The sequence below is a fragment of the Leptolyngbya sp. FACHB-671 genome (assembly GCF_014695745.1).
GTDB lineage: Bacteria > Cyanobacteriota > Cyanobacteriia > Elainellales > Elainellaceae > JAAUTN01.
The window spans coordinates 1-57671 of record NZ_JACJOV010000095.1; the positions used below are offsets into that span (position 1 = coordinate 1).

Here is a 57671-nt window from a genome sequence, read left to right on the forward strand (position 1 = left end):
GAGCATGTCTTGAACATGGTCAAGCTTACTGTTGCCATCCCCATCCGGGTTGTACAAGCGGTAGTCAACCACCCAAAATTCTCCTGTGCTGGCATTGACGTACAGACAACTAATCAACCCAATGCCGCGAATCACCCGATGTTCGTTGCCACTATACTGTCGCCTGACCAGTTCAATCGATTGGCTGAATCGTTTATCCAAAACAGTGTCATCGAAAATCAAGTATCCTGCTGCATCTGGAACAATCAGCGGTTTGACCTGCTCCCACAACAGACGAGGAGTCAGCTTTTCACTGCTCAGGTAACGGTTAATCGCATCGTGGCTGAATTGCTGCAAATGCTCCGCTAGATGAGTCAGCGTAAAGTTGGTTTGGCTACTCAACAAATATTGGCAGTAGTCCAGCTTAGTAAATGTCATCGCAATCGCTGTTTGATGCACTCATACTGGAACTGTAGCGAGCATAGCTCAACTTAACCACCCCCTATCCCTAGTGCCGCTGCGTAAGTCCTGTTGAAGTCTACTCCCTTCCCGATTAAAGATTAGGTGCTAAAAGATCAGGGATGCACCCCCGTGACGCGGGGGTGCATCCCTGATCTTTTAGTGGGAAAAGAGTAATTAAAGCCAGTTTCCTACCAATACATACGGTGCCCAAATATAGGGAGATCGATAGCCATATTCATTAAAGAGTGCAAGTTGAGCCTGGTGCAACGCTTCTGCTTTTGTCAAGGTAGATGGCGTGAGGCGGTTATAAAACTCTCCCATCAAAATAGCAGTAGAGGAATCGCTCACCTGCCACAGCGTAGACACGGTGCTGCGTGCCCCGGCGCGAACGGCGATTCCTGCTAACCCTAACGTTGCTCGTTCATCTCCCTGGGCGGTTTCACAGGCACTCAACACTAGCAATTCAATGAAGCTGGAGCGATCTTGCAGGTCAGTGCGTAATAGGTCATTTAAGTCTTGGCTCTTTAGTAACTCGCTATAAGCCACAATAAAAGTTGCGTCTGGATCAGAGCTAAACTGCCCATGCGTTGCAACGTGGACGGCGGAGAAGTCGCCAGAGTCAATTTGCTGTTGCAAGTTTGTTCTCGTAAATTCCTGATTTAATAGCAACTCGGTTGAAGCCACTGCCTCAATCTGTTGTAGCTCGTTTGTAACGTTCGCGAGTGGGCTAAAGGATTGTCCTTCGATTTGTCGCGCTTCACTCACTCCGGCGGTCAGCACCTCAAGGGAATCGCCTGAGGGAGGTTGGAGATCAACCAGTTGCAAGCTAGGAGCGATCGCCACAGCATAGGGTTTCTCAATCAAATAACGCTCCCCATCGTGAAGGACCGACATCGGAATGTTTCGTAGCGCTCCATCCAACACAAATACTAAAGTCTTCACCGTATTGGTGGCAGCGAGGTCTGCCTCTAGCGGACGAATGATCCAGTTGTAAACTTGAGTTGCCTTCTCAAGTAACATTTCAGGACGATTTCGAGCAACGATACTGGTTCGCAGATCGGCTAGGGTTTGTTCAACCTGATGTTGTGCGATCGCAGTGGTGTAATGCTGTAATGGTTGTCCTGGCAATCGATAGACGAGTTCTAACCGATCCTCCAGAATGATGGGATAGATGATCGCCGCTGTTGGAGCAACGCGACCGATGCTATCGATTAAGGGTTCAGTTCCAAAGGGAGTTGTCGCTTGCACAACGGTGCAGCGCAAGAAGTTTTCGATCTCTGCCAGCTGTAATGCATCTATCACCTCAATTGCTTGCCTTAGCTCGTCTTGGCTCGGTTCACGACCCACTTCTGGCTGCAATAGCAAACTCACCAAACGCCGATAGACTGGCTCGACGTTGCTGCGAAATGAAAATTGAACGTCGGAATTAATGGTCAACAAATCGCTGCGAACAGACTTTAGAGTTTCAAAGGCAGCCGTGTAGGCAGCGATCGCTCCAGGGCGATCGCCCTGTTTTTCCAGCAGTCGTCCCATCTGCCACTCCCATCGATAGCGGATATCGGGAGCTTGAATCGTTTCTGTTTTCAAGAGCGCTTGTTGAGTTACAGCTTGAGCTTCTGACCACTGGCGGGTTAACTCGTACAGTTCTCCCAATTGTCCTAATGCAAAAGCTTCTGACCTAGAATCTTGCAGAGTGCGAGCCTGCTGAATGGCAGTTGCTAGCAATTGGGCAAGCTCACTCCAATCAGGCAAGGAAGGAGGGGGCTGTTCTAGCTCTGGTTGAGTAGTTTGCTGCAAGCAATCTGCCTGAGCAGAGTTAAGCTGCTGACGCAGGCAGATCAAGCTGCGGACTGCATTCAGAGTTGCAAACACAGTAGATCGCCCAGTCGGTAGACGGGTGAGATCAGGTTGAATCTGCAACCACAGTTCGGCAGCATCCGAAGTTTGCCCAGTTTCTGCCAGCAAGCTGAGTTGATTGAGCCTGGCTTGAATCTGATGAATCGGTAAGGTCGCTCTGCTAGCAGCTTGTTGATAGTGAGCGATCGCGTCCGTTTGATGCCGTTGTGCTTCATCTGCTTTGCCGATGGCGATCGCGCGATCGCTCAAAGCCCGGTTTGTGTTGCCCAGATCCAGCAAAATAGAGCTCGTGAGTGAAGGAAGATCGAGAGAAGTGGCGATCGCCAGGCTCTCTTGCAGCAGTTCGTGGGATTGGTTTAAGTAGCCTAAGCGTCGTTGAGCATTGCCGAGATACCACAGCCCCGTTGCTACCAAGGATGGCTCTAGAGGCTGTTGCTGCAACACCTCATAAACATTGCCTAGAGTTGCTTCGGCTTGCACACTCAACCCCAATGCCTGGAGCGCTTCGGCTTGATTAATCGAACTGAGAACCACCCCGCGAATATCGTTGGCTTGCTGATAAGCAAGCGTTGCTTGTCGCCAAGTGTCTAGAGCGTCATCAAAGCGCCCCCCAGACCAATGCAATCGACCCTGGGTATTCAAGGCTTTTGCAAATACTGCCAAGAATGGTTGAGTAGATGTATTGGATTGCTCAGACTGCAATAGGTTAAGACTGGTGGCGATCGCCTCTTCCGCCTCTTCCCAGCGTCCTAAATGCTGATACGCCACCGAGAGATTGCTTTGCACTAATGCCTGCCCTAGCTCATCATCCTGAGCCGTAAAGCCAGCTAATGCTTGATTCCAGACTTCAACCGCTGTCGCAAATTGCTCTTGCTCATAATAGTTAACCCCCGCCTGCAAAAGCTGTCGTGCATCAGCAGACAACGCGGGTCGATTGACAACCACCATAAAACTCAGGAGCGTGAGTAAGAAGAATGCAACCAGTCGGTGATATCGTCGCGTGATCACAGTTCACCTCTCCCGTATTACTTAGGGAATCTGGCAACTCGTTGAAGCTACTAAGTTATTGCCGTTCACAGACCGTCTTTGGATGATAGGTCAAAGTCTTTTAGAAGCGTTTTGAAACCATTGTGCCTATTTATCTCGCGCCGACCACACCCCTGATATCAGCATGAATAGCCCCCCTGCAAAGATGGCGATCGCAAACCCTGCTGAAATCGCGTCCATCCAATGAATTGCTTCCATTAGATGTCCTCCTGATGATTCATTAACAAACAATTAATGCATCCTAGCTCAGTTCAAGGTAACTATACTGCGTTGATTTAGTTCCTACACATCTAGTGCTGGAAAGACCCTAAACAGTTCGCCCTAGTCAGGGCGATCGCCTGATTCGGCTGGGTAAAAAGCAAGTCATTTGTCTGCTGCTTTGACTTGGGTGTAGCCACAAAACTCTGCTAAGAGAGTGTTCTCGGCATTACTAGCGTCTGAAAGCATTTAAAAACAGTCGCTCTATTATGCGATTCTTCTATTTTTGAAAGAGATAGAGATTTGTAGAGAAAAAAGATTTGTATTTTTCATAAAAATGTATTTGAAAGTCGCAATCAAACATTAACTGAGGACGTAAAAGATTATGTTTTGTTCCCGAACTATCAAAACCTTGCTTGGATTAAAAAGTGGACTTATCCTACTTTCAAATCACTGAATTGATTAAATAACTTCTTGGATAATCCCTATATATCTAACAAGATATTACTGGCTTCGTTGCATTTTTTGAAACAAATTATGTGTGACAGTTAGGAAACAGACCATCACAACATCCTGTTCATTTTCATAGGATTTAAAACAAGAATATATCCAGAGCAAAGTTGCTGTAAGCCCCACAAGTCTAATCTCAAAGCTACCGCTGCATATTGAATCCATTGCAAGACGAGGCTTCTAGATTTATACAGCACTTTGTAATATCTCAAATTCGGGTGGCGAAAAAGTTGAGTTTTCTGGAACTATTACGTCGACTCTAACGACGCAAAATCTCAAAAAGAACAGCAAAGAAACTGCTGAAGGGAACGAACATGAAACTCTCATTGAAATCTATCGCAACTTTTTCTGCATTATCTGCACTAGCAATTTCTCCAATTTTCCTCTCTGCTAATCCTGCTTCTGCTCAACCTGCTGGAATGGATGGAACCTACGTCGGTGGTGGTATCTCCGCAGGTGTCCTAGATGGTGGAAGCGATGAAGAGGGTTCCACATTTGGAGGCAACATTCAGGGACGTTTTGCTGTACCAAATGCGCCTGTTTCTTTACGCGGTGCGGTTCTATTTAGTGATGACACCAGTGCGATCATGCCAATCGTTTCTTACGATGTGCCTATCACAAATAACGCTAACGTTTACGCCGGAGCAGGCTATTCCTTTGTTGAGCAAGACGGTCAAGAAACCCCTCTTGGCAACCAGGATTCTGTGGTCTTGACTACAGGTGTTGAGGCTGAGGTCGTCCGAAATGTAGTGCTGTACGGCGACGCAAAGCTAGGTCTAGATGCTTATCAAGATAGCTCTAACCCAGCGCTCAGCTTCCAGTTTGGTGCTGGCTACCGATTCTAAGAATGCAACCCTTGAGGGTGTAACTTCCAGGGTGCAACTACAACTAAGGGTGTAGCTCCGAATCTAGTGAATCCTTTGAGTTAGGGAAAGGACGGGGAGAGAATTTAGTTCTCTCCCCATTTTTTTAAGGATTGCGGATTGAGTCACCTGAGTTATACCAATTCCAAAAATTAGGGCTACAGATAGAAGGGCACCCCATGGGGTGCCCTTCTATCTGTAGCCTCTTTAGCCTCTTTTTAGAGAGACGCTATAAGTTGTCTTAACTGGTGTGACAACAGCAGCGTCTTCATAATTTGAAATTCTTTCTAACAATGGGAAAGGCTGATGTGAGAAGATGCGATGCTAAGATCGGAGGGGTGGATTCACCTTTATTCCGACCGGGAAACCGGAAATCAGTATCCTTTAGATCTTTGCAATGGTTAAAACTCCTGTTTCTCTACCTGCCACTGACCGTAAGTCTTCCAAAGTAGAAGGCCTTAAAGAACGCAGCCATGCACTGCGTGAGCCTGTCGCCACTGAGATCTCTCAGGATACAACCCATTTTAGTGAGGATGGGATACAGATCCTTAAGTTTCACGGTTCTTATCAGCAGGATAACCGCGATAATCGGGTCAAGGGACAGGAGAAAGATTATCAGTTCATGCTGCGGACTCGGAATCCTGGTGGTTTTATTCCACCGCAGCTTTATCTGGCGTTGGATGATCTGTCGAGCCAATATGGCAATCAAACGCTGAGGATCACAACGCGGCAGGGAATTCAGCTTCATGGCATTCTCAAGAAGAATCTGAAGACGGCGATCGCCACCATTGTTCGCAACATGGGTTCAACCTTGGGGGCGTGTGGCGACGTTAGCCGCAACGTGATGTCTCCCCCTGCGCCTTACAAAGATCGCCCTGAATATGTTTACGCGCGTGAATATGCGGATCAGATTGCAGATTTGCTGACGCCCAGAACGGGCGCGTATTACGAAATCTGGCTAGACGGTGAGAAAGCGATTACGGCAGAACCCAATCCGGCGATCGCTGAGGCACTGGAACGTAACGGCAACGGCACCGTTTTTCATGACAACGAAGAGCCGCTCTATGGCACTTACTACATGCCGCGCAAGTTTAAGTGCAGCGTGACGGTGCCAGGAGACAATTCAATTGACCTCTATTCACAAGATGTCAGCCTGGTAGTGATGACCAATCCCCAGGGCGAACTGGAAGGCTTTAACGTGTTTGCGGGTGGCGGCATGGGACGCACTCACAACAAGGAAGAAACCTTTCCTCGCTTGGCTGACCCGATTGGCTACGTAGACAAAGCTGATGTCTATGACCTGATGAAGGCGATCGTGGCGACTCAGCGCGACTATGGCGATCGCTTTAACCGCCGTCACGCCCGAATGAAATATCTGATAGAAGATTGGGGCGTAGACAAGTTTCGCCAGGAAGTTGAGGGCTATTTTGGCAAGTCAATCCAACCGTTTAGACCGTTGCCAGAGTTCAAATATCTGGACTTTTTGGGTTGGCATGAGCAGGGCGACGGCAACCTGTTCTTGGGCATCTCAATTGACAATGGGCGAATTAAAGACGAAGGCACGTTTCAGCTTAAGTCGGCTCTGCGGGAGATTGAAGAACGATTTGCATTGCCGATTCGCCTGACCGCAAATCATAACCTGGTGTTATATGAGATTAAGCCGTCTCAGCAGGTTGAAATTCAGGAAATTCTTCAACGCTGTGGCATTCAGCCGGAAACTGAGATCGATCCACTGGTACGTTACTCGATGGCTTGTCCGGCGTTGCCTACCTGCGGTCTGGCTACCGCTGAGTCAGAGCGGGTACTGCCTAGCGTTATGGAGCGAATTCGGACGTTGCTAGATAAGGTGGGCTTGGATCAGGAGCATTTTGTCGTGCGGATGACAGGTTGCCCCAATGGATGCGCTCGCCCTTATTTGGCAGAGTTAGGCTTTGTAGGACAGTCACCCGATACCTATCAACTGTGGCTGGGGGCTGACCCAAATCAAACTCGTCTGGCTGAGCTTTATCTGGACAAGCTGAATATCCAAAACCTGGAAGCTGCGCTAGAGCCGCTGTTGATCTACTTCAAGCAAGAGCGTCAGCAACGAGCAGAGCCGGAAAGTTTTGGCGATTTTTGCCATCGAGTTGGGTTTGACGCACTGCGGCAGTTTGCGGCTAGCTATGAGCCCAGAACGAGCAACAAATTGCGTCACCGAATTGGCATTAAGGATGAGGTGTACGTCAAGCTAAAGGCGATCGCCGCCCAGCAAGGTAAACCGATGACAGAGCTAGCGAATACGGCTATCGAGACTTATTTACAGACCTTAAGCTGAACTGCGGAAGGCGATCGGTATTAAGTCGATAAAAAGTAGCGCAGTTAATCCCTGCGCTACTTATTTTTTGGGGGAAATAGCCGTTTCCCCCTACAGAAATCTCTTTTACAAATTGCTGAATTCTTTCCAGAAAATGCACTGTTTTTGGCGATCGGACAGAGATTTTGAGATAGTCAGTAACTCATCCTGACTTAGGATTGACTTGCAGGTTTCTGGATTTTTAGGCTTGCGGGAAGTGTAGGTAAAGAACATGGCAAGCCGTTCGGATTCGGTAGGCATTCTGCCTCGGTGAAATACACCGCAAGTATCGGTAAAGACAACCGTTCCAGCGCCACCTGTGCAACTTCTCCAATTAGACGATGGCACCGCTTTTTCTACAACATCATCTGGGACAAAACCATAGTTTCGCTTAAACACATTAGGAGGCGGTGTTAGCGACTTGGGAATATATTCATACGGGCCATTGTTCTCACCTACCTGGTTGAAGTAGACGATAATTTTTGCCATTCGCCGATCTTCAATATCGATGTGCCATTGGCGGGTACCTGCTTGCGAACCATCCGCTACATCTCGACGGAAAGAGACTCCATGATAGGCAACGGGTAGCCCTAAATAATTTTCGATGATGCTGAGCAGCCGCTCTTCTAAACCCCACAAAAACAGCCCAGGATACTGCATCAGCAGGGTTGAATCTGCGCGAGAGTAGGCTCTATTTTTCTTAGGAGGAATCTTTAGCAATTCAGGCGCGATGTGACCTGCCGCATCTAATAAAGTGGATGTTGACGGAGTGTCTAAATCAGTTAATGAAGTAATTACAGTTCCTTCTTGCTGAAGACCTTCAACAATTTGGCGATCGCCAGGTAAGATTGCTGGAAGCCTATCTACATATTTGGCTAAATCTGATTTGTAAGTTAGCTCAGATAAAGCTTGTGGAACCTTTTTGATCAGAGTGTTAAGCACGTAACCTTTCCTTTAAGTAAGGGATGAAAATAGTTGGGGCGATCGCCTCAAATTCGTTAGAGTTGTTTGACTTGTTTTAGCCAGCAAGACGTTAATTTAGAATCATGCCTTTTGAGTCTTCTTTGAGCTAGACATGAAGCAGTAGAAGGGACTGGCTAAACAGCTTAAGAAAAATGTCATTTCGCAAGCAGCAATCAAATCAGTTCTTACTTTCCCTCGATACTTCAACAGGTGAAGGATCACTCTACGAGAATTACCTAAGAGAATCTTGCTCACAATCACGGGTTTTTGCCAGCTTTTTGCTCCCACTAAACGAAGCTGACAAACACATAGTCCAGCGGTACGAATCAGCTTAAGCAGATTTTCTTTCTCCAAACGCTGTTTTGGAATTTGGTGATAGATATTCATCAGAGGGTTGTACCAAATTTCCCAATTTGCCCGATGCAAGTGTAGAGAAATCTCGAAGTCGTTGCCGCCTCTACCGGTGCGAACCAACTGTTTGGGCACGCTGTCCAACCAAGCCTGCCTGCGTACAACTAGCCCTGCTCCGGGAGGCAGACTGAGTTTTTCTGGCTCATACCGATGAGGTTTTGAGCCGCGTTTTTTAATTGCCAGAAATGATTGAATCCGCTCAAAGTTTTCGGGCGGTTCTACTTCAAAGTCACCGTGAATTTGCCCACCGAAAGCGCCTGCTGTGGGATGGGTTTGACCAAATTCATAAGCAGCAGCAACCCAGTCTTGAGTTGGTAAGGTGTCATCATCCAGGAAGCCAACAAACTCACCTTGAGCATTTTCTACGGCACACTGACGGGCAAATGCCAGCCCTTGTTTTGCTTCAAAGCAGTACTTGAGAGTGGGACCTTGCCAATCAGCCTGATAGGACTGAACCACTTCTTTGGTATTGTCGCTGCTGTTATTATCGACAACTAGGATTTCCCAGGAAAAATCAGTGTTGATCTGCGATCGCAACCTTTCCAATACTTTAGACAAGCGATCGCCGCCATTATAAGTTGGGATTGCAACGGTAAAGCCAATCCCTGCGCCTTCCGGCTTACTATTTTCAGAAGTCATATCTTTCCCTGAAAGTTCTCAAAGCAGTGATTGTTGAAGTCGGTTTATCTTGCCAGCCAAAATTACTTCTAAGTAGAAGGCTCGAATTCCTGAAATAGATCAATTAGATCCGCTAGATCCGCAAAAGCCGCTTTCTCCATAGAAAGAATGGGCTAATGATGTTGCTGACCAAAAGCTCCATTTCACAGGCCGCGATCAGGTCATTCTTAATCACCTTTCGGTACTTAAGGAAATGCAGAACCAGCTTTCGTAGATCACTTGCTAGATACATCAAGAAGGCAAAAGGTCTCTGCCAAGCGGCAAAACTCAGCATCCGGATGTGATGGCTGCTCAACCCGATGCAGCGAAACACTGAAACCAGATAGTCTCTCTCTAGCCGCCAGTGGGGGATTTTGTGTTGAACCTGCATTTCAGGGTTGTACCACAGTTCCCAGCCTGCCTTCTGAATGTGCAGCACGACTTCTAAATCTTCACTGGCAAGCCCGGCTTCTTTGCCCGTATTGTTCAAGAATAGGCGCTTGGGAACGGCTTCCAACCAGGCTTGCCGCAGCACAACCAACCCAGCCCCAGGTGGAAACATACGCTTCTCAGGTTGGTACAGTCGGGGTTTAGAACCTCGCTCGATAATGGCCAGGTAGCAGGCAATTCTCTTAAATTCTTCAGGAGGCGCGACTTCGTAGTCTCCTTGAATGCGACTGCCAAAGGCTCCTGCTTCGGGATGGGTTTCGCCAAAGGCGTAAGCTGCTGCAACCCAATTGGGAGCAGGCACGTTGTCGTCATCCAAAAAACCGATGTAGGTTCCTTTTGCTTCCGTAACGGCTCGTTGCCGGGCAAAAGAGGCCCCTTGACGAGGTTCTAGACAGTACCTTAGCGGGCAGTGAGCGGGCCATTCCGCCTGATAGTCCTGAACGACTTTGGCAGTATTATCTTTGCTGTTGTTGTCTACAACGATGACTTCCCAGGAGAGATTGTCCAGGTCAATCTGCGATCGCAATCGCTCTAGCACGTCTGGCAAACGCTCTTCGCCATTGTACGTAGGAATCGCTACCGTGAAATCAACCATAATTTTAAGCAGATAATGAATATTAGCGGTTACGTTAATTCAGTTAAGAGCTGCAAAATTTTCAGCCTATTTGCAGAGACTAAGTCAGAGTTCCTTGACCAGTTTTCATAAATCAGATAGTAGCGAATGCGAGGATATCAGGACTAGCGATCTAGCTTGATCTTCATTCACTCTTTAAGGTTGGCTATGTGTTTCTACATATAGGTTTCGGCAGAACTAGTGAGTTGTGCTGACCCTGCTTAAACCCTATAGGGGATTCACAGACGAGAAATTTACGTAGAAGATTCAATCTATGAGCGATCGCTCAAATAATCAGCGATCGCTGCTTTAATCAAGCTTGTTATCCAAAAAGTGAACCATGACTAGCATTGGCAAAATCATCAAAACATTGGGGCTAGCCCTCTGTCTGAGTCTTTTGGCTGTAATTTATTCTGTCCCTGCCGCTACTGCCGCTGAAATCGGCAAAGCCATCATTGAAGGCACCTCAGAATCTGCTTCTGTAACAGGAGAAGCCCGTTTTATCGAAACAGATGCGGGGCTGCAAATTAACGCAACTCTGGATACTGCTCCCTCTGGAAATCACGGGTTTCATATCCACGAGTTTGGCAGTTGCGCTGAGGGTGGCAATGCAGCAGGAGGGCACTTCAACCCAGATGGAGTAAAGCATGGCAAACTTGCCACAGATGGATTTGCCAATGCTCACGCAGGCGATCTGGGCAACATTTCAGTTGCAGGGGGTGAAGTCACCGCGTTTAGCGAAACGCTTCCTGGCTTAACGCTGAATGACGGAAAGTATGCGATCGCCGGACGAGCAATTATTGTGCACGAAAACGAAGACGACTTCGGGCAACCCACCGGCAATGCCGGTGGTCGGATCGGCTGCGGTACGATTTTCCTAAGCTCTGATACTTCAAGCTAAACTTACTCACTTGAAGTCACTCGCTTGAAGCCATTCCGCAAATATTATGAACAAGGGGCTTAAGCCCCTTGTCTGCACCTTCAAGACTACGGCTGTAAACCTCACACCGCTGAGCCATTAGTAATCGGCGTACCAGATTTTGTTTGATCGCGAGTCGCTCGTTCTTTAGCTAACAGGTTCACCGTGTCTCCGAGAGCCGTTGTTAAGCTGCGCCGCGTCTGAGCATGGTCTGCCTGCTCTGCTTTGAGCGATTGAGACAGGCGATCGCACTCCATCAGCGCTCTAACCAAAGTCTCTTTAACCTCTGATGGGTTTTGTAACTGCTCTAGCTGCTCTTGAATCGCAGACTCAGTTATCCCATCACTCACAATAGGCTGAGGCGACTGCTGTAACCGTTGCAGTTCAGCTTTCAGCATTTCAATTTGCTGTTGTGCTAAACGTGCTTCAGTACGCCGCTGCTGTGCCTCTGTTTCATAAAACCTGCGCCAATTTGCAGCACTGGTGTAAGCCTGATCCCGTTCTTGATTGACCTCAGCCAGTTTCTGTTGAAGTGCCTTAATCTCTAACAACCACTGCCTAACATCCTGAGACATCCCACCAACTCCTCATGCAGCCCATGCTAGAGAGTCTAAAACAAAATTTGAGTTACAGATTGGGGAACTGGCAAAATAATACTGACCAGTAACCCTAATGCAACTAACCCCCACCAATCACGCTGGTTATCCAATTCACTGACATCATTCAGGGCAGGTTCGTCTACCACGGGAATGAAAAACAGCAAAATTGCCCAGAGAAAAAATTCTTGCTGAACAAACGACAGAGCCAGAACCAACAACCGTGCGACCTGACCGATCACTGCACCCACTCGCTGCCCAAACATCGCGTGAACGATATGCCCCCCATCAAGCTGACCCACAGGCACCAGGTTGAGCGCTGTCACCAGCAAGCCCAAACAGCCTGCCACCGCTACTGGGTGCAGCTTTAGAGCAGTGGTCGCAGTCAACCCACTACCCAAAGCTAGCTTACTCAACAAAGCCAGCAACAGCAAGCTAGGTTGAAAGGAAGTGACGTTTAGAATACCAGATTCTTCTGTGAGGCTAACAGGAGTAGAGTGTGCTAACCCCCAAAGCAGCAGCGGTATCGTAACCACAAAGCCTGCCATTGGTCCAGCAATCCCTACATCAAATAGCGCCTTTCTATTAGGTACAGGAGAACGCATCTGAATAAATGCACCAAAAGTCCCAAAGGGAAAGAAACTGGCTGGTGGAACCGGAATAAAGTAAGGCAGTGTTGCCCGAATTTTGTAAAACCTAGCCGCCAGATAGTGCGCTAACTCATGAACTCCCAAGATAGCCATGAGTGCTAGTGCATAAGGCAGTCCATTCAGCAGCAAAGCAGCTGTAATTTCTGTATCTTCAGTAATTGCGCCGGAGATTGCAACGCCTGCCAGCGTTGTAGTGAAGATAGTTGCTAGCAGCAGAGTTAGGGCTAGACCGGGGCGGTTTAGGGACTCACTGGCTGATTTTGCGGCTGCTTGGGCTTGAGGGTTAGGCACCAGAGCAAAGAAAGGTTTACCGTTCATTCCCTCCTGAAACACAATCAGAAAGCGATCGCCAAACTGCCTTTCCACATTCTCCCGGATCGTTTTGTAGGCTACTTCGGGTGAGGTTCGCAGTTGTCCCCGACAAATTAAAGCCTGGGGACGGTATTCAACGTTTTGCAAGTAATAGACTGACCAGGGAAAGCAGTTTTGCAGAGCCGCTTCTTCTTCTTTATCAATGGGTCGGAGGGTGGGGCGCTTTTCAGCAGTGGGTTCGGCGATCGCCTGCGGTCCCTGTTGTAGACCTTGTGCCTGTGCCTTAACCGCAGCGCCAGATTTGGACGAACGTCCCCACTGAATCAAAAACCAGTACAGCAATGGACAAAGGATGAAGGGCCCCAACAACAGGATAGCTGGCATTGGTTCGTTTTCTCCATAAACCAAAATCCAGCCTGTCCAGACAAAAGCAGGAGTCATCATCACTAGCCACAGTACCCAGATCGGAGTTCGGGTAATGCTCGCCACCGTCCGTTGGACGATGAAGTACGTAAATATTCCCAAGAGGAGCAACCAGAAAATCATGCTGCGGGTCTCAATTTCGTCAATTCAATCGATCACTGATTGATCACTGGTAGATCTCCAGCATACCGCTTTCAACCAATCCTCAAGGCGAATGAATCTAAAGCTTTAATTCAAACCCGCACAGAACAAACACCTGCGTCATCAACATCCCAAAACTCGCCAAGAAGCTTTTGCTGCGGGATTCGAGCAAGACTTTTTCAGATGAACCCCGTTAAAGTGATCATTCTACAATCGATCAGCTAGCAAATTACTGAAATTCGCTCAGAAATTCGTCTCTAGAGTTAAGTCTACTCACGAGAGTTAAGCTCGTTCACCAGCTTCATGTCAAAACGTCAGTAGAATAAGGATTGCATTAGCGTGAAATCCGCTTAGTACGATCTGCTTAGAGAGACTGAATACTGAATAGTTGTGTTAGATCCTGCCTTTAGCCCTGACTCATCCCAAGCCAACCGAACTTTGAGCAATTCTCAAGCCAACTCTAAGCAACCCCGTAAAGTCTTTGAGGATATTTTTGCCTTTCCCCCTAATCGCGACACGATGGGGGGAACTGCTTATTTAATACAAGCCACGGAAGGAAACGAAAACATTTTGGTTGACTGTCCTGCTTGGGATCAGACAAACCAGGACTTTTTGCAGGAGCAGGGCGGCGTTCGTTGGCTGTTTCTGACACACCGGGGCGGTAAGGGTAGAGTCCGTGAGATTCAGCAGAAATTTGGCTGTGAGGTGTTGATTCAAGAGCAAGAAGCTTACTTATTACCGGGAATCGAGCTAACTCAGTTTCAGCAAGAGTTTCAAATCAATCCGCAGTGCCACACGATTTGGACATCGGGTCATTCCCCTGGCTCCGCTTGCTTGTATTGCGATCGCCACGGTGGGATGCTCTTTACCGGACGACATTTGCTGCCCAATCAGCAGGGCGAACCTGTACCTCTGAGAATTGCAAAGACCTTTCACTGGCCGAGACAAATTCAGAGTATTCAGCGAATCATGGATCGGTTTACGCCAGAAACGTTGAGCTATATCTGTCCGGGTGCCAACACTGGATTTCTTCGGGGCAAACGCGCGATTGACCAGGCTTATCAGCGGTTAGCTCAACTGGATCTAGCTACGCATCTACAAGCGAAACCTCTGCTGTAAAGCTTTTCAGCCCTTGGGTAGACCGATTGCTACATGAGAAATATGGCTTAAGTCAAGATTTATTCATTTACGGTTCACCACCCTTGCAATAGCCCCCACAAAGATCGTTAAAATAGGCGTAGTTCTGCTGCGGCGTTGGTGACTGCCAATAATGTTTTATGATCTATGCCTTGTTTACAAGGGAAACTAGATGTTTCAGTGGCAGTATACCGGGCTTGTACCCGGAAACTTAAAACTGAGGCCGTGCTTCCCACCTGGATTATTCCAGGTCAAAAACTGAGGTAAGACGGCGTTGCGGGGGACTCTCAAGCTTTTTTGATTTCTCATAGAAGCTTCTAGTTCTAAAAGAACAACGGATTTGAGTGGCGCAGGCAATGCCTGCGCCACTTCAATTTTTGGAAAGAGAAAATTATTAAGAAAAGTAAACAGTTAGGTGAGAGTGATCCCGCAATTATTTGTTACAATTGGTGAAATTTGTAACGAGAGGTTCTTTCATGCCCTATACCACCGAAGAAGGCGGTCGCCTGAATAATTTTGCGGTTGAACCCAAAATTTACCAGGCTGAGCCACCAACTCAGGGACAACAGCGGAATTATATTATTTTGGGCGTTGCGGCGATCGCACTGATCGGCGGACTCCTCTTTATAGCGGTTTCTGTATCGTAAAAGTTTCTTCTACAAAATCGATAGCAAACCAGGCGTTGAGTGCCTTCTGAAATTTGGCACACATCTGAATTTGACATCATTAACCAGGCTGCCCTTGTGGAAAAGCCTGGTTTTTTGATTTCGATAAACACCCCTGTGCAGCGTTTGATAGGGCTATTTCAGTTGCAGGAAGGGGAAGCGAAATGGCGTAAAACTGACTTACCTCAGATACAGCACTCTTGTCCTGACCTGAAGGCAATCGGCTTGAAGAGGTTTATAACGGCTTAATCTGTTAACTGCCCCAACTCCTTTATCAAGTTAGCCGGAAGCCAGCTAGTTCAGTCACATTTCTGAAGAAACTGTTGTAGAAACGGCACATCCATAGCGTTCTACGAAAATAGGTTTCATTACGTAGTATTCAAAACTGACTGAAACCTCATCTGATTTCCAAACTTCTGGCTTCAGATCTGGTTATCAAATCTGGTTATCAAACCCATTCTCGACCTGCGGCATCTTCTCGTGACAGACATCCCCTTTCGCAAAATTTTAGGCTTAAACCAGCAGACCTATCAATGCCTGAAACTGGCTTTGAGTTTGAATCTGCGTCGTCAGATTTTTATTGCAGTCTGTGATGACCTGACTTTGCGCGATCGCCTCGCGGCACAGCTTTTGGCAGAACTGGCAAATCCTTCTCCAACGGCACTCAATCGGGCTTCAGAAACAGGCGGACAGCGCTATCCTCGTCTAGTCACGCTGGATTTGAGCTTGAGCGATCCTAACCCAATTGTGCAAGTGGCTCAATGGCTGTCTCAGTCACCGCCACCCAAAACGGGCAACCGCCGCGCCCCAATGCCAGCCTTCCAGTTTGTGGGGATCGAACACCTGACTCGCCAGTCGGCTGCGGTGCAGCGTCTCTTTTTGACGCATCTTCAGGGCATCGAGCGCAGTTTACCTGTGCTGGAGTCGAGCTTGCTGCTGTGGATGCCGCGTCCCTGGTTTCGCTCTATGCCGCAGTCTGCCCCAGAGTTTTGGCGCTGTCGCACGGGAGTGTTTGAGTTTGTTGGCGATCCCACGCCGCTGCCTGCCGCATCCATTCCTCAACCTCGGACGCGTCCTCAAGAGGCGATCGCTGCGACTGCGGCTCAAGCGGACCAAGCAGCACCTCAAAAAACTGTTCCGGCGATCGCCAAAACTAATGGTTTGCCGCAGTCTCAAGCAACTGAATCAGAATCGCTTTGGGATGCACTGGATCGGGATCTGGCAAAACTAGACCAGGCTAACGCAGCCGCACCCCCAGTTTCTCGTGCAAAAGCACCTCAACCTGGCCCTGGTGATCGCCCTGCAAACTCAAACGGCACGGGGACAGCTCCACATCAACCTGTCTCCTCACCTGTCGCTCCAACAGGTAGAAATCAATCTCCAGGTGCGACTCCCAGTGCGCGTCCCGCCCAGACTGCGCCGACCGTCCCACCCCGCGTCGCCCCTCCAGCCCAACCACCTGCTGCCAAAACTCAACCTCCTGCTGCTACCCCTGCGCCGCGTCAACCAGTAAAATCTGATGCTGCGGTGGATCAACCTGCTCAGGCTAGACCACCCCAAGTTCAGACGGGAAGCAAACCGAGCCAGCAGCCAGTTGTGACGACTTCGACCCCCAAGCAGGGTAAATTAGCCGAATCTCAAGCCCGCATTCAAGTGCCCCCAGGAGCAAGTGAAGCGGTGCAGCCATTGCCTTTGTTGCAGCAGATTGAATTGCTGCATCAGCAACAGGCTCCTCCAGCAGTGTTGGCAAATGCCTATCGAACGTTGGGCAACCTCTATCGCGATCGCATCGAGCAGGGTGACGCTTCTCCTCAAAACCTGATGATCGCGATCCAGGCGTATGAGCAGGTGTTGCTCTGCCTCGACGAAACTTCCAACCAGTGGGCAGACATCCTGAACGACCTGGGCAACCTCTACTGGATGCTGTCGCGATCGCCCCTTTCCCCCGATCAAGCACTACCTTACTTGCAGCAGGGCATTCAAGCCTATCAGCTTGCCCTGACGAAGGTTGATCCCCAGGCTCAGCCTCAAACTTTCCCAATGATTCAAAACAATCTGGGAGCGGCCTACGCTGATCTGGCGCGGTATCAGGAACCTGCCGAGAATCTTCAGCGATCGGTTCAGGCATACCAGCAGGCATTGCGCTATCGCAAAGCAGACGTAGAGCCACTGCGCTATGCCTCGACGCAAAACAATTTGGGCACCACCTACTGGAACCTGGCGCAACACCAACAGCCCAAGGTGAATTTGAAGCAGGCGATCGCTGCCTATTCAGAGGCTCTGCGCTACTACAATCCCAAGCAAGAGCCGCTCAACTACGCGATGATCCAAAACAACCTCGGCACCGCCTACTGGAATCTGGCTCAGCAAGAACAGCCGAAAGACTGGCTGGGGCTAGCTCTAGGAGCCTATCGCATGGCATTGAAATATCGCACCCTGGAAGTCGCCCCAGCCGCTTTTGCCGCGACTCAAAACAATCTCGGCACAGCCTACTGGCACATGGCAAACCATGTGAAAGATGACGCTGAAGCCCGCTTGGACTATCTAGAGCAGGCGATCGCTGCTTACAAAGCAACTCTTATCGCTGCCGAAAAACTGGCTAAATCTTCTCAGCCCATCCCGCTCAACTTTGACCTCAACGCCACTCACAACAATCTGGGCTTAGCCCACTATCAAATCGCCAGCGATCCCCACGTTTCAGCCGAGGCTCCAGCTCGATCAAATCATCTGGAAGCTTCACTACATCACCACCTGCAAGCATTACAAGGCTGGCAGCAAAAACCCGAATTTAGCCAAACTGCCCTAAGCTGCCTCCTGCAAACTATCCGCGCCTTCTACAATCAATTTGGCATTCAAGGACAAAACCTGGCACTCTCTAAAGTTCCTGGACATCTGCTGCCGCAAATTTTGCCTCAGCTTTAGGAAAGGGGCTAGAGGCTAGGGGCTAGGGTTTCGGAAAGAACTATAGATGGAGGGTTTGGGGTTCGGTACTAGCCCCTAGCCTCTACAAAAAAGCTGACTTGATTCCAAGCCAGCCCAAGAGATAGTCAATCACGTTGTCTTTTCATTGGAAGAAACCCAAACTGCGCGTTCCCAAATCGGCAGGGGTTAACGGAATATTGACGTTTCCGCCATTTCCTTCTCCACAAAATAGTGTAACAAGAGACACAGACCTTTCGTCATAAAACTTTACGAGATCTTTTGGGCCATTCCATAACTGCACCTAATGAATGCTAAAGATACTCTTAAGACAGATTGCTCAAAAGCGGCACCTAGAAACAGCTCTGTTTTATCAAGCTGTGATTTAGCGCTTCTGCACAGGCCTAAGTAAAAGCGAAAATTGTAGATCTGAGGCACTTTGCTGAGACTGTTCTCGTCCTCAGAAGATGGAGAAGCTTGTGCTAGCTTTCTGGATCGCGCCACTTAACCAAACCAACTAGCTAGACTGAGTGGAAACCAATTCTGGGATTCGCTTCCTCTTCCCGCCCCAGTTTGCCTAACTTTTGCCCCAAAATCTGCCCAAAAACGAGTTTAAGAAGATAGCGTTCATTAACCTAAAAGGACTTCATAATATGCCATTATCCCTGTTTGGGTCACGTCAAACACTCACGACACAATTACGACAAGGAATCAGCTTGTCTGTAGGGCTGGCAATGGGGCTAGCAGGAGGGGCGATCGCCCAAACCACTCCCCAACCGGACATCACCAGCAGCACCCGCTTTGCCTGCCAGTCCATCAACGGACAATATACTGTGATGTACTATCCCCAAAGCCAACCTGGGCAAGCCTATGCCTGGGCTACTCCAACTGAGCTAGGTGGCGGTTGGACGGAAGAACGACGCTGCAGTGAGATTAGCCGTCGCCTAGAATCCTACCGTCCTGACGGCTTGCTAGAAATGCAAACAGGCGTAGAAAACGGCTACAACACCATTTGCGTCACTACTCAGCAAGATGCATCCTGCCGAATTGTATTGACCGTGCCCCCTGGACAAGATCCACTGGTGACGCGCAACCGCGTCTTTGAGAACCTGGCCGTTGCCGATAGAGGTCAGCAAACCGACTCCGTTACAACTTTCACTGGCGGTGATGATGGCATCCTTAACCGTATCGGAGAGGCGTTGGATATTAACCTACCGGGTTCGAGACGCAGCAACTCAAGCACTGACAGCATTAACCTGCGTCCCTTCCTCGACCAGGCTGATGGCGGCACCGGAACCAGACTACAAGGTGGCACCCCTGCTCAGTCTACTCCACAGCTCAACCCTGACAATTTTCGCTAGATAACTTGCCAAAAATTGGCATCTACCTCCCCATTCTCAGTCTGAGGGTGGGGAATTTCATGCTGAAGGCGATCGCCAAACATGATACTATCCCTCTTGCCTCTCCACCCTGCCTCTCCATCCTGAATGTCTTTCCTTCAGAGACGAGCTAGCCTCTACCAAGCAATCGTCGCTCCAGACCAAACCCGTGAAACCTGGCAATTCTGCCTCTAGAATTTCTACTTACTTCTGGCAACTCTATGCAACTGCAACACTCTATCCGTCGAACCAAAATAGTAGCTACTATCGGGCCAGCCACTAGCAGTCCAGAAGTTTTGCGCGACCTGATTGAAGCTGGGGCAACCACACTACGACTCAATTTCTCTCACGGCACTCATGAAGACCACCAGCGAAGCATTCGCCTGATTCGCCAAATTTCGTTTGAGCTTAACCAACCCGTTGGGATTCTGCAAGATTTACAGGGTCCCAAAATCCGTCTGGGCAAGTTTGAGAATGGTTCCATTACCTTACAGAAGGGCGACCCATTTATTCTTACCAGTCGGCTTTTGCCTGGAAGCCAGGAAATTAGCTCTGTAACCTACAAACCCTTGGCAGACGAAGTTCCAGAAGGCGCAACGATTTTGCTGGATGATGGTCGCGTCGAGATGATTGTAAACAAGGTAGACAAGACAAACAAAGAACTTCACTGCCGTGTGGTTGTGGGTGGAGTGCTGTCCAACAACAAAGGCGTAAATTTCCCAGGGGTTTACCTTTCGATCAAGGCGCTTACCGACAAGGATAGAACTGACCTGACGTTTGGGCTAGACCAGGGCGTGGACTGGGTCGCACTGAGCTTTGTTCGCAATCCTCAAGACATTCTAGAAATCAAAGAATTAATCTCTAGCGCAGGCAAAAACGTTCCTGTAATCGCCAAAATCGAAAAACATGAGGCGATCGAGCAAATGGAAGCTGTGTTGTCGATTTGCGATGGAGTGATGGTTGCCAGAGGCGATCTGGGGGTAGAACTGCCTGCCGAAGAAGTTCCGCTGTTGCAAAAGCGGCTGATTGCCACCGCTAACCGTTTGGGTATTCCGGTGATTACGGCCACTCAAATGCTGGATAGCATGGTTCAAAGCCCTCGCCCGACAAGGGCAGAAATTTCAGATGTGGCAAATGCCATTTTGGATGGAACCGATGCGGTCATGCTTTCTAACGAGACAGCGGTCGGCAAATATCCGATTCAGGCAGTAGAAACGATGGCTCGCATCGCCACTCGTATTGAGCAAGACCAACCCCTGAACAGGAATGCAGAAAGCGCACCGGGGCGATCGATTCCCAATGCGATCAGCCAAGCGGTGGGACGCATTGCTGAGCAGCTTAAATCCGCTGCAATCATGACGCTGACTAAAACTGGGGCAACGGCTCGAAATGTATCTAAGTTTCGGCCCCACACTCCCATTCTGGCTATTACTCCCCATGTGGATGTAGCTCGCCAACTTCAGCTTGTTTGGGGAGTAAAACCTTTGCTTGTGTTGGATCTACCCTCTACCGGGCAAACCTTTCAGGCAGCGCTGAACGTGGCTCAAGAAAAGCAACTACTCTCAGAGGGCGATTTGGTGGTGATGACTGCGGGCACACTTCAAGGCGTAGCAGGTTCAACGGATCTGATCAAAGTTGAAGTGGTCACTGCCGTGTTAGGTCGGGGAATTGGCATTGGACAAGGTTCAATCAGTGGACGTGCCAGAGTTGCTCACAGCAGTAAGGAAATCGGTAATTTTAACCCTGGAGAGATTCTGGTTGCCTCTGGTACCAGTGCTGACTTTGTAGAGGCAATTCGCAAAGCTTCGGGGATTGTGACTGAAGACGACAGCCTCACCAGCCACGCCGCCGTGATCGGTTTGCGCCTGGGGGTTCCGGTGATCGTGGGTGTTAAAAATGCAACTGAGGTAATTCGAGACGGGACAATTCTCACGCTCGACATGCAAAGGGGATTGGTTTACTCCGGTGCAGTAGGGCTAAACCAGGCAGATACAACGCTTAGCGTATAGCGCGATCGCCCCTTGTTATCTCTCTTCCATTACTCTCGAACAAGAGGAACGAGGGAAATTTCTTTCCCAAAAGTGACAAAGCTTGTAGTGCCACGCATATACTTCTTTCCCACTAAAACAGGAATGCACCCCCGCGGCGCGGGGGTGCATTCCTGTTTTAGTACCTAATCCTCAACCGGGAGGGGAGTAAAGGAGATTGGTACAGACGTAATGTTGTCTTGAGGGGCTAAGGAAGCGGACGTTCATCAATCAATGGACGACCGGCTGTGTTGATGTCTAGCTCCTCACGGCGCAGCGTTTCTTCGGCGGTCACCGTGTCTTGCCGGACTTCCTTCCGAATCACTACTTCGTCGCGCACGACGGGCTGCTTGGTGATGTCAACGGTTTCCTCGTAGAGGTCTACCCGCATCACCTCACCCGACTGAAAGTCGGTAGCACCTGGAGTGACGGCTACACCCCGGTTTGCAGTAGGGTTATGTTGAATTACAACGCGTTCCTGCTGCACGGGGACAGCAACTTGAGTAGTCTCAGTCTCGATGCGCTTACCAACACTTACCTCACCAACTTTACGGCGGTCTTTGTTCGCAACTAGTTGCTCTTCATAGAGCCTGAAGGTTTGATGATCTTGCTCGTTCATAGAATACAGAGAGGGTTCCTGCTCATAGCGGTATGTATTGCGATTATAAGGAGTGCGATCGCGATCCGCATCCCTATCCAACCGATCAAACCCTGGAGTTGAGGTAGTTGTGTTGCTCACAGGCGGGTTGACTACCGGCTGGGCAGGAGGAATATTGTTTCTGACGCGCTCACTTGGTTGGGGAGCAGAAACTGCAGCCGTCCGAGTTTCCGTTGGCATTCTCTCTAGCGGAACCCCATTCTCTAAGGGAGCGGTCCGGTAAACGCCTCTCACCCGCTCTTCATAGTCATAATCGACAGTCATGTGTTCATCATATTCAGGCAGCTGCTCTGCTTGCTGGCGAGAGAGCCCCTTCAGATAGATGCGCTGCGATCGCGGATCGCTACGAAACCGCCCAACTGGCAACAGCACCTTCTTGCCAAAGATCCAGAAGCCTGTATCCATCACTAGATAGCGAAATCGCCCGTCATCATCTACCAGAGCAGTACTAACCGTTCCTACTTTTTCATCTTGTTCGGTGTAGATATTGAGACCTTTGATGTCTTCGCCACCAAACAACTCGTTTCGATAGTTGGGATGAAAATCTTCGATTTTATAAAGAGCCATGCTATTCTCCGTTCTATATTCGTCAGCCTTACAACCAAATAGGTTCGCTTGACCTAAAAATGAGTTCGAGTGGTGCAGGACTGACCTACACCACTCAGAGTTTTTCTCACCTAAGACTCCACCCTAAGATGCCAGTTTAGAAATTCTGAATCTTATCTTGTTGGAGGGTAGAGTTCCGCTAGAGATGTCTCCAGGTTTTACCTAGAGACACGATTGGCTAGGGGAGTCCGTTTTATACCGAGCGGCCGGGGCGGTCAGAGCGCTCAACGATGGGTCGTCCTTGGGTGTCGATATCCAGTTCTTCACGACGAATTTCTTCTTGAGCTTCGACGGTTTCGTGGTCGACCTCTTTGCGGATCTGGACTTCTTCCCGAACTACGGCTTCCTTGCGGATATCAGGAGTTTCTTCGTAAACTTCCATCCGTGCTACTTCTCCATCTTGGAAGTCGTGGGTGCCTACTACTGCTGCACGCGCATCGGTAGGAGTAGTACGCTCAACGATTACTCGCTCTTTCTCAACGGGCACTGATACTCGTGCAGTCTGAGTTTCGACGTGCTTGCCAATCGCTACTTCGCCTGTTTTGACACGGCTCTTGTTAGCGACTAAACGCTCCTCATAAAGGCGTAGTGGCTGATCTTCAATTTCGTTGCGGTTGTACAGAGCGTGGTCGCGATCGTAGCTGTATGCATCGCGATCGTAAGTGCTATCGACCGCAGAAGCACCCATCGCAGAAGTACCTGTGAGTGGCTGTGTGCTTGCGTCAACGGATTGAGTACCAGGTAGCGTACTGGGTTGAGCAGCAAGGGGACGATATCCACTTCTCACGCTCTCTTCGTAATCCTGATCGACTTTGAGGTCGTCGGTAAATGCGGGTAGATGTTCTACTTGCTCTTTGGTCAGTCCATCTACATAGATGCGACGTGCGTCATAGTCAAAACGAGCCATGCCGATGGGCAGTAGGACCTTTTTGCCAAAAACCCAAAAGCCTGTGTCTACGATCAAATAACGAAAGCGCCCTTCTTGCTCGTCAATTAGAGCGTCTTTAACAGAGCCAATTTGCTCGTCGTTTTGGCTGTAAACGTTGAATGAATCAAATGGAATTGCATCGCTATCGCCAAAGCTATTGCGATAATCTGGATAAGCTTCTTTGAATTTAACTAAAGCCATGTTGTTCTTCCTAAAACTAAACTTCGGTCTATACCCGTCTAGGTTATGAAAATGCTGACTGCGATTCATCTCCCGCCTGGCTGACGTGGCACTTGTTAAATTTCGGAGCAAAGTCTCAATTATTGAAGTGACAACTAGGCTAAAAGGTAGACGCAGTAATGTGGTTTGGTCTTTAGCCAACAAATTTTGTTTTTAGAGGTATGTTTAAGAGCGCTTGGCAGAATTTGGTGCAACAGCAGCGGGCGATCGCCGTCATTCGTGTACCCCAGTTAAGTTTGGGACTTAGTATGGCTAGAGCGATCGCCGCTGCAAATATGAAACTAATTGAAATTACTTGGAATAGCGATCGTGCAGGTGAGTTGATTCAACAGTTGCGGGATGAGTTACCTGATTGTGTAATTGGTACAGGTACTTTACTCACGCTTGACCAATTAAAAGATGCGATCGCCGCTGGAGCTGAGTTTTTGTTTACCCCGCATGTCGATTTGAATCTAATTGAGGTGGCAGTTGCCCAACAGGTACCAATTATTCCAGGGGCATTTTCACCCACAGAAATTGTTACGGCCTGGCAAGCCGGTGCCGCGAGCGTGAAAGTATTTCCGGTGCAGGCCCTAGGAGGAGCTGACTATATTCGCAGCTTGCAGGGTCCATTGGGCAACATCCCCCTGATTCCAACAGGTGGCGTAACAATCCAGAATGCCAGGTCATTTTTGGATGCAGGGGCGATCGCAGTGGGGCTATCGGGGCAGTTGTTTCCCGAGGAGGCGATCGCCACTCAAAACTGGGAATTGATTACCCAGCAGGCCCAACTATTGCGACACAATCTTACGAATTACGTTTCTGATACGCCCGAATCGCCAGAGTGCTAAATACGGCAGTCAGCGCTGCACTCCACAGTAAGGACTGAATCACATATTCAACATAAGGGCCACCGAATGATAGCCCTCGCATGGCTTGAGCTACAGCAGAAACGGGATTGAGGGACACAAACCCCTGAACCCATTCGGGAAATCCTTCTTTGGGGACGTAGCCAATGCTAAGAAAAGTGAGTGGCAACAACCAGGGAGCCATGGCCGCCTGAACGGTTTCAGCAGATTTGGCTTTTACGGCTAGAAAGACTGCCACCCAGGAAAAAGCAGAGGTGAAGACGACAGGAAGGAGTAGATAGAGCAGACTGTTGATGAATCCATTTTGGAAGCGAAATCCGATTAAATGTCCCACTAAAGTGATGAAAGTGACCTGAACGAGGAGCCGTCCGGCCCCACCTAAAATGCGTCCGGCTAACACGGCAGAACGGGCGATGGGCAGGGTGCGAAGTCGAGATACCATGCCGCTTCTAAGGTCATAGTAGAGTGCGGTTCCTGTATTGATCGTGCTAAACAACAATCCCTGAATTGTGCTAAGTGGTACCAAAAACTGTGCGTAGTCTGTGTAAGAGCCATTTGGCACCACAACCTTTGCAAAACTGGCTGTAAAGATAAGCATCAAGAAAATAGGAAAACCAGTTGAACCAATGATCACAGCCGGATTTCTCAGATCTAATAGTAGGTTGCGCTGAGTCACAATGGCAATGTCATGCAGGTCGCGAAAGAGTCCACCTTCTTGTCGGATTTCAACCAGTTGAGCGGCATTCAAAGGAAGCGTCATCAGGAAATCCTCCGGTAAAGCCAGATCGCAGTAAATCCGAATCCAAATAACAGCACAATTAACCAGCCGATTGACCACAGCAACGGAATCAGCAGCGGTTCACCACTAGCCAGTGCCCTGAGAGCCGCTGCAATATGACTCACAGGTTGAGCTATGACAAAGGGCTGAAGCCAATTTGGAAAGTTTTCGGCAGGGCTAAATCCACTGCTAAGCAATAGAAAAGGAGCATAAGGAACAATCACAAGAGATTGCACCAGATCAGGTTTCTTTAGCCCCAAAGCGAGGAGAGAGTAGCCAGTGACAGCGACGGTGGTAAAGAATAAAGTGAGTAAAATGTATCCGATCGCAGACAACACCCCTGCCTGAAACCGAAAACCATAAAGGTAAGCAACGGGAAGTAGAATGGCGATCGTGACAATTGCCCTGGCCAAGTAGGCAATTAGTAGCCCACCTAGAACAGCCGCCCGTGAGATCGGCATTGCCCGACAGCGTTGCAGCATTCCTGTATCAATATCACCTGCCAGGTTGCTAGCAGAATTCATTGCAGTAAAAAACATCGCTTGAAGCGTGATAATGGGCACCAGGTATTGGATGTAATCAATGTTTTGAGCAGACATTGATCGCTCAAAAGCAAGCAGGAAGGCAGTCAGAAACACAATAGGAAACACTAACACACCAGTAATGACGGCTGGCTGACGACTCAGCCGAATTAAGTTGCGCTGACCAATGATGAAACTATCGGCGATCGCTCTACTAATTCCGGCTTCACACCGAACCTTCACCAGTTGTTTGGCTTTAGCCTGCAAGTCGATCGCAGTCATATGGTTTCTCCTGTGGTGTGTCCGGTCAGGGCAAAAAACACATCATCCAAACTGGGACGACAGAGAGAAATATCAGCCAGGGTAATGCCGATAGCATCCACCCGACGAACCACTTCAGATAAAGTTGTGACACCATCGGGTGCAGCCAGAGTAAGTGTTCCGGTGCCTGCAATATCCCCTAACCCAGATAGCGCTCGTCTCACTTTTGGCTCATCCTTGGGGTCTGCCAGTTCCAGTTTGCAGAATGTCCCACCGACGCGATTTTTTAGATCATCAGAAGTGCCTTCTGCAATAACGGTGCCGCGATCGATCACGACAATGCGATCGGCAAGCTCGTCTGCTTCTTCTAAATATTGTGTGGTTAAAAAAATGGTGATACCGCGTTTTTTTAGCGCGACAACCATATCCCAGAGTTGACGACGGCTGCGTGGGTCAAGCCCCGTAGTTGGTTCATCCAAAAACAGCACCAGCGGCTCAGCTACAATACTGGCTGCTAAGTCCAAGCGACGACGCATTCCACCCGAAAATTCCTTGACCCGGCGATTGCCTGCCTCTAGTAGCTCAAACTGTTGAAGCAGCTCTGTTGCCCGTTTTGCTGCCGTGTTGGCAGAGAGTCGCAGCAATCGCCCAAACAGAATTAGATTTTCGCGGGCAGTCAATTCTTCATCAACCGCTGCAAACTGACCCGTTACGCCAATTAGCGATCGCACCGCAGCGGGCTGTTTAATGACATCGTATCCGGCGATCGTGGCATACCCTTTATCAGGCTTGAGCAGGGTTGTCAGGCAATTAATTGTTGTGGTTTTACCTGCTCCATTTGGTCCCAGCACCCCCAACACTGACCCAGGAGGCACCGAGAGATTAATGCCCTGTAAAGCTTTTGTCTTGCCAAAGCACTTTTCTAGCCCTCTGGCTTCCACCATTACATCCATTATGAGTCCGCTCGCTACTCCAGTAAGTCTAGAGTAGACGAACGGCAATCGCATCCTCCGGATCTCCATAGGCAGGATGCAATACCAAAAGCAAAGATCTGCAACTCCTCAAAGAAGTCGCAGATCTGCTTCCTTGAAGACCGGACGCGATCGCAGCTGTAGGTTAACAAATTAGTTGCAGGGATGAACAGACGTTCGTCCCTGCAGCAAGTATTTCTAACATGAAATCGTCTTATCTCAATTAACGCTATTAACGCTGTCGCATTCCGTAGCGTCCCAGGCTAACTAGCCCAATTCCAATCACAACCAGGTTACCAACGGTGGAAAGTCCAGCTTTCAAAATTCCAGTTCTAGCATTTTGTCTAAGCGTCTCGGCACGAGTTGTGAGCATTTGGTTAACTTGCTGTCGCTCCTCTGGACTGACTTCAGCCGCCGCCGGGTCATTTTCAGATGCTTCTAGTTGCGTTTGCAGTTCGGCAGCCTGGGTAGAAATGTTGGCGATCGCCTGCTGTTGTAGAACTAGACTATCTCGCAAAAGCAAAATGCAGGAAAGGTGAAAGACAACACCAATAATTAAACAGCCCATTGCCAATTGCTTCAGCCATTGGCGACTATCAAGGCTGCCAAACATCGTGAGGGCTGCGCCAAAAAGTAGAATAATGCTGCGATCGCCAATTTGCTGCATAAACCCAACCCGCCATTCTAGGCTACCGAGGTTAGGTGGCAGTGCCAGCAACAGTAAATCAAACAAGAAACCAGCCAGACAGGTGAACCCAACAATGCGGCAGAGGTTTCTGGCAGCGTAGGGGTGAGCAAAGTTGGGGGCAGAGATACTTGCCATAGAAGTTAAAGGATTGGTAGGGGAAAAAACTGCTGTAAACTGGACTGCAACACACAAACTTAGAAGAAGTTAAAGGGAGGGATAGCTGCGTCGGAACGGCTTCCAAAACAGCTATCCCTATCAACCTTGACTAGTAGAACAGTTCCAAATGGAGTAGTTATTAGTTACCTACACAGAGGAACTAACGTTTAAAGGACCGTCTCTAAAGGCAGAGCATTTGATCACCAATCAATCTATGCTTCTGCTTCTACCTGCTCATTCTCTTCAGCATTACGCTTCCGCAGCACAGCTGCACCCATGCCGATCAAACCGGGGAGCAGAGCAGGAGTGGGAATTTCATTGCCTGCGACGATAGTGACGGAGTAGCTATTCTGATTATTCCCCATGAATTGAGTGGTTAGACGACCAGTTCCTATGGTGTTGTCAGCAAAAAGTCCACTAAACTCATACAACTCTTTGGTAGAGTTATATGCAAAGGAAGTTAGGTTGAAGTTGAAGGGGCTATTTTCACCGAAGTACAAGAAGTTGTTAATAGCCGTAAAGCTTGCTACAGAGGAGATGTCTTTGACTTGACCAACCGTTATTGCTCCGAGGAATGGAAGATTCACAGATGGCAATCCGGTGAAGCTACCTGTTTTACCGCTAACGGCAACAGAAAACTCACCAATGTCCTCACCAGTTAAGGTATCTACAGCGCCATTGTACAATTTGAAATCCAAACTCTCTGGGCTAACAACAGCGTATCCTGTAAAATCTAGTTGGCTACCAAACTCTAGAGCTTCAGCAGGAGAAACCGCTAGTGTGGAGCCTGTGAGTACAGTGGCAGCGATCGCGGTCTTAAGAGCAAATGATTTGAAATTCATGCTTAACCTACCTAGTGTGTGTGCTTGTTCGGGTTGAAGGGTAATGGTTGAACCTGAGTCAGCTACCGAGGTTTTCGTAAGCTATTCTTTGCGAATAGTCTTAAAAGCTTCGTAGCTAGCGGCGCACCTTGGGTAGAGAATTAGCACCTGAGAGAAATACGTAGGGCTTAAAAAAACGCATCTTGCAATAAGTCAATTGTATGTGACTGTACTGTAGCCACAAGACATATTGCGTGGTTTCACGGTATTTTTACACTCACCGTCCTCTTGTTAAAGAAACCACTTATTTATCAAATGTTCCTCGTAAGTTGACTAGTCAGTATATTCACCTCTTCTCCATTAAAATCAGGGACAAGTTTTCATTAAGTAGGACACATTCTTAATTTTTTAATTCTTGGTCTTAGTTTTTTAATTCTTGGTCTTAAAGTTGTTCTAAAGAGTTTTTCCCCTACGTTTAGCAAACAAAAATCGGCAAGTTATTTAAGTTAGGAAAAAGAGGGGAGGCAGGGCTTAGCCCTGCCTCCCCTCTTTTTCCTAACCTGTATAGCTGCAACTGTAGAATGGGCGATCGCGCAAAAACAAGGAGCATAGGCCCCTTGTTTATTAGTGAGTATGTGACTTCAAAGGATTGGTGATCTACCCTTGAGAGCGTAACAACACTTTGGGTTGTTTAATCAACTGCTTTGTCGCCAACCACAAAAACAGAGGAATCGTCGTGCTGTAGCGTTTCCAGAGCCGACGAGGTTCTTGAATGAGTCTGTAGAACCACTCCAGACCCATTTCTCGAACCCAACGAGGCGCTCTCTTGCAAATACCTGCATAAACTGGGAAAGCTCCACCTAAGCCAATCATGACCGCGTGAATTTTGTCCTTATGCTCTGCCATCCAGCGTTCCTGTTTTGGACAGCCTAATGACACCAAAACCACACCTGCACCACTCGCATTAATTTTTTGAATCAACGCCTCATCTTCCGCTGGTGTAAGGGGTCGGAAGGGTAACGGTTCCATTCCAGCAATTTGTAGGTCAGGAAATTCTTGATTTAGCTTTGCTCTCATCTGATCAAGGATAGGCGTCTCAGAACCTACAAAGAACAGTCCAACATCAGTTGAGGGAGCAGCTTTACAAAGAGCTAGTAGGATGTCTAAACCTGCGACGCGGTCTTGATCTCGCACTCCCAACAGTTTCATCATCCAGACCAGCGGCATTCCATCCGGTGTAACCAGATCAGCGCTTTTGAGAACCTTGCTAAAGTCCTGGTTTAAATACGCCTCTGTCACCATGTGAACGTTAGCGACACAAACAACTTTACTGAGATGTTTGCTAGCCCATTCCAAAATTACTTTTATTTGCTCGTCGAATGGTGAAGCGGTAACGGGGGAATTGACCACACTCACCTTTTTAAGGGGTGGTTTCACAGTATGACTCCTCTATCCAATAACTGTTTTTTTGCTTTTGGATGCAGCGTTAAATGCGTCCGCTACGGTTCAGCCACCCTGTGAAAAGGTCAATAACAGACCTCTTTGACCAAACGTGTGTTTGCAAAAGAAATTGAGGTTAATGGTAGAAGTCCTGTTTGCTAAGTTGTCCTGAAGTTGCAACACACATTCAGGAATGTAATTAGCAATAGCTGTGGCAGTTCGGCACCAGAGAGAAGGTAGATGGAGGGGTAATGAACGACATTGAGCATAACCTTGAACAATGTCTAACTATCTATGTCTACGTAAAACCACTAGCCTATCCGGAAGATTATTTTGAAGTTAAGTCGGATTTGGGCACAGTTGATAAGAATTTTTGAGCTCAACCCTAAGCAGGCTGATTCGTAGCTTTTGTAACTCAAAAGTGAATACTTCGAGCAGCGGCAGAGCGATTAAGCAATGGTTTAGCTGCTCGTCAACTACTGATCCACACTAACAAAATATACCGAATTACATGAACATACTCATCCTTTCACATCCTATTTCATGAAGAGATGCGTAAGAATTGCGATCGCCTCAAGCATTAAGCTCAATCCTTGAAAAATCATCAGCATCGTAGCAGTTTATACCTAACTCGCGAAAACGAGTTTAGGTTCGGAAGCCGACTCTTCAGAAACTAGTTCTGCAGTAATGGTTAGGGGTGCCGAAGTCCAATCTGATTGATGCGAGTGAGCATCTGCTTGGAATTGAACGGGTTGTGATTGCTGAAATCCTGCTGGCAGTCTCAATATGGGATAGCAGTTAGTCAGCATAGTTTGCCCTTTGGTATGTTGTTCTGTATTCAGACCAACGTACCGCGCCAGCATTGCCAGCCTGGATTGGATGTCAAGGTGAGTGATGGTAGTTTTGGTTTGAATAGCAGAGTTAAGGGATTTACGTCTGTCAAGGGCGATCGCCGCTCCAGTCGCAAGCAACATGCTAAAGGCAATTCCTGCACTTAAATCACGCTGGAGATTAGGAATTGTGGGTGCAGGTTGACCTGTTTGATCGTGAATTAATTCTGGTGGAGCAATGACTTCCCAGGCAATTTTCTGCTGAGCAGCCTGCGGTTCTAGCTCTTGCCGCTTCGCAAGATACTGGTTTAAAGTGCTAGTGGCAGTATGCAACTCCTGTTCCACTTGTGAGTGTTGACGAGACAGCGCTGCCCACTGTTCCGTTTGCTGGACCAGCAGCGTTTCCGCTCGTTCAAGGGACTGTTGACGAATTTCTAGAACCTGGAGGTATTGAGTGGTTTCAATCCAACGTAGGGCCATTTCTGGTGAAACAGGCATTTCCACCGACTCTGTGATTGCAATCGTGGGATTGGTGGATAAGTAACTGAGTGCAATCTGTCGAGCTTCCAGACGCATTTGTAGCTGCAACTCACGATGCTCTTGCTGCAAAGACTCGACTTTTTCAGCATTCACTTGGAAGCGAGTCGATTCTTGGGCAATTTCTAACTCTACGGTTCGGAGCTGGTCGAGCAGCGTTTGATAGCTAGATGACTGATTTAACAAGGTTTCGGCGATCGCCGAATCAGGCAAACCCATTTGCTGCTGTAACATTACCTGACTGCTGCGAATCTTCGGCAGAGTCGTTTGTAAGGTTGCCTGCTGGTTTGCAATTTCGCGAGAAAAAGCAGACAAGCGTTGCCCTTGGGCATCTGGATCGCTTAAGCCATGCTGTTGCTGAAACCCCTGTAGCTGCTGACGCAAATCTTCCACCCTTTGCTGCACCTGGGGAATCTGAGCATCAACAAATTCGAGTCCTTTACAAGCACCTGATTGGCACTGTTGTCCATAGTTCAGGTAAGCATCCACAACCTGGTCTAGAACAACCTGAACAGTTTCAGGATCTGCATCGCGATAGGTAATCTCCAACATTCCTGGTGCTTCAAGCTGGGCAATGTGCAAGTTGCGGCTCAAAGCATCATAGTCAAGCTCAATGTCTTGCGCTTGAAGCTGTTCAACGACCGGGCTAAGGAGTACAGCACTCCTTAAAACCTCAATTTGAGTATCATAATCAATCGTAGGAACCGCTGTCTCATAGCCATTGCTCAGGGCTTGGGCTTGAGGAGAACGGTTGGCGATCGCAGGCTCCACCGAAATCTGGAACTTTCCCTCATATTCGGGGGCGCGGCTCAAGATTTGTGCCAGATTTGCAGAAGTCACAGCCACTGCGAGTCCAGCCACAACTACTACACGCCGCTGTCCATCTGAAGTAAACCACTTTGAGGGAGATGGCTCCGGGTCAATGGGTTCCCATAAAGACGGCAAGAAACGAGAAGAGGGCTGAATTGAGTAGCTGTCCCTTCTAGAAGGTGACAACAGGATAGCCTGTGTGAGTTCTGTCATGAGATTCCCTTGACAGCATTACAGATGGTGTCTTTGCTTTTGGTAGACTTTGCCCCTGTGTCATCTTTCAAGCCCAAAAACGTGAATCAGGAAAGTTTTTTTAACAATCTCCTCAAACTCCTCAAAATCAGGAGTGAAATTCACGTGAAGTATTGCTGTTCTCTAATGAACTTGAGTAGAAGAACAGAGTTCCCCATACCCGCTTCTGAACTTCAGACGTAGAAATATAGAGACAGCCCGGAGTCCTTCAAAATAAGAGAAGGATTCTAGCGGACTTTATACGTTCTAAGGCTCGAATTGCCAGAGGGTAGGTTCCCATTCATAGCGATCGCCCCTTACACGAATGTGACCCACTGCAGGAAACGGCATGTGATAAGCACTCACCATTGTTCGATCTTGAGTGACCTGATCGAGTAGCCTACGCCGCGTTTCTGCTGCTTGTTGCGGGTTAAAGTCAAACCCAGTTTGCCATTCAGGATGTTCTAAATCAAACGCTTCATTGAAGAAGACATCAGCAGTGACCATCAACTGAGAGGCTTCAGATTTAATTTGTAATGCTGATTGACCCGGAGTATGTCCTGGTGCAGCGATCGCAGTAATGCCTGGAACAATTTCTTGATTAGGTTGAAACTGGCTCACTTTGTTGGCGATCGCCCCTAAATGCTTCTGTGCAGATGCAACAATACCTTGCTTGAAAGCTTCAGGAATAATTAGGGGTGATAAATCAATCGTGGGGGTTGTCCAAAACTGCCACTCGGCGGCTGAAATGTAATATTGAGCGTTAGGAAAGGTAAGTTGTCCATCAGGAGAAACAATCCCTCCAATGTGATCAGGATGAGCATGAGTAATGATCACCGTATCAATGTCTCGAGGTTGAACTCCTATACTCCGAAGATTTTGCGCCAGTTTTGCAAGCCCTGCTCCAAGCTCTATCCCTGCACCTGTGTCAATTAGGACTTGATGAGCGCCTGTATCCACATACGTTGCATTGAAATAGAGGGATAAGTCGCTAGGTGACCAAAATCGTTCTACCATTGCTCTCTCCACTTCTATCGGATCGGCTGTTGGAGCGTAGGTTGGCAGAGGAGGCAGTGTTAGTAATCCATCAGAAATCGTCGCAACTTTGAAACTTCCTACCTGAAACTGATAAGCTCCTGCGTTGGGAGTACTTTCCTCATGGGCTGCATTAACTGTCGGTGATTTCATCGGCAAAGTGAGGATGAGCGCAATGAGCAGAAAAGCCATTGTTTTAACAATCGTTCTGAAGTGCGATCGCTGCACAGCCTGAATGACTGCTCGAACTAATCGAATAGAAAGCGACATACATTGCTCCACTTAAATGTGAGTATTAACTCGCGACACATTGCTGCAAAAGTTGTTTGTACCAATTTGATGCCTGTAACAGTTGCTCATCTGAAATGGTTCCAGGAATTTCCAGCTCTTTCGGCAGAAATCCGTGAACGACGAAAGGTGTTTTGTAACTCATTCCGCAAAAATTTGCAGTTTGCTGAATCGGTCGCAACAGTTCACTCATCGTGAAGTTAACAGCTCCTCCTGCCACATACATCTCTGACAAGCCACCTGCTGTCACTACAGGCATCAACTCCTTTCCCTTAAGGGCTGTACCTGCTTCACCATAAGCAAAACCATAAGTGAGTACATCATCCATCCACTTCTTCAGCAGTGGCGGCACTGAGTACCATTGCAACGGATGCTGAAGCACGATCAAATCGTGGCTTCTCAAAAGCTCCTGCTCCACCTGCACATCAATTTGCCAGTTTGGATATCGCTCATACAAATAGTGAATCTTTACCGAGGGAATTTCCTGAACAGCTTCTACTAGTGCTTTATTGCCTCTGGATTCTGCAAAGTTTGGATGAGCCAAAATAACGAGTACTTTCTTCATGACTTGCTCTGCCATAGCTCTTCAAGTTCTAAGATATTGGCAGAATCGTTATATTGTCTAATAGATAATTGCCATAAAGGTTATCACTGAAGTGAATTACGAACAGCTTGATTTGAATCTGCTGAAGATTTTTGATGCGGTAATGACAGAACTCAACGTGACTCGTGCTGCCGATCGCTTGAATATGACACAACCTGCTGTTAGCAATGCTCTCAAACGCTTACGTCACTTGGTGAATGATGAGTTATTCATCAAAGTCCCAAGTGGAGTGAGCCCAACTCCAAAAGCGACAGAAATGTGGCAGCCTATTCGCGAGTCTTTAACTCAAATTCGTCGAACTTTTGAGCCAGTGGAGTTCGATTCTGCTGTCGAAAGTGCTAGCTTCACGATCGCCCTCAATGACTTTTCAGCCCATGTGATTTTGCCTGCTTTGGTCAACACATTGGAAAAACTTGCACCCAACATCAATTTGCGGACTATACCCAACACTCACATCAATGCTCCAATGCTGCTAGAACAAGCAGAGATTGACCTTGCAATTGGTGTATTTCTACAGGTCAATGCTCGTTTGCGATCGCACACACTCTTCACCTCAACCTGGGTCTGTGCGATGCGGCATAACCATCCACTTGCAGGTAAGAAGTTAACTCTAGCTCGCTACGTCGAAGCAAAACATTTGCTTGTAACCCTGACTGGAGAAACAACAGGTTTGCTTGAACCCTTCCTACAGGAACAAGGACTCACTCGCCGCATTGGACTGACGGTCAATCAGTTTTTTGTGGTTCCCCAAATTCTTATTAACTCGGATCTAATTGCAGTTTTGCCAACACGAGTGGTTGAACTGAGTGGAATGAGCGATCAACTTTACCTCACCGCTGTTCCCATTGAAATTCCTCTCTCCTCTGTGAAGATGATGTGGCATGAACGCAGCCATCACAATCTAGCCCAAGCATGGCTCAGGTCTCAACTGGCTAAAGTTTGCTCAGGCATTTAAGTAAAATTACTCAACTCAACCCCCAATCTGCATGAGCTATAATCCTACAAGCCCTTGAGGAGCTTAGGTTTTATCGTTCACAGAGAAAAAAGAGTGTTTTAGAGAATGACTAGCCATGTATCATTACCTACCTCCCTCAATGATGTTCCACTACCAGTAGAATTACCTCCACTTGTCCTGGTAGCCTTTACCCGCCCTGATTTGCTCAAAAAAGTTTTAGCAGCAGTTCGTCAACAATCACTAATGCCATCTAAGATTATTGGTTTTATTGATGGGGCAAGAAAAGCTGATGATGAACCTTTGATAGAACAGTGCATTTCACTACTAGAAGAGTTATCTACACTCGTACCTGTCCATATCGTTAAAAGAAATCATAATTTGGGGTGCGACCAAAACGTAATTCTGGGTCTAACAGAAGTTTTGTCCTCTCATGATTCCTTGATTTATCTAGAGGATGACATTGTTCCTAATCCACACTTTTATGATCGGATGTGTCGGCTTCTAGAAGCTTATCGACATCACCAACAGATATGTTCAATTAGTGCCTATGCAAGCCTACCAGCAGAGTTGAGTCCTCGGACTGATACAGACTTTATCGTGTCTAACCGTGTCTTTAGCTGGGGATTTGCAACCTGGGCTGATAGGTGGAAAGAGCTGAATTTAGCCAATCAATCAGAACAATACAATCCTTTTGGCGAGTTTTACAAAATTCCAGCTACCTCTCAAACTAAGAGAACAATGATCAACCAGTTTTGGTTGGAGAAAAATCGACAAACAGACTGGGTCATTACATTTACCCTTGCCGCTTTATATCACCAGAAGACGCATCTTGTCCCCACCACTTCCTTTACAACAAATATTGGGTTTGGTCATCCTGAAGCCAAAACTTACAAAGGCAAAGAACTAGCCTGGGTCAATGCTAGATATGATGCCAACTTTTGTCCCAAGCGATTACCAGTTAGCCTAGAGTTGCCAGAGGAACTGAGACATACTCTTAACAATACGAGCTTGACTCAGCACTTACTGAAGCAGGGGGAGTTGTGGCTTAACCCATCAGCTTTTCTATATCTAGCGAGACAGTCTAAAAATTTAAGTAATGTGTTGGCGCTTTTAAAGCTGTTCGTAATCCGTCTGCCTTTAATGTTAAAACGCTGGCGTAGAGGTCTACCTGTGTAAACTTAACCATCAACTGCGTCCTGTAGTTGACAATCCCTCAACAATAATTGAAGGTGTGTAGCAGGAACCGTTCCAATCAGCATCGCCTCCAAGTTCGACCAGGTTTTTGAGGGCAGTGTAGACGTTGCCTGCAACCATGGTGTCTTTAACACGACCGATGATCTGCCCGTTTTCTACCCGATAGCCCAGATCAACATTCACCGAAAACTCACCAGAGATGCCTGCACCGCCACCCAGCATTTGATCAACGATGATGCCGTAATCGAGGGAGGCGATCAGGTCTGAGAGAGATTTGAAGCCAGGTTGAATTAGCAAGTTAAACAATCCGGGGGTCGGGTAGCTGCCCAATCCGGGGCGAAAGCCGTTGCCTGTGGTGCCGCTGCCGAGCGATCGCCCCAGCGTACGATCGGTATAAAAAAGCTGTAAAACACCATCTTTGATAAAGGTGATCGGTTGGGTGGGAGTGCCTTCATCATCAAAGGGGCAGCTAAACGGGCCTGCTTCGGGCTGTTGAGAGACGGTCAGGTCGGGGGAGGTGACGGGTTCTCCCAGACGATCGCTCCAGGGGGAAGCCTTTTCGAGTACCTGTTTGCTATTCATCGCCGCTTGAATGGTGCCCCACAGCATGTCTGCTGCCTTGGAGGTAAACAGCACTGGAACGCGCCCATTGGGAGAAGCCGCGTTGTTTTTTGCCCAGTCCAGCCGCTGCAACACCTGATTGGCCACAGCCACCGGATCGAGCCTGCCGCGTTGGGTTTGCCCGTCTGCGACACTCAGGAAATCTTCACCCCGCACCCACTCCGCCGATAGATAACAACTCAGCGTGGTGTCGGTGTAGCTACAGTCCAGTCCTTGAGAATTGACCAGGCGCGTTACTTCTGCCTCACATTCCCACTCGGCTGTGCAGAGACATTCGGGGTAAGCCTGACGCACCAGAGCGATCGCCTCTCTGCCCCAATCTACCAGGGTTTCGACGGCTACTGCTTCTCCCAAATCTGGGTAGGTAATGTGAGAGGCGGTATTGAGTTCAATGGTTTCTGGATCATTCAGTTGGCTGAGGGCAATCGCTCGTTCAACCAATGCTTGCGGTTCAACAGCACCATAGGCGACAGCCAAACCAGGGCGACCATCCTGCCAAAGCCGTAGCGCAGTCCCTTCTGCCTGAGAGCTTTCTAGCTGCTTTAGCCGATTTGCCTCAAAAAAGACTGGACGAGAGAGCGATCGCGACTGAAACACTTCTGCCGCCTCTGCGCCTGCTTGCTTTGCTAAATCCAGCAGTTGCTCTGCCGGTAACATTTGTGGCGAGTTATCGGAACCCATAGTATTCCTTGGTTGACCGTTTACTATCTTGTGCGATCGCGGTACTTTACGCCAAGTTCAGTTCTTGCAGCAGCCAAAATCCGGCAAAGGTTTCTGATTCTGGGTCAGTCTGCACGGCGATGAAATGTACTTGGTTTGCCTGCTGCTTAGCAATCTCAAAGGCTTTTGCTTCGGCTTGCAGGGCGGGAGTTGGCAAGTTGATCAGAATCCAGGCGTTGTCGGCTCCGGTTTCCAGGACAAGCTGCGGTGGAGAAGTGTTGAACTTGAGGAAAGCTAGCTCTAGCCCAGACATCCAGCCTGCCAGCGGCACAGCACGGGGCGAGAAGATGATTAAACCGGGAACCCGAGCATCTGGCGCTAAGCCTGCCATCTCTAACGGAAAGGCTTCACCAAAGCCAATTTCCCACTCTGGCATCTCTTTGAAAGCGATCGCTTCCAAATTGACAAACGCCCACTGTTGCCCAATTAGCGCATCTGGCAAGGGCTGTGGCGCGTTGTCAGCCATTGCTACCGAAGGATTGGTCCCTGGCTGATAGGTGGGATAAGTGGGATAGACCTCTTGCATTCGCTGCTCAATCCACTGATTGAGCGCTAGCGTGCGCCGACTCGCAAAGGCAGTGATTCCGGCATCTTCGCAGCCTTTGGTGATCATGTTAGCCATCTGACGGCGAAAGAAGCGAATGCGGGAGGGCGGCTTAGCTGCTTGGGCGATCGCCTCTTCCAGCGATTCTCGCAACGTCACCGAATTCACTTCGCTGTTAGAACAAAATTTGGCATAACGAAATAGCGAATCAGGCTCAGTGGTGATGTCTGTGGGGCTTTCGCAAATCAGCACCTCCCAAAGTTTTTTGTCATTTTCATCCAGCACCGGACGAGAGTAAAAATCTAACTCCCAGATAACAGGCATAAGCAGGCAATTAATCTGAACCTCTGCTCTAGATCATAGGTGAGGACGGTTCTGCAAGTTTATTTTTATTTCACGCAGAAAGTGCAATCCTAACCAGTTCTGTAAATCGGGCTAGAGAATGCGATCGCGACATGGGCATCTGTTCTGCTAGGGGCATCTGTTTTGCTAGAGAGGCTACAGTCCAGGCTTTTTTGGGCGATTCGTGCATTAGTGATAGGGCAATCTCTAGCGTTCGGTTCTTTGACTGAGATTATGATGCTTCTTAATTCAGGAAGTGATGCTAAATGTTCTCCAACTAAGGGTGGATTTATTCTTCTTTTAACAAAATTTATTACTAATAGTCTTACTTCTTAGGTTTGCCTTACTTCCTTTGTCAGAGAAAAACTCACTTTAGAAAACCCAAACGAAAGAGGCAGATCTTGATATTGAGCGAGAACATAGTAGAGACGTTACTAATGAAGTATTAAGAAAACTCATGAACACTACTGAAATGGATTTAGAAAGGTCTGGAAATCCTGCCTTTGCCGTCAACGATTCTCCACCCCATCAAGCTACACAAGCGGAAAAAGAAGCACGCTTGAAAGAAGATGTTTTAGATGAGAACGAGACTCCTTCCTACGCGTTTGGACTTAGTCTCGTAGGCGTTATACTTGCGCTTCTCTTGTTTATAGCGGGTCTTTACTATGGCATTATCAATCCTTAGATGAATCAACAAAATCTAGAAAGGATGGAGTTATTAAGCTAACTTCGTCCTTTCTAAATTGTTTTATTCACAATACTCAGGCTCATCCAACTGAAAAAGCGGTTGAAGTTCTAGCCTAAACTAGTTCTCAACCGCTTTCTTATAGCGACGCTATCGACTATTGCTTACTTGCTGAAAACATCTTTGATGTTGTCAACAGCGCGTTCAACAGCATTCACATTGTTATCGATCGCTCTCTGAGTCCGAGATGCATCTTCATTCGCTCTTTTCTCGATGCGGGCTGCATCTCTTTGAGCTTTGCGTCCGATAGAGCTGCCATTGTCAGTTGCATCATCAACTCGGTTAGCGTTGCTATTAGCAGCATCCTTAACCTTCTCTGCCGCATCCTGAACAAAGCCTTTGTTGTCTTGCTGAATCTCGCTACCTGTCTCTGTTCTTGCAGCGATTACAAGCGTACCCGGAGCAGCCATTGCGGCGGTGTTTGAGAAGAATGCACCCTGCCAAACAAAGGCGATCGCTGAAACACAAAACAGGGCGGTCACAGCCCAACGTCCCATAGCAGCAAGCAAATTAGTCATTGATTTCATAGAAATAGAAACAGTGTTTACAAGGTTGGTCATTTCTATTTCTAGTGCATTCAATTTGTCGTTTGAATGACCTTTTGGCAGAGTTCACATGGTCTAAAGGCATAAATTGAGATCTTCTAGTGAAGGGTAGTACGACTCAGCCGCACTACCCTTCACTAGACTCTGTTCCTATTGCGGCAAGGTCACGGTAAAAGTAGTGCCAGTGGCGATCGCACTCGTCACTGAAACTAGTCCCCCGTGCAAATCTACGCAGGTTTTCACAACGGCTAATCCCAGACCGGTGCCTGCAATGTCACCCACATTTTTGCTGCGGTAAAAGGTTTCATAAATTCGCTGCTGATCTTCGGGGGGGATGCCAATGCCGTAATCTTTGACCTGAAACACAACTGAACCCGGATTGTAAATCAAGCTGAGCAACACGGTTGAATCAGGCGGAGAATACTTCGCAGCGTTCGAGAGCAGGTTCGTCAGAATGGAGTGCAACAGTTTGCTGTCGAGTTTTACCGGAGTCGGGTAACCGTATTGGGTGAATTCGATCTGAGTTCTGCCTGTGCTGAGCTGCATTTCTTCGACAATCTGCTGGCAGAAAGGTTCTAGATTGAGGAGTTCTGGACGAAATTCTAGCTTCCCGGCTTCGGCCCGGTTGAGCGTCAGGATGTCGTTCAAAAGCTGTGCCAGGGTTTTGGCGGCAGACTGAATGCGCGACAGGTTCTTTCGCTTTTTCTCCTCTGCCCAATCTTCAGAACTACCGGACAACAGTTGAGTCGAGAGCAGGATCGTACTTAGGGGAGTGCGAAATTCGTGGGAAACCATCGAAAACAAACGTTGCTTCAGATCGCTAATTTCCTTGGTTTGCGCCAGTTCTGCCGATCGCTCTTGCACTTCCATTTCTAGCTGACTGTTTGCCTCAAATAAGGCAACCTCAACTTGCTGGCGTTCATTGATTTGGCGATGCAGCAGGTAATACACCCAAACCAACAGTGCCGCACTCAGAAGAATGCCACCAATGTTGATTAGAAAAATGCTGCGAACGCTTTCGGCTGCCTGCGTTTCCCATTGCTGAAGGCGCGATCGCTCCACTTGCTCCATTTCACGAATCACCTGCTGAATCTGCTGCTGAAGCTGGCGATCGCCACCATTGTTCTGAGGCTGTGGCACGGTTTGCTGAAGTGAGGTAAGGCGTTGAGAAAGTAGCGGCTCCAGCAGATCCAGGCGGCTTTGCTGAGCAGCATCCGGGGCAATGGCTTGGCGCAAAGATGCCACTTCGAAAGCAATTGTCCCCATGCTTTCAGCATCAATTTGCTCGATCGCGGGTGCCGTTTCTGAATTAGGAAGTTCTACATTCTCTAACTGAGTTTTGGCATCCGTGGCGATCGCTAAGATCTTCGCCAAACTTGCTAACGTGCTATACGTGCGTTCCATGCCGTTTGTGCTTGAGGTCAGGCGAGTCATACTGCGGTGAGCAACCAGGTTGACGCTGCCCAGCACTAGAAACACCAGCCCGACTCCAACCGCAATCAATCGCTTTTCTAGAAACCATCTCGCCTGCGTTTGTTGCAGATTGAGCAAAACCTGCTTCAGTTTTTCAGCCTCAGCCGTCGCTGCATCTGCCAGACTGCGGCTTTGCTTGTATAGCTCTTCTCGATCGACATAGGCAGACGTGGGCAATAGCAAGAGCGACCAGTGACGATCGGCAATGGTAAAACTGCGGCTACAGATCGAGTTGTCTTGAGCAGACAGCTTTTCTTGCCAAAAGGAGTGGTGTTCCTGAAAGCCCCTTTCCTCGGCTGGGCTAGCAAGCACCCGTCGAGACTGAGCTTCATAAGTAGCCAAAAATGCTTTGTCGGGCTGGTCGGACTGATCACACAGAAAGAAGTTGATGTTGTCTAGATTCAACCCGGACAACGAAGCCCGAACCACGTCTGCTACCCGAAAGACGCCCAAAACGAATCCTTGGAGGCGATCGCGCCTTTCTGCAATGGTTTCTCCGGGCGCACCCCGGTAAATCGGCAAAATTACCAAAAAGCCAAACTGCCGCTGAGTTTCCTGCACCAGTTCGACCCTACCACTGATGGCGATCGCCCCCGTATCCCGGGCCCGTTCTAGCGCCGTCCGCCGAATTGCATCCGAAAACAGGTCAAATCCCAGTGCTAGCTCATTGCCAGTGAGTGGCTCTACATAAGCAACCGGAAAATATTCTGGACGCATTGCCGCTCTAGTCAGTTGCCCGTCTGTGCGCTCTGTTACCTGAAAGTTTGTATAGCCCTCAGCTCGGAGAGTTTTCTCGAATAGGGGGCGATCGCACTCCTGCAACCGGGGCAACCACTCCAACGCCTGAATGCTGGAATGCCTCAGCAGCACAGGCTGCACAAATCGCCCAAAGTCTTGCCGCCCCACCCACTCCGCCGAACCATAAAGCTGCCCAATCGAACGCAACACCTCAAAACAGGCATCAATACTGCGCTGTAAATTGGCAGCTAAGACATCGGCTCGTTCTTGAAGTTCTGTTTTCACAGGCAGGGGAGAGGGGAAAGAAGGGCTTGCTCGTTACCAAGCTCTAGCCCGGTAATGCTAATTCGGAATCTCCAGCTTCCTCTGCTTAACCGGGAGACTTTGCTCAACCGGGAGAAAAGTCATCTGGTATTTCATCAACAGATTGAATTTCTAAAATCTGCATCAAGGTTTTCCATTGGCGAGGGGTCAGCTTTGGCTCAGTCTCTCCTGACACCCAGCGTTGATAAGTCCGTAGCGGAATGCCACACTGAACCGCGAATTCAGCCTGTGACAAGTTTGTGCGCTGAATCCTCAACTTCTCAATGGGTGAATCGCTTTCCTGAGGTCGCCTGTCTTTCTTCATCAACGAATTTGGCGCGCCATGTTGACGTACAACCATTTGGCGCGTCATAATGGCGTATGAAATTTAAGAGTAGTGAATTGCCCAAATAGAAAAGGGCAGCACTGCTTTAGTGTCTCATTTCTACCACTACAACACCATGACTTATCACGACCAGCTTCATCCTTGGGTGGTCTATCGTCTGCTGCCCAACTGTGAGACTGTGGCGATCGCCCGTTTTCGTCGTCGCAATGATGCTGAAATGTACCTTGCTACCCTTCAGCGACAGATGCCTGATGTGCGGTTAGCGATCGCCTTTGAACCACCTGAAGCCCTGCCGACTGATTGCGAAGTGCCCGATACTATAAATCAGGGGAAGCTTCAAAGGCCATATGGCAGGGCCAGAGGATAGTTTATGTCATTTAGTGACTACAAAAGTCTTGCTCAGGTGCAAGAAGAATATCAAATTAAATATCAAGAAGATAACTTCGTTTCTGAGCTACGAATGGACGTGTCAGCCCTATTTCTTAAGGAATTTGACTTTAATTTGACCTGTATGGATGCCTTTTCCTCAGAAGCGGCTCGGTGCGAATTAGTAATTTTTCCAATTCTCAGAGAAATTTACAAACGATATTGCAATAAAGCCGCTTTTTGGGTACAGAAACCGTTTGCTTATGATGCAAAACTCAACGGTACTCCTGATTATGTACTTTCCCAAAAATCTGAATTGGGCAAAACAATTCTAGGGCTTCCCCTGCTGCTTTTAGTTGAAGCAAAACGCAACGATTTTGAACAAGGCTGGGGGCAATGCTTAGCTGAACTCGTAGCGGCGGATTATCTTAATCAGCACAAAAGACCGATCTATGGCATTGTCACCGACGGTAAGCTTTGGGAATTTGGTCGATTGCAGCATCAGGTTTTCACCAAAAACACTGCCAGTTATACGATTACAAACCTGAATGAACTCTTCTTTGCGCTCAATTATTTGTTTGACCAGGCTACTCATAATCTAGAAATGGTTGCTGCAAGCTGAGATAAGAATTACCTGAGAATCAGATGTTTCACCTGGAGGAACCCTATATATTAAAAAGTGTAGAGCGGTAAGGGTTCTGGGTTTTTATGGCACTCATTCGGGTTCCCCAGTCGTGGCAACTGCCAGAGCGGGACGTGACTTCTGAAGCAGCCTTTTTTAACCGGCGGCAATTTCTCAAAACCCTAGTAGGGGCTGGGATTGGCGGTTCCATCGCGGGGTTGTGGGGTTGTCAATCTAAAAGTGTTGAGACAGAAGAGCCACTGCTAGGCACCAGTCCCTTGCAGGGTGCGCCAAATTCAGCTTTTTTGGATGCTGGTAGCGATCGCCCCCTCACTAATGAAATGCTAGCTGCCACCTACAACAACTTCTATGAATATGGCGGCAGCAAACATATCTGGCGAAATGCACAGGCACTTCCCACGGAAGATTGGAAAGTTGAAGTCACCGGACTGGTCAACAATCCGCGCACCTTTGACCTGGACGATTTGCAAAGAACTTTTCCTTTAGAAGAACGGGTTTACCGTTTCCGCTGCGTCGAAGCCTGGGCGATGGTCGTTCCCTGGATCGGGTTTCCGATGAATGCGCTGATTGCAGCCGTTGACCCAACTCCCCAGGCAAAATTCGTGCGGTTTACCTCCTTCTACGATTCTCAGGTCACCAAAGGACCAGGATTGCACTCCAGATTCTTACCCTGGCCCTACACAGAAGGACTGCGAATTGAAGAAATGGCAAATGAGCTAGCCTTCTTTGCCGTCGGCATCTATGGACACACCCTACCCAAACAGCACGGTGCCCCAATTCGAGCCGTTTTGCCGTGGAAATATGGCTTCAAGGGAGCCAAATCGATTGTCAGCATTGAGTTTACCGACACTCAACCTGCAACTTACTGGAACACAATCAGCTCCAGCGAATACAAATTTGACGCTAACGTAGAGCCACAAGTCCCCCATCCTCGTTGGTCACAGGCAAAAGAGCGGCTGATCGGTTCCGGCTCTGAATTTAGCTGGGAAGAGCGCCCAACTTTGCTTTATAACGGCTATGAGGAGTACGTTGCAGAGCTTTATGCTTAGCGGCGAGGACTACTCTACCGGAAACTTATGTTCTCTCACTTCGGTGCTGTAGGTTTGAACCGCCTGAGTAATCGTCTCTTGTAGGTTGGCATAGGTTTTAGCAAAGGGTGGTTGCCAGTCGGACAAGCCAAGCAGGTCGTGTGTCACAAGCACCTGTCCGTCGCAATATGGGCCTGCACCAATGCCAATTGTGGGGATGGTTAGCTTTTGGGAAATTTGCTGCGCCAAGTCCGAGGGAATGTGTTCCAGGATGATAGCGAAGGCTCCAGCTTGTTCGAGGGCGATCGCCTCTTGCAAAATTTGCTCTTTTGCTTCTGGTGAATTGCCCTGTTTTCTAAAACCGCCAAACTTGTGAACCGACTGCGGCGTTAAACCAATGTGACCCAGCACCGGAATACCAACCTGCACCAGATGAGCCACCGTCTCAACCATGAGAGGATAGCCTCCCTCTAACTTAATTGCCTGTGCCCCCGTTTCTTTCATGGCACGACCTGCTGAATGTAGCGCCTGGGTCGAGCTTTCTTGATAACTTAGAAACGGTAAATCAAATACAAGTAGGGCTTGTTTTACACCACGTCGCACTGCCTTTGCATGGTGCAACATTTCGTCTAAGGTGACGGGGATAGTTGTTTCATAGCCCAACACGACCATGCCCAGAGTATCCCCCACTAAAATCAGGTCTACTCCAGCCTGGTCAATCAATTTTGCAGAAGGATAGTCCCAGGCAGTGAGCGCAACAATCGGCTTTCCTTGTTGTTTGAGGCGGATGAGATGCTGAGTAGTAACTGCCATTTGAGGGGATTCCAAGAAAAATACTCCACACTCAAACTGTATAGCAGCACTCATCCATTTGTAGCGATCCGGTCGAACCGTTAGTTTAACCCGCTCCGTATTTTCTCGGTTATCCAGAGGCAAGGGGTGCTGGATTAGCCCTGGAACTTCATCAAAACTTTATAAACTTCACCAAAACACGAAAAACTTCGACCAACCCTCACCGTAGGATCAGGGATAAAGCCTTGGCTGAAGGAAAAAAATTATTCCTTCCCAATGGATAATAATTCACCTGATACTGCGAGTTCAGTCTAGCAGGATACGTATTTCCACATAATTTAACTCCAAAGACCGATTTGCCTCACATAAATTGGATTTCGTTATGAGAATTGAAAATCTTAAATCAAAAAACACTGCTAGATTAAAGCGGGTTTCGGCGACAGTTGTTTGGGAAGATTGCGATCGCCCCACTCAAGAAATCTATTTTGAAACTACTTCAGATTTTGCTCAAGATTTATCCTGTAACCCTCATGCGTTTCTAGTTGCCAGCATTGTGCCCGCTCTGCATCATGGCGAAAAGCGGGTTTCGATAGATGCAGAAATTTGTCCAGAATTGCGTGATGGATTAATGACTGCAATGGGCTGGATTCGCCACTGGTATGAGCTGAACCGCGAACCCGTCGAAATTCAGGCCAAAACTCGAACAACACCTGCTCAAAGTACTACACCCCAGAGAGCAGGCTGGTTTTTCTCAGGTGGAATTGATTCCCTTGCGACGTTGCGCCACAACCGTCTGACTGTGCCACGAGAGCATCCCAATTCGTTCAAAGATGGATTGACCATCTATGGCATCAGTTCTGGTGGAGATGAGATAGAGGAAAACGAACAGTTTTTAGACGCTTTTGATCGCTTGGTGGCTTCTATGTCAAACGTAGCCCAAGATGCTGGAGTAAATTTGATTCCGGTTTACACCAACGTCAGACAGCTTAATACTGACACCTACTTCTGGAGCAATGAGTTTCAGGGTGCCGCTCTTGCTTCGGTTGCCCATGCGTTTGGCCCGCGGTTCGGTCGAATGTCCATTGCTTCAACAGGCAACATTCCATCCTTGTTTCCTCATGGCTCCCACCCGTTGCTTGACCCCAATTACAGTAGTTACGACTTAAAAATTCAGCATGATGGTGTCACTCTATCCAGGCTAGATAAAACGAAACTTGTTGCTGACTGGGATGTAGCGCTGCAAAACCTGAAGGTCTGTACCAAAGTGCGACAAATGCAGCCTGGTATGCTGAACTGCGGCAAATGTGACAAATGCATCCGAACCACACTAGCGCTGCTGGCACTTGGAAAACTAGAGCAAGCTAGCACTTTTCCTAAAGTTGAATTTTCTGAAGAGATGCTGGTGAAACGGGTGTTTATCAAGACTCCCTACCGTATGTCTTGCTATGAGGATTTGATTCCACATCTACAAGCTAGAGGGCGACATGATTTGGTACGGGCGATAGAGCGCATCGGACTTCGTTATCGCGGAGGTGACTGGCGCGGAAGGGTCAAAAAAGTAGTGCGAAGGTACTTTGGTGGCGTTAGTAGCTCTGAGCGGCTGTCTGCTTCCCGGAACTAGCGGGTAGATTAGCAGCTGGCTGAATGGTGCCCGCCCACCGATTTGCGATCGGCATTCGCCACCCCGTTCCAAAAGCGCGATCAGTAATTTTTAACCCCGGAGGAGCCTGCTTGCGCTTGAATTCGGCGCGAGTTACCAGTCTGCTCACTTTCTCAACTAGGGCTGGGTCATGTCCTGCTGCGGCAATTTCATTTGGCGATTGGTGCTGGTGGATTAGGCGATCGAGGATGTCATCCAGAATTTCGTATGACGGAAGGGAATCTTGATCGACCTGTCCGGGTTTAAGTTCGGCGCTGGGGGGCTTGACGAGAACATTAAGCGGAATCGGGGCTTGGGGGTTAGGGATGGGGAATTGGGAACTTTGACTACTCCTTCCGTTTTCATCCTTCATTCTTTCATTGAGCCATTGGCAGATAGAGTAGACGCGGGTTTTGGGGACATCGGCGATCGCCGCCAACCCACCGTTCATATCTCCATACAGCGTGCAGTAGCCAACAGCCATCTCGGATTTGTTGCCTGTAGAAAGCAGCAGATGCCCAAATTTGTTAGAAATCGCCATTAGCAGGTTGCCGCGAATGCGAGACTGAATGTTTTCCTCGGCAATGCCAAATTTGGTGCCTGCAAACAGGTCGGCAAAAGTCTCATCGTAGGTGTGCATCAGTTTGTCGATGGGCAGCGTGTGCGTCTGGATGCCTAAGTTTCGAGCTAACTCCAGTGCATCGGTGACGGAGTGGTCAGAACTGTAAGGGGAGGGCATGAGAATTCCCAGGACGTTCGCGGAACCTAATGCAGCAGTGGCGATCGCTGCCACCAGCGAAGAATCAATCCCACCGCTCAAACCGATTACGACTTTAGAAAAACCGCATTTCCGCACGTAGTCCCGCACGCCCAGCACCAGTGCTGACCAGATTTCGGCATCGTCATTTTCAGGTTGGGGAGCAATTGCACCAATTTGCAAATCGGACTGAGCTGAATCAAATTCCAGAACAACCAAATCTTCCGCAAACGCTTTTGCCCGACCCACCATTTCACCCTGGCGGTTAAAGGCAACGCTGCTGCCGTCAAAAATCAGGTCGTCATTGCCGCCGACCTGATTAGCGTAGATGAGCGGCTGCTGATAGCGTTTGGAACCGTGCTGCAACATCAATTCTCGCAAGCGCTGTTTACCTGCGCTGTAGGGTGAGGCAGACAGATTCACAATGAAGTCAACCCCTTGATTAGCCAGATCAGCAACCGGATTTGCCGTATAGTTGCGCTTGCCCCAAAACTCCTCGTCGTTCCACAAATCCTCGCAGATCGTCACGCCAATGCGAAGTCCATCTAGAGTAAAGGAATTGCTCTGTAACCCCGGCTCAAAGTAGCGATCTTCGTCAAATACGTCGTAGGTGGGCAGCAGTCGCTTATGAAAGATTTGCTGCACCTTGCCCCCCTCTAGCAGCGCGGTACTGTTAAACAGCGCTTTGCCACCATCTTGAGGCGATCGCCCATTCGACTCCACCATCCCAACTAACACGGCTAACTGTGGCGGCAAATCTCGTGCAAGTTGTTGCAGTGTGGACGCGATCGCATCCACAAAGCTAGGCTGCATCAGCAAATCTCGTGGCGGGTAGCCGCACAGCGATAGCTCTGTTGTCAGCAACAGCCGAACTCCCTGAGCCGCTGCCTCCTGTGCAGCGTTGAGAATTTGCTGAGCATTGCCAGCCAAGTCACCAATAGTCGGATTCAGTTGGGCGATCGCAATTTTCATGAAAATTTGGGGTTGCAGTTACAGAACAAGGTTTAGTTTTTAATTCTTTAATCGAATCTGAATTGCTCTAGAAATTGTTCTAATCTCAAATAAATCAATAGCTTGAACCAGGCTACTGAGTTTTTTATAGCTATAGTTTCGAGGGTCAAAAGAAGGCGATAGTTTTGTTAATTGAGTGCCAAATGGACCTAAATGAATCCATTCATCTTCGTCGGCGATCGCCTCATAGGCATCCTTGAGCAGCTTAATTAATTTTTTATTCGTCTTTAACTTCTGATCCTCTGTACTTACAGGAACGTGATCTGAAATTTTCTTGAAAGCAACAGATTTATCTTCTTCACTTAACTTACTTTCTATTGAGTGATATTCGACAGAACTCTCTGTTTGCTTGAGAATTTCTGTATAGACGAAGCGATCGCAAGCACTCACAAACGCTTCTGGGGTTTTCTTTTCACCAAACCCATAAACGACCAGCCCCGCTTCTCGAATGCGGCTAGCTAATCGGGTGAAATCGCTATCACTAGAAACAATACAAAATCCGTCAAAATTGCCGGTATAAAGTAAATCCATTGCATCAATAATCAAAGCGCTATCGGTCGAGTTTTTGCCTTGCGTGTAGGTGAATTGCTGAATCGGCTGAATTGCAAATTTGTTGAGTTTATCCTTCCATTGAGTCAGATGAGGACGAGTCCAGTCGCCATAAATTCGCTTGACATGAACCGTCCCATACTTTGCCATTTCTTTTAACAAAGGCTCAATCAAGTCAGCGCTGGCGTTATCTGCGTCGATTAACACCGCAAGTCTGTTTCCCCTAACTTGAACCTCGTCTCTCATGGGTCGTCGCCTAATTCTTGCAAAATAGCCGTAACCATCACCTTGAGTTCTAGTAAATTCTGTTCAATAATTCCCTAAAGTCTAATTAAACTTGTCTTTAAATAGTTATGAATTAAGATATCTCGCAAGCCTGCAATTTGTCTCCATTCAACAGTTGGATAAGATTGCTTAAGTTCTTGAGATATTTGCTTTGTTGCTTCCCCAATAATTAAAAAATTGCTGATGACAGCATCTTGAATGATTTGAGGCTGCATAAAAGTCTCTTGTCCATCTTGAACGTAATTTTGAATTCGTTCAATCCGTTCTACAATACTACTCAAATGAATCCGATCGTCTTTCATAAAAGTATTGCCTCTTTCAAGACCCTATCCTTAATCAACTTATGTAGATTCTCTGGCTCAGCCACATCTACTTTTCGCCCTAATAAATCCTCAAGACTTTGGATGAGAGAAATTTGATCGAGCAAAGTACGGCCCTGCTCGATTTCTACTACGTCGCTTTTGTCATTTGCCTCTCCACGGGCAACTGAGCCAAAAACTCGAACGTTGTAGGCTCCATGTTTGGCAGCGATCGCCAATATTTCCTCTCGCTTTTCTTTCAATAGCTCATCAATTCCCATAGCCCATTTCCTAACTCAAAACTCATCACTAAATAAACACTAATGGTTTGTCTTTTAGCGGAGCAAAAGCTTCAGCATCAAAGCGATATAGGCTAGCTGGTCGTCCGGCTCCTCTAGAAACCTTAACTCCGGTATCGCAGAGAAACCCCAGTTTTAGCAAGCGAGAACGAAAATTAGAATAGTCGGCAAAGTTTTCGCCTAAAACGGTGGTGTAAAGCTGGTACAAATCGCCCAATGTGAACACCTCTGGCAACACATCGAAGGCAACCGGACTATATTCCAACTTGTTCCGCAGACGACGATAGCCATATTCCAACACCTGATTGTGGTCAAAGGCAAGTTCTGGAACTTGCTCCATTGGATACCAGGCGATGCCACTCACACCATCCGCGATTAACTCAGCTTCAACAAACCGCACTAGGGCAAAATAGCTAACCGAGAGATAACGTTCTCCATAGCTGCTTTCTGCCTCACGGGGATCGCGATCAGGACCACCAAAGGTATAGAGCTGCTCTAGATAAAGGTTTTTGACGCGAATCTTTTCAGACAGTACGCGATAAGCAGCATCTTCCAGAGATTCGCCCCATCGCACCAACGTTCCTGGAAGACTCCAACGTCCTAAAAACGGCTCTTCGTGACGCATCACTAGCAACACCAACAGACGATTCTGAGCGGTATCGACCGAAAAGATCACGTTATCGACTCCTACTTTGAAGTCGGCTAGGGTCTGCTGTGGGGACGAGTCAGCAGTCTTTTTCTGGGTGCGTCCTGCCATTCGTATAGCTGCTCTCGATAAATGTAATCCTCGATTGGCGGGGTGAGGATATGGGAGTCTCCCTCTTCACGATACGCTGTTGAGGAAACCGCTGGGCCTGTCATGTCAGCGATCGCCACCCTTGCACCCAGATCCCTTAACCCCTCTAAATTAGCCTCTTCCAGTGAATAACTCGGTCGCGGTACCACCAACAAGTTGACCTGACGAAATAACTCGTCTGAGCGATACCAGCGGGGCAACTGCCCAACCAGGTCAGAGCCAACCACCAGGGTGAATTCTGCATTTGCCCCTTGCTGACGAGCCTGTTCGACTGTCACTAAAGCTCTGGGACTGCTCAATTCCTGCCGCAAATGAATGTTGTGGCGTGGTGGATCGATATCTTCAATCAACAATCGCAGCATCGCTGCCCGGTGTGCCAGCAAGGTTTGGTGTGACTTAAACGGATTGTCAGAGGCCCAAACCCACACCTCGTCAAAGTGGTGAGACAGCCAGTTGAGAATTTGCTGATGTCCCGCGGTGGGAGGATCAGCGCTAGTTCCGAAAAGTGCAATTGCAGCCATGATGGGTATTGGGCCTACGAATTTTGCTCAGTATAAGACTTACGAATTCTCTGTTGTGTACGTTGGGTCATTTCTTGCAGAGCAGGTGAAATTTCGGGAGTGACAGAGAGAGGGTGTTCAACTTGGCGAATGGGAGCGGGCAGGCTGTTGACAGAGGTAAGAGTGCGTTGAGCAATACGAAGCAGTTCCCCTTGGGGGGCGATCGCCTCCATTTCTTCAACGGGCTGCACCCTTTGACCTTGTTTCATCACCAGTTGCAGCAGCGGTTGTTCGCCATCGGCAGCAGGTTCGGTGGCTAGAGCGAGGCGATCGCCCTCAAATTCTTGTTCTGCTCCTGACTTGAAGCGACGGAAAATTTGCTTGCGTCCAGGATAGGTGAATTTGCCGCTTGATTCTTTCATTACGGGGATTCCATCGATCTCGACCAGTTTGTAAACGCCATTGGCAGGTGCGCCCGTAACTAATTTGGTGCCCAAGCCGTAACCGTCGATGTTGGCTCCTGCTTTTTTCAGACGCAAAATTTCGTATTCGTCCAGGTCACCACTAGCGAAGATGGGGACATTAGGGAGGAGCGATCGCACCCGTTGCGACAATTCCACCAGATCGCCAGAATCTAGCCGCACACCGCTTAGCTCGATTTCTCCCGCCTTGACCCGTTCCGCTAATCGGCTTGCTGCAGCAACAGAGTCATAGGTATCAATCAACAGCGGCGCACCTGGGAAATAACGGTGAAATGCGGTGAAAGCCTGATCTTCACTCCCTTGAATTGCCGTTAGCGCCATGACTAACGAGTGTGCCATTGTGCCGCTGGGTTGACGACCGAGTTTTAGGGCAGCCAACACATTAGAGGTTGAATTCAAACCTGCTGCTAAAGCTGCCCGTGCTGCCCAAAGGGAAGCCTGGGGGCTAAAGGCGCGGCGCGTGCCAAACTCCAGCAGCGTTGCTTCCGGGCCTGCCACATCTCGCAGTCGAGCCGCCCGCGTTGCAACCAAGCTCTGGTAGTTCAACACATTGAGCACGTAAGTCTCGACAATCTGCGCTTGCCAAAGCGGAGCCTCAACCCGCAGCAGTGGCTCATTGGCAAACGCAGCCGTTCCTTCAGGCACAGCCCATACGTCTCCAGTGAATTGGGCCGTTGCTAGCAGTGACCAAAACTCGGCGGGCGCGTTAGCAAAAATTCCGGTAGCTTGCAATGCGGCAATCTGAGCAGGAGTAAAGCGTAATTGCTCTAGATATTCCAATACCTGAGCTAACCCCATCGCAATTAGATAGCCAAAATTTTGAGGCAAATGCCGCACAAACATCTCAAAGCTTGCCTGTCGTTGGTCTAAGCCTTCACCAACATAGCAAGCTGCCATCGTCAACTGGTAAAGGTCGGTCAAGAGGCTATAGTCCTCCTGATTCAGGTTAAGGGTTTCGTCTTGCATAGGGTTTTGGACTAAACCAGTTTGTGTGCGTGGATGAACCTTAGCCGTAAATTGGTGGCGATCGCCATCAGCAGGTTCTCTCAATTATAGTTATTCTTACCAAAAATGCATCTGAAAGATTTGATAAAGCCGCTTTACATTACTTTATCAAATTCAACGAGAATACGTAAAAGCTAGAAATTTCAGAGGCTTTAACTGTGAAGCGTTCCTTGCAATGATCCCATTTGTATTAAATACAACTAAAATGCAACTAATTTTAGTTGAGCAAGTAGAAGTAGGGGTAGGGTGTGAACCTTAAAAGAGAGGGTTGAAGCACAAGGCATTAGCATCTCTGTCATGGACAACGAAACTGAGGTCGGACGAGCATACATCTACTGGATGTACAACGATTTGCACAACCAGCCGTTTGCTCTGATGGAAGATGTATATGGGGATGAATCTTACCGATGTAAAGGAGTCGGTCCAAACCTGGTTAAGCAAGTGATTGGGCTAGCCAAGGAAGCAAACTGCTATAAGCTCATCGCAACAAGTCGCATCTCTAGACCACAAGTTCACGAATTGTATAAGCACTAGGGTTTACTCAGCATGAAGTTGAGTTTCGTATGGAGTTCTAACGCGTTGCTGCAGGATAGGCGATCGCCAAAATTCCCTTCCTGATTAGTTGCCGATCGCAGCCTCATTTCTCACAAACTTGTAGGTTGGTCGAAGTGAATCGTCAACGATACATTGAAGCTACCCAAATTGTATGTGTTGCGCTTACTTACCTTCGGATTGCTTCCAATGCTGCATTTCTTCGTCAATGAAATGATTCACTAAATCCTGGTACATTTTTTCGATCGCATCAGCATTTAATCCTTCTTCCTCTGCCCAAACCCGACGTTGCTGTAACATATCTTGCAAGCGTTTGGGTGCTCTGACGGCAGTTTCACTTGTCTTGAAGCGAGAAGCAGCTTTGACGTAAGCAAAACGCTGACCGAGCAGCCCAACAACTTGACGGTCTAACCGATCGATTTCGGCTCGAATGTCCGTCATATTTTTACATTGTTCAGGAGTCATATTGAAAAACTACTAATGAAGTACGGTCCAACACAATTTCCTCTTCATTCTGGGCTGCAATGGATTCTCAGCGGTTATATCAACAGTTACTTCAGCTCGACCAGCGAAGCTACAAAGCATACAAGCAGATTGCCGGAGTCTATCAGTTTCCTGGCTTTCAGTTAAGTATTGATTATGTACAGGGCGATCCGTTTGCGTCACCGAGTCGGCTACGAGTGCAGATTCCGCAAACGGGTTCTCAGGAAACTGATTCAGGGATTCAATCTTTTCCAGAAGAACTCTACCGTTCCCATAGCCGTGAAGTTGCACTGCGAGATTATCTGACGCGCCAGTTTGCTCAGGTTGCAGCGGAGGTGAGAGGACGACGGGGTAGCGGCAATAGTGGTTTGATTGCGATCGCCCCCACCAGCCAACAAGTTCTAGAGCGCACTTCGGTTTTAATCACGTCCAAACAGCTTGAAGCGCGTTTCGTTGTTGGGCTTCCGGCACGGGGCAGAACGATTTTAGGCAAACAGGCAGCAGAGCTATTGTGTGAAGATCTGCCGTTGATTGTCGATCGCGCTTTAAACTACGCTCAGCTCAATTTCGCTGAGCTTCGCCATCATGTTGAGACGGTGGAAGATGCAGACTGGCTCAGACAAAAGCTTGCAGAGCGAGGACTGGTAGCGTTTGTTGCGAATGGAGCAATTTTGCCACGCCAAAGTGGAGTGGACGATCGCCCCCTTACCCAAAATGCGCTGCCCTTTGAATCACCTGCGTCGCTGCAAGTTAACTTTCAGCGTCCCAACCAGGGTGAAATTAGCGGTATGGGAATTCCATCTGGGATCACGCTGATTGTGGGAGGTGGCTATCACGGTAAATCAACGCTGTTGAAGGCGATCGCCCTCGGCATTTACAATCACATTCCCGGTGACGGACGGGAGTTTGTAGTCACCAATCCAGCCGCAGTCAAAATCCGGGCAGAGGACGGTCGCAGCATTGCTGGGGTGAACATTTCACCATTCATCAATCACTTACCTCAAGGGCGTTCTACAGAACAGTTTTCAACTGAGAATGCCAGTGGCAGCACTTCTCAAGCCGCCAACATCATGGAAGCGCTGGAAGCTGGAGCAACCGTGCTGCTGGTGGATGAAGATACCTCGGCGACGAATTTTATGATTCGCGATCGCCGAATGCAGGCACTCATTGCCAAATCAAAAGAACCAATTACGCCATTTGTCGATAAAATTCGACAGCTTTATCAGGATTACAGCGTCTCTACGATTTTGGTGATGGGAGGCAGCGGCGACTACTTTGACGTAGCCGACACGGTGATTGCGATGACAGACTTTCAGCCGCAGGAAGTGACGGCACAGGCAAAAGCGATCGCCCAACAATACGCTACCGATCGCACTCCGGAAGGCGGCAGTCAATTTGGCGCGATCGCTCAACGCATTCCTCACTTTAGCCTCCCGCAGGAGAGAGGTGAACGCCCTCCTCGCACCAAAGTTCGAGATGTGGATGAACTCGTGTTTGGCGCAGAAGCAATTGACCTGACTGCGGTTGAGCAAATTGTCGAGGTGAACCAACTCCGAGCAATCGGGGCAGCTCTCACCTACATTCAACAGCACTATTTAGATGGTCAATATTCGCTCAAAACCATTCTGGAATACGTGATGGCTGACTTGCAGTCCAGCAGTCCAGATGTTCTCACGGCTTTTCCCCAAGGAGATCTAGCAATGTTTCGCCCTGATGAACTGGCTGCAGTGCTAAATCGAATGCGATCGCTCAACACTACATCACAACCGAAAGCTCATCCACTAGCTTAAATCGCCCGCGACAAACTGCCCGCAGCAGACGATCGATCGCAAATCGCTCTTCATCGCTAATAGACTCATCAAAAATAGCTGCCATCAACCCATAGCGGTCTGCCAGCGTAATATTGCCAGACTCAGCGACGTGAGCGGTGAGATCTGATAGAGCAGTTGGCAGCAGAGAAGGAGCAACAGGCATGAATGCGGCGAGATAACTCTGTATCTATAAGAATGCCTGATTAGGTACAAATCCTCAGTGACTTTTCTGCAAAAAAAATGTGATCGCGATCACATTTTGCGGGAGGCGAACGCCAGAGGTACCAAAATTCGCACTTTTCAAACCTCTTCCAAATGCTCAAAACTAGTCCTGATAAAGTTGAGGTGCAGCAAGTTTTCAGCAGTAGGATTGCGCTATGCCAACAATGCCGACAATTTTAGCGCTCGATTTTGACGGGGTCGTTTGTGATGGGTTGATTGAGTACTTTCAAACAGCATGGCGAGCCTACGGACGAATCTGGTTGCCTGCTGACACCATGCCGCCTCCGGGTTTAGCTGAGCAGTTCTATCGCCTGCGCCCAGTGATTGAAACGGGCTGGGAAATGCCAGTGCTGTTGCGATCGCTCCTCCTCAACACGCCAGAAGACGAGATCCTAGAGAATTGGCAGGCGATCGCCCAACGGCAAATCACCGAAGACAATCTCAACCCAAGTGAGATTGCGGACAGCGTCGATCAGGTTCGAGATGAATGGATTGCAGTTGACCTGGAAGGCTGGCTGGCGCAACATCGCTTCTACCCGGGCATTACCTCGCTGCTCCAGCGCGTTCTAAAAAGTTCCATTCACCTCGCGATTATCACGACGAAAGAAGGCAGATTTGTGCGTCAGCTTCTACAGCAACAGGGAATTGATCTGCCGACCGCTCAAATTTATGGCAAAGAGGTGAAACGACCAAAGGCTCAGACCTTGCGTACTCTACATCAGCAATTCAGCAGCAACACGGATCAACCCATTTCTATCTGGTTTGTAGAAGATCGGCTGAAAACGCTACAAACTATCCAAAATCAGCCAGCTCTGAGCCACGTCAAGCTTTATTTGGCAGATTGGGGTTACAACACCGAAGCCGA

Annotated in this window: 53 protein-coding genes and 1 other RNA gene (1 of these 54 running past the window's edge); 21 read left to right on the forward strand and 33 right to left on the reverse strand. The window is 48.4% G+C overall.

The genetic code is table 11. From position 1 onward, the window contains the following. Together H6F93_RS12720 and H6F93_RS35185 are read right to left on the reverse strand one after the other, a co-directional pair. Positions 1-417 (reverse strand): transposase (locus H6F93_RS12720; RefSeq protein ID WP_190681209.1); only part of this gene is annotated, 417 nt, incomplete at its 3' end. Between the two features lie 198 nt (positions 418-615). Further along, positions 616-3306, reverse strand: a complete 2691-nt coding sequence (locus H6F93_RS35185; RefSeq protein WP_199313681.1) for a CHAT domain-containing protein — start codon at positions 3304-3306, stop codon at positions 616-618. Positions 3307-4367: 1061 nt separating this feature from the next. On the opposite strand from H6F93_RS35185, the gene H6F93_RS12730 reads away from it, so the two are divergent. Then, entirely contained in the window at positions 4368-4898 is a 531-nt protein-coding gene (locus tag H6F93_RS12730) for a putative outer membrane beta-barrel protein (protein ID WP_190681212.1), read from the forward strand. Between the two features lie 415 nt (positions 4899-5313). Further along, on the forward strand, positions 5314-7230 hold the full coding sequence (gene sir, locus H6F93_RS12735) for a sulfite reductase, ferredoxin dependent (protein ID WP_190681214.1): 1917 nt from the start codon (positions 5314-5316) through the stop codon (positions 7228-7230). Positions 7231-7335: 105 nt separating this feature from the next. Here the strand turns inward: sir and H6F93_RS12740 are convergent, their stop codons facing one another. From H6F93_RS12740 to hpsE (H6F93_RS12750), 3 genes are all read right to left on the reverse strand, one after another. Continuing rightward, complete coding sequence (locus H6F93_RS12740) at positions 7336-8190, reverse strand: phytanoyl-CoA dioxygenase family protein (RefSeq protein WP_190681216.1); 855 nt, start codon at positions 8188-8190, stop codon at positions 7336-7338. 102 nt (positions 8191-8292) lie between these two features. Further along, positions 8293-9261: a hormogonium polysaccharide biosynthesis glycosyltransferase HpsE gene (hpsE, locus tag H6F93_RS12745; RefSeq protein ID WP_190681218.1), complete on the reverse strand. Its 969-nt coding sequence runs from the start codon at positions 9259-9261 to the stop codon at positions 8293-8295. Positions 9262-9373: 112 nt separating this feature from the next. Then, complete coding sequence (gene hpsE / locus H6F93_RS12750; RefSeq protein WP_190681220.1) at positions 9374-10324, reverse strand: hormogonium polysaccharide biosynthesis glycosyltransferase HpsE; 951 nt, start codon at positions 10322-10324, stop codon at positions 9374-9376. Between the two features lie 358 nt (positions 10325-10682). Here hpsE (H6F93_RS12750) and H6F93_RS12755 point away from each other — a divergent pair, with 358 nt between their 5' ends. After that, positions 10683-11243 (forward strand): superoxide dismutase family protein, encoded by a 561-nt coding sequence (locus tag H6F93_RS12755; RefSeq protein WP_190681222.1) that lies wholly within the window; start codon positions 10683-10685, stop codon positions 11241-11243. Between the two features lie 101 nt (positions 11244-11344). Here the strand turns inward: H6F93_RS12755 and H6F93_RS12760 are convergent, their stop codons facing one another. Together H6F93_RS12760 and H6F93_RS12765 are read right to left on the reverse strand one after the other, a co-directional pair. Further along, positions 11345-11836 (reverse strand): hypothetical protein, encoded by a 492-nt coding sequence (locus H6F93_RS12760; protein WP_190644311.1) that lies wholly within the window; start codon positions 11834-11836, stop codon positions 11345-11347. 35 nt (positions 11837-11871) lie between these two features. Further along, positions 11872-13365, reverse strand: coding sequence for a site-2 protease family protein (locus H6F93_RS12765; RefSeq protein ID WP_190681224.1), 1494 nt, complete (start codon positions 13363-13365; stop codon positions 11872-11874). A gap of 408 nt (positions 13366-13773) precedes the next feature. Between H6F93_RS12765 and H6F93_RS12770 the strand changes: the two genes are divergently transcribed. The 7 genes from H6F93_RS12770 (at position 13774) to pyk (ending at position 21492) form a co-directional block, all read left to right on the forward strand. Beyond that, positions 13774-14502, forward strand: coding sequence for an MBL fold metallo-hydrolase (locus H6F93_RS12770; protein ID WP_524537940.1), 729 nt, complete (start codon positions 13774-13776; stop codon positions 14500-14502). A gap of 121 nt (positions 14503-14623) precedes the next feature. Then, positions 14624-14807: non-coding RNA, 6S RNA (ssrS, locus tag H6F93_RS12775), on the forward strand. 189 nt (positions 14808-14996) lie between these two features. Further along, positions 14997-15167 carry a photosystem II assembly protein Psb34 gene (gene psb34 / locus H6F93_RS12780; protein WP_190681227.1) on the forward strand — a complete coding sequence of 57 codons (171 nt, stop codon included), beginning with the start codon at positions 14997-14999 and terminating at the stop codon, positions 15165-15167. Positions 15168-15206: 39 nt separating this feature from the next. Further along, positions 15207-15434 carry a hypothetical protein gene (locus tag H6F93_RS12785; RefSeq protein ID WP_190681229.1) on the forward strand — a complete coding sequence of 76 codons (228 nt, stop codon included), beginning with the start codon at positions 15207-15209 and terminating at the stop codon, positions 15432-15434. A gap of 231 nt (positions 15435-15665) precedes the next feature. Beyond that, complete coding sequence (locus H6F93_RS35190) at positions 15666-18107, forward strand: tetratricopeptide repeat protein (RefSeq protein ID WP_190681230.1); 2442 nt, start codon at positions 15666-15668, stop codon at positions 18105-18107. 650 nt (positions 18108-18757) lie between these two features. Continuing rightward, positions 18758-19465: a COP23 domain-containing protein gene (locus H6F93_RS12795; protein WP_190681231.1), complete on the forward strand. Its 708-nt coding sequence runs from the start codon at positions 18758-18760 to the stop codon at positions 19463-19465. A gap of 239 nt (positions 19466-19704) precedes the next feature. After that, positions 19705-21492, forward strand: coding sequence for a pyruvate kinase (gene pyk, locus H6F93_RS12800; protein ID WP_190644306.1), 1788 nt, complete (start codon positions 19705-19707; stop codon positions 21490-21492). Positions 21493-21718: 226 nt separating this feature from the next. On the opposite strand, the gene H6F93_RS12805 is transcribed toward pyk, so the two are convergent. Both H6F93_RS12805 and H6F93_RS12810 read right to left on the reverse strand, forming a co-directional pair. Further along, positions 21719-22735 carry a DUF2382 domain-containing protein gene (locus H6F93_RS12805; protein ID WP_190681234.1) on the reverse strand — a complete coding sequence of 339 codons (1017 nt, stop codon included), beginning with the start codon at positions 22733-22735 and terminating at the stop codon, positions 21719-21721. A gap of 232 nt (positions 22736-22967) precedes the next feature. Further along, positions 22968-23903, reverse strand: a complete 936-nt coding sequence (locus tag H6F93_RS12810) for a DUF2382 domain-containing protein (RefSeq protein WP_190681236.1) — start codon at positions 23901-23903, stop codon at positions 22968-22970. Between the two features lie 200 nt (positions 23904-24103). Here H6F93_RS12810 and H6F93_RS12815 point away from each other — a divergent pair, with 200 nt between their 5' ends. Next, positions 24104-24772 (forward strand): bifunctional 4-hydroxy-2-oxoglutarate aldolase/2-dehydro-3-deoxy-phosphogluconate aldolase, encoded by a 669-nt coding sequence (locus tag H6F93_RS12815; RefSeq protein ID WP_190681238.1) that lies wholly within the window; start codon positions 24104-24106, stop codon positions 24770-24772. On the opposite strand, the gene H6F93_RS12820 is transcribed toward H6F93_RS12815, so the two are convergent. The 9 genes from H6F93_RS12820 to H6F93_RS12860 all read right to left on the reverse strand — a co-directional run bounded on the left by H6F93_RS12820 (position 24729) and on the right by H6F93_RS12860 (position 34737). Continuing rightward, entirely contained in the window at positions 24729-25550 is an 822-nt protein-coding gene (locus tag H6F93_RS12820) for an ABC transporter permease (RefSeq protein ID WP_190681241.1), read from the reverse strand. The genes H6F93_RS12815 and H6F93_RS12820 overlap by 44 nt on opposite strands. After that, positions 25550-26371 carry an ABC transporter permease gene (locus H6F93_RS12825; RefSeq protein WP_190681243.1) on the reverse strand — a complete coding sequence of 274 codons (822 nt, stop codon included), beginning with the start codon at positions 26369-26371 and terminating at the stop codon, positions 25550-25552. The genes H6F93_RS12820 and H6F93_RS12825 overlap by 1 nt, the downstream gene beginning before the upstream one ends. Further along, positions 26368-27357 carry an efflux ABC transporter ATPase subunit, DrrA-related gene (locus tag H6F93_RS12830; protein WP_242043429.1) on the reverse strand — a complete coding sequence of 330 codons (990 nt, stop codon included), beginning with the start codon at positions 27355-27357 and terminating at the stop codon, positions 26368-26370. The genes H6F93_RS12825 and H6F93_RS12830 overlap by 4 nt, the downstream gene beginning before the upstream one ends. Before the next feature lie 196 nt (positions 27358-27553). Next, positions 27554-28144, reverse strand: coding sequence for an HpsJ-like protein, cyanoexosortase C-associated (gene hpsJ-C / locus H6F93_RS12835; protein ID WP_190644300.1), 591 nt, complete (start codon positions 28142-28144; stop codon positions 27554-27556). Between the two features lie 233 nt (positions 28145-28377). Beyond that, the gene (locus H6F93_RS12840) at positions 28378-29007 is read right to left on the reverse strand and encodes a PTPA-CTERM sorting domain-containing protein (protein WP_190681245.1); all 630 of its coding nucleotides are present in this window, start codon (positions 29005-29007) and stop codon (positions 28378-28380) included. Positions 29008-29643: 636 nt separating this feature from the next. Next, positions 29644-30423: a WecB/TagA/CpsF family glycosyltransferase gene (locus H6F93_RS12845; RefSeq protein WP_190644298.1), complete on the reverse strand. Its 780-nt coding sequence runs from the start codon at positions 30421-30423 to the stop codon at positions 29644-29646. 629 nt (positions 30424-31052) lie between these two features. Further along, positions 31053-32816: a GumC family protein gene (locus H6F93_RS12850; RefSeq protein WP_190681247.1), complete on the reverse strand. Its 1764-nt coding sequence runs from the start codon at positions 32814-32816 to the stop codon at positions 31053-31055. 285 nt (positions 32817-33101) lie between these two features. Further along, positions 33102-34139 carry an MBL fold metallo-hydrolase gene (locus tag H6F93_RS12855; RefSeq protein WP_190681249.1) on the reverse strand — a complete coding sequence of 346 codons (1038 nt, stop codon included), beginning with the start codon at positions 34137-34139 and terminating at the stop codon, positions 33102-33104. A gap of 25 nt (positions 34140-34164) precedes the next feature. Further along, positions 34165-34737, reverse strand: a complete 573-nt coding sequence (locus H6F93_RS12860; RefSeq protein ID WP_190681252.1) for an NAD(P)H-dependent oxidoreductase — start codon at positions 34735-34737, stop codon at positions 34165-34167. A 76-nt stretch (positions 34738-34813) separates the two neighbouring features. On the opposite strand from H6F93_RS12860, the gene H6F93_RS12865 reads away from it, so the two are divergent. Both H6F93_RS12865 and H6F93_RS12870 read left to right on the forward strand, forming a co-directional pair. Beyond that, positions 34814-35716, forward strand: coding sequence for a LysR substrate-binding domain-containing protein (locus H6F93_RS12865; RefSeq protein WP_190681254.1), 903 nt, complete (start codon positions 34814-34816; stop codon positions 35714-35716). 201 nt (positions 35717-35917) lie between these two features. Further along, positions 35918-36892, forward strand: a complete 975-nt coding sequence (locus H6F93_RS12870) for a glycosyltransferase family protein (protein WP_199313682.1) — start codon at positions 35918-35920, stop codon at positions 36890-36892. Positions 36893-36901: 9 nt separating this feature from the next. Here H6F93_RS12870 and H6F93_RS12875 read toward each other — a convergent pair whose 3' ends face one another. Beyond that, on the reverse strand, positions 36902-38212 hold the full coding sequence (locus tag H6F93_RS12875) for a TldD/PmbA family protein (RefSeq protein ID WP_190681258.1): 1311 nt from the start codon (positions 38210-38212) through the stop codon (positions 36902-36904). A gap of 46 nt (positions 38213-38258) precedes the next feature. Continuing rightward, positions 38259-39119 carry a Tab2/Atab2 family RNA-binding protein gene (locus H6F93_RS12880; RefSeq protein ID WP_190681260.1) on the reverse strand — a complete coding sequence of 287 codons (861 nt, stop codon included), beginning with the start codon at positions 39117-39119 and terminating at the stop codon, positions 38259-38261. A 475-nt stretch (positions 39120-39594) separates the two neighbouring features. Between H6F93_RS12880 and H6F93_RS12885 the strand changes: the two genes are divergently transcribed. Then, the gene (locus H6F93_RS12885) at positions 39595-39822 is read left to right on the forward strand and encodes a hypothetical protein (protein WP_190681262.1); all 228 of its coding nucleotides are present in this window, start codon (positions 39595-39597) and stop codon (positions 39820-39822) included. A gap of 164 nt (positions 39823-39986) precedes the next feature. Here the strand turns inward: H6F93_RS12885 and H6F93_RS12890 are convergent, their stop codons facing one another. The 3 genes from H6F93_RS12890 to H6F93_RS12900 form a co-directional block, all read right to left on the reverse strand. Further along, positions 39987-40409 carry a hypothetical protein gene (locus H6F93_RS12890; RefSeq protein ID WP_242043430.1) on the reverse strand — a complete coding sequence of 141 codons (423 nt, stop codon included), beginning with the start codon at positions 40407-40409 and terminating at the stop codon, positions 39987-39989. Positions 40410-40577: 168 nt separating this feature from the next. Beyond that, the gene (locus H6F93_RS12895; protein ID WP_190681266.1) at positions 40578-42923 is read right to left on the reverse strand and encodes a CHASE domain-containing protein; all 2346 of its coding nucleotides are present in this window, start codon (positions 42921-42923) and stop codon (positions 40578-40580) included. 103 nt (positions 42924-43026) lie between these two features. Then, entirely contained in the window at positions 43027-43314 is a 288-nt protein-coding gene (locus H6F93_RS12900; protein WP_242043431.1) for a helix-turn-helix domain-containing protein, read from the reverse strand. Positions 43315-43375: 61 nt separating this feature from the next. Here H6F93_RS12900 and H6F93_RS12905 point away from each other — a divergent pair, with 61 nt between their 5' ends. From H6F93_RS12905 to msrP, 3 genes are all read left to right on the forward strand, one after another. Beyond that, positions 43376-43654 carry a hypothetical protein gene (locus H6F93_RS12905; RefSeq protein WP_206755729.1) on the forward strand — a complete coding sequence of 93 codons (279 nt, stop codon included), beginning with the start codon at positions 43376-43378 and terminating at the stop codon, positions 43652-43654. Positions 43655-43657: 3 nt separating this feature from the next. After that, entirely contained in the window at positions 43658-44275 is a 618-nt protein-coding gene (locus tag H6F93_RS12910; RefSeq protein ID WP_190681270.1) for a hypothetical protein, read from the forward strand. Positions 44276-44361: 86 nt separating this feature from the next. Then, a complete protein-coding gene (gene msrP / locus H6F93_RS12915; RefSeq protein WP_190681272.1) occupies positions 44362-45345 on the forward strand; it encodes a protein-methionine-sulfoxide reductase catalytic subunit MsrP in 984 nt (327 codons plus the stop codon). Between the two features lie 9 nt (positions 45346-45354). Here msrP and panB read toward each other — a convergent pair whose 3' ends face one another. Further along, positions 45355-46137, reverse strand: a complete 783-nt coding sequence (panB, locus tag H6F93_RS12920) for a 3-methyl-2-oxobutanoate hydroxymethyltransferase (protein ID WP_190644285.1) — start codon at positions 46135-46137, stop codon at positions 45355-45357. Between the two features lie 361 nt (positions 46138-46498). Here panB and H6F93_RS12925 point away from each other — a divergent pair, with 361 nt between their 5' ends. Beyond that, on the forward strand, positions 46499-47737 hold the full coding sequence (locus H6F93_RS12925) for a hypothetical protein (protein WP_190681275.1): 1239 nt from the start codon (positions 46499-46501) through the stop codon (positions 47735-47737). Here the strand turns inward: H6F93_RS12925 and H6F93_RS12930 are convergent. The 7 genes from H6F93_RS12930 to H6F93_RS12960 form a co-directional block, all read right to left on the reverse strand. Continuing rightward, complete coding sequence (locus H6F93_RS12930) at positions 47700-49484, reverse strand: NAD+ synthase (RefSeq protein ID WP_190681278.1); 1785 nt, start codon at positions 49482-49484, stop codon at positions 47700-47702. The two genes, H6F93_RS12925 and H6F93_RS12930, sit on opposite strands and share 38 nt — an antisense overlap. 39 nt (positions 49485-49523) lie before the next feature. Further along, positions 49524-50318: an NYN domain-containing protein gene (locus H6F93_RS12935; RefSeq protein WP_190644282.1), complete on the reverse strand. Its 795-nt coding sequence runs from the start codon at positions 50316-50318 to the stop codon at positions 49524-49526. A 74-nt stretch (positions 50319-50392) separates the two neighbouring features. Continuing rightward, a complete protein-coding gene (locus H6F93_RS12940) occupies positions 50393-50659 on the reverse strand; it encodes a HepT-like ribonuclease domain-containing protein (protein ID WP_199313683.1) in 267 nt (88 codons plus the stop codon). After that, entirely contained in the window at positions 50656-50937 is a 282-nt protein-coding gene (locus H6F93_RS12945; protein WP_190681280.1) for a nucleotidyltransferase family protein, read from the reverse strand. The genes H6F93_RS12940 and H6F93_RS12945 overlap by 4 nt, the downstream gene beginning before the upstream one ends. 28 nt (positions 50938-50965) lie before the next feature. Further along, a complete protein-coding gene (locus tag H6F93_RS12950) occupies positions 50966-51712 on the reverse strand; it encodes an NUDIX hydrolase (RefSeq protein WP_190681282.1) in 747 nt (248 codons plus the stop codon). Further along, a complete protein-coding gene (locus H6F93_RS12955) occupies positions 51658-52272 on the reverse strand; it encodes a nicotinate-nucleotide adenylyltransferase (RefSeq protein ID WP_190681284.1) in 615 nt (204 codons plus the stop codon). Before H6F93_RS12955 ends, H6F93_RS12950 begins: the two co-directional genes overlap by 55 nt. A 14-nt stretch (positions 52273-52286) precedes the next feature. Continuing rightward, the gene (locus H6F93_RS12960; protein WP_524537941.1) at positions 52287-53783 is read right to left on the reverse strand and encodes a nicotinate phosphoribosyltransferase; all 1497 of its coding nucleotides are present in this window, start codon (positions 53781-53783) and stop codon (positions 52287-52289) included. Positions 53784-54035: 252 nt separating this feature from the next. Here H6F93_RS12960 and H6F93_RS12965 point away from each other — a divergent pair, with 252 nt between their 5' ends. Continuing rightward, on the forward strand, positions 54036-54272 hold the full coding sequence (locus tag H6F93_RS12965) for a GNAT family N-acetyltransferase (protein ID WP_199313684.1): 237 nt from the start codon (positions 54036-54038) through the stop codon (positions 54270-54272). A 183-nt stretch (positions 54273-54455) separates the two neighbouring features. On the opposite strand, the gene H6F93_RS12970 is transcribed toward H6F93_RS12965, so the two are convergent. After that, positions 54456-54755, reverse strand: a complete 300-nt coding sequence (locus tag H6F93_RS12970) for an isochorismate lyase (protein ID WP_190681286.1) — start codon at positions 54753-54755, stop codon at positions 54456-54458. 59 nt (positions 54756-54814) lie between these two features. Between H6F93_RS12970 and H6F93_RS12975 the strand changes: the two genes are divergently transcribed. After that, the gene (locus H6F93_RS12975; RefSeq protein ID WP_190681288.1) at positions 54815-56563 is read left to right on the forward strand and encodes an ABC-ATPase domain-containing protein; all 1749 of its coding nucleotides are present in this window, start codon (positions 54815-54817) and stop codon (positions 56561-56563) included. On the opposite strand, the gene H6F93_RS12980 is transcribed toward H6F93_RS12975, so the two are convergent. Next, positions 56529-56747 (reverse strand): hypothetical protein, encoded by a 219-nt coding sequence (locus tag H6F93_RS12980; RefSeq protein WP_190681290.1) that lies wholly within the window; start codon positions 56745-56747, stop codon positions 56529-56531. The two genes, H6F93_RS12975 and H6F93_RS12980, sit on opposite strands and share 35 nt — an antisense overlap. Before the next feature lie 214 nt (positions 56748-56961). On the opposite strand from H6F93_RS12980, the gene H6F93_RS12985 reads away from it, so the two are divergent. After that, positions 56962-57671, forward strand: partial view of an HAD family hydrolase gene (locus H6F93_RS12985; RefSeq protein ID WP_190681291.1) — the 5' portion only. It continues 82 nt past the right edge of the window; only the first 710 of its 792 coding nucleotides appear in the window; its start codon is at positions 56962-56964; the stop codon falls past the right edge of the window.

What these genes read in the sequence shown, in the direction of transcription:
- H6F93_RS12730 (WP_190681212.1), top strand. Translation starts at nt 4,368, where the DNA reads ATGAAACTCTCATTGAAATCTATCGCAACTTTTTCTGCATTATCTGCA.
- sir (WP_190681214.1), top strand. Translation starts at nt 5,314, where the DNA reads ATGGTTAAAACTCCTGTTTCTCTACCTGCCACTGACCGTAAGTCTTCC.
- hpsE (WP_190681218.1), bottom strand. Translation starts at nt 9,261, where the DNA reads ATGACTTCTGAAAATAGTAAGCCGGAAGGCGCAGGGATTGGCTTTACC.
- hpsE (WP_190681220.1), bottom strand. Translation starts at nt 10,324, where the DNA reads ATGGTTGATTTCACGGTAGCGATTCCTACGTACAATGGCGAAGAGCGT.
- H6F93_RS12755 (WP_190681222.1), top strand. Translation starts at nt 10,683, where the DNA reads ATGACTAGCATTGGCAAAATCATCAAAACATTGGGGCTAGCCCTCTGT.
- H6F93_RS12760 (WP_190644311.1), bottom strand. Translation starts at nt 11,836, where the DNA reads ATGTCTCAGGATGTTAGGCAGTGGTTGTTAGAGATTAAGGCACTTCAA.
- H6F93_RS12765 (WP_190681224.1), bottom strand. Translation starts at nt 13,365, where the DNA reads ATGATTTTCTGGTTGCTCCTCTTGGGAATATTTACGTACTTCATCGTC.
- psb34 (WP_190681227.1), top strand. Translation starts at nt 14,997, where the DNA reads ATGCCCTATACCACCGAAGAAGGCGGTCGCCTGAATAATTTTGCGGTT.
- H6F93_RS12795 (WP_190681231.1), top strand. Translation starts at nt 18,758, where the DNA reads ATGCCATTATCCCTGTTTGGGTCACGTCAAACACTCACGACACAATTA.
- pyk (WP_190644306.1), top strand. Translation starts at nt 19,705, where the DNA reads ATGCAACTGCAACACTCTATCCGTCGAACCAAAATAGTAGCTACTATC.
- H6F93_RS12805 (WP_190681234.1), bottom strand. Translation starts at nt 22,735, where the DNA reads ATGGCTCTTTATAAAATCGAAGATTTTCATCCCAACTATCGAAACGAG.
- H6F93_RS12810 (WP_190681236.1), bottom strand. Translation starts at nt 23,903, where the DNA reads ATGGCTTTAGTTAAATTCAAAGAAGCTTATCCAGATTATCGCAATAGC.
- H6F93_RS12815 (WP_190681238.1), top strand. Translation starts at nt 24,104, where the DNA reads ATGTTTAAGAGCGCTTGGCAGAATTTGGTGCAACAGCAGCGGGCGATC.
- H6F93_RS12820 (WP_190681241.1), bottom strand. Translation starts at nt 25,550, where the DNA reads ATGACGCTTCCTTTGAATGCCGCTCAACTGGTTGAAATCCGACAAGAA.
- H6F93_RS12825 (WP_190681243.1), bottom strand. Translation starts at nt 26,371, where the DNA reads ATGACTGCGATCGACTTGCAGGCTAAAGCCAAACAACTGGTGAAGGTT.
- H6F93_RS12830 (WP_242043429.1), bottom strand. Translation starts at nt 27,357, where the DNA reads ATGCGATTGCCGTTCGTCTACTCTAGACTTACTGGAGTAGCGAGCGGA.
- hpsJ-C (WP_190644300.1), bottom strand. Translation starts at nt 28,144, where the DNA reads ATGGCAAGTATCTCTGCCCCCAACTTTGCTCACCCCTACGCTGCCAGA.
- H6F93_RS12840 (WP_190681245.1), bottom strand. Translation starts at nt 29,007, where the DNA reads ATGAATTTCAAATCATTTGCTCTTAAGACCGCGATCGCTGCCACTGTA.
- H6F93_RS12850 (WP_190681247.1), bottom strand. Translation starts at nt 32,816, where the DNA reads ATGACAGAACTCACACAGGCTATCCTGTTGTCACCTTCTAGAAGGGAC.
- H6F93_RS12855 (WP_190681249.1), bottom strand. Translation starts at nt 34,139, where the DNA reads ATGTCGCTTTCTATTCGATTAGTTCGAGCAGTCATTCAGGCTGTGCAG.
- H6F93_RS12860 (WP_190681252.1), bottom strand. Translation starts at nt 34,737, where the DNA reads ATGGCAGAGCAAGTCATGAAGAAAGTACTCGTTATTTTGGCTCATCCA.
- H6F93_RS12875 (WP_190681258.1), bottom strand. Translation starts at nt 38,212, where the DNA reads ATGGGTTCCGATAACTCGCCACAAATGTTACCGGCAGAGCAACTGCTG.
- H6F93_RS12880 (WP_190681260.1), bottom strand. Translation starts at nt 39,119, where the DNA reads ATGCCTGTTATCTGGGAGTTAGATTTTTACTCTCGTCCGGTGCTGGAT.
- H6F93_RS12885 (WP_190681262.1), top strand. Translation starts at nt 39,595, where the DNA reads ATGAACACTACTGAAATGGATTTAGAAAGGTCTGGAAATCCTGCCTTT.
- H6F93_RS12890 (WP_242043430.1), bottom strand. Translation starts at nt 40,409, where the DNA reads ATGAAATCAATGACTAATTTGCTTGCTGCTATGGGACGTTGGGCTGTG.
- H6F93_RS12900 (WP_242043431.1), bottom strand. Translation starts at nt 43,314, where the DNA reads ATGACGCGCCAAATGGTTGTACGTCAACATGGCGCGCCAAATTCGTTG.
- H6F93_RS12910 (WP_190681270.1), top strand. Translation starts at nt 43,658, where the DNA reads ATGTCATTTAGTGACTACAAAAGTCTTGCTCAGGTGCAAGAAGAATAT.
- msrP (WP_190681272.1), top strand. Translation starts at nt 44,362, where the DNA reads ATGGCACTCATTCGGGTTCCCCAGTCGTGGCAACTGCCAGAGCGGGAC.
- panB (WP_190644285.1), bottom strand. Translation starts at nt 46,137, where the DNA reads ATGGCAGTTACTACTCAGCATCTCATCCGCCTCAAACAACAAGGAAAG.
- H6F93_RS12925 (WP_190681275.1), top strand. Translation starts at nt 46,499, where the DNA reads ATGAGAATTGAAAATCTTAAATCAAAAAACACTGCTAGATTAAAGCGG.
- H6F93_RS12930 (WP_190681278.1), bottom strand. Translation starts at nt 49,484, where the DNA reads ATGAAAATTGCGATCGCCCAACTGAATCCGACTATTGGTGACTTGGCT.
- H6F93_RS12935 (WP_190644282.1), bottom strand. Translation starts at nt 50,318, where the DNA reads ATGAGAGACGAGGTTCAAGTTAGGGGAAACAGACTTGCGGTGTTAATC.
- H6F93_RS12940 (WP_199313683.1), bottom strand. Translation starts at nt 50,659, where the DNA reads ATGAAAGACGATCGGATTCATTTGAGTAGTATTGTAGAACGGATTGAA.
- H6F93_RS12945 (WP_190681280.1), bottom strand. Translation starts at nt 50,937, where the DNA reads ATGGGAATTGATGAGCTATTGAAAGAAAAGCGAGAGGAAATATTGGCG.
- H6F93_RS12950 (WP_190681282.1), bottom strand. Translation starts at nt 51,712, where the DNA reads ATGGCAGGACGCACCCAGAAAAAGACTGCTGACTCGTCCCCACAGCAG.
- H6F93_RS12955 (WP_190681284.1), bottom strand. Translation starts at nt 52,272, where the DNA reads ATGGCTGCAATTGCACTTTTCGGAACTAGCGCTGATCCTCCCACCGCG.
- H6F93_RS12965 (WP_199313684.1), top strand. Translation starts at nt 54,036, where the DNA reads ATGGACAACGAAACTGAGGTCGGACGAGCATACATCTACTGGATGTAC.
- H6F93_RS12970 (WP_190681286.1), bottom strand. Translation starts at nt 54,755, where the DNA reads ATGACTCCTGAACAATGTAAAAATATGACGGACATTCGAGCCGAAATC.
- H6F93_RS12975 (WP_190681288.1), top strand. Translation starts at nt 54,815, where the DNA reads ATGGATTCTCAGCGGTTATATCAACAGTTACTTCAGCTCGACCAGCGA.
- H6F93_RS12980 (WP_190681290.1), bottom strand. Translation starts at nt 56,747, where the DNA reads ATGCCTGTTGCTCCTTCTCTGCTGCCAACTGCTCTATCAGATCTCACC.